The organism is Frankia sp. AgB32 (assembly GCF_023243045.1).
In the GTDB taxonomy this organism is placed as follows: domain Bacteria; phylum Actinomycetota; class Actinomycetes; order Frankiales; family Frankiaceae; genus Frankia.
The window spans coordinates 1-57671 of record NZ_JALKFX010000004.1 but is presented as its reverse complement, the minus strand read 5'-3'; the positions used below and the strand labels follow the sequence as shown (position 1 = coordinate 57671).

Sequence of the window (57671 nt, the reverse complement as noted above, 5' to 3'; positions counted from 1 at the left end):
GTCGGAGAGAGCGTTGCGCCCGGGCCTCGGCATCCCGGGCGCGGTGGGGTTGAGCAGAAACGGGTGGCGGTCGAGGAACTGCCATCCGGCGTCGAGAAACCGGGTGAGCGCCTCGGCGGGTGGAGCGGTGTCGAGGTCGGCGGCGTCGAGCGCGGCGACGTACTCGGCGGCCGCGACCTCGACGAAGGCCACGACGAGCGCCTCGCGAGAGGGAAAGTGCGCGTAGACGGTCTGCCGCGTGACGCCGGCCGCCGCGGCGATGTCCTCCACGCTCGCTTCGGGGCGTTCGCCGAGCACGACGCGGGCCGCGCCCAGGATCGCGTCGATGCTGTGTCGGGCGTCCGACCGGCGGCGGCGGGCCGGCGGGGCGCCGTTGGTCGGGTCGGTCACGCGAAAATCGTACGGCGCCGACCGAAACCTTGACAAGCTGTAAGAGGTAATTAACTCTTACAGTATGACAAAAGTGAGTTCGGATGGAGATCATCCGGCTGTCGAGGCGCGCGGCCTGACCAAGGTCTACGGGGAGAACCGGGCCCTGGACGGCATCGACCTGACGATTCCGCGCGGTCAGGTGTTCGGGTTCCTTGGCCCCAACGGGGCCGGCAAGACCACCACGATCCGCATCCTGGCGACGTTGGCCCGACCATCCGGCGGCATGGTCCGCGTCCTCGGCCACGACGTGCTGACCGAGGCGCAGGCGATCCGGGCCCGGGTCGCGGTCACCGGGCAGTTCGCCTCCCTCGACGAGGACCTGACCGGCTACGAGAACCTGCTCATCCTCGGCCGGCTCCAGGGGCTGCCCCGGGCTGCCCGCAGAGAGCGTGCCGACGCACTGCTCGCCGCGTTCGACCTGACCGGTGCGGCCGGCCGCCCGGTGGGCGGCTACTCGGGCGGTATGCGCCGCCGGCTCGACATCGGCGCCAGCCTGATCGTGACTCCCGACCTGCTGTTCCTCGATGAGCCGACCACCGGGCTCGACCCGCGCAGCCGCAACCAGGTGTGGGAGCTCGTCCGTCGGGTGGCCGCGGCCGGTACCACCGTGCTGCTCACGACCCAGTATCTCGAGGAGGCTGACCAGCTCGCCGAGCGGATCGCGGTCATCGACAGCGGTCGGATAGTCGCCGAGGGCACCAGCGCCCAGCTGAAGTCCCGCGTCGGCTCCAGCACCCTGCACATCCGGCTCCTCGACGGCGAGCAGCGTCCGCAGGCGTCGCAGATCCTGGCCGGCGCTCTGGCCGGGACGGTTCAGCCCGCCGCCGACCCGCTCGCCCTGTCCGTGATGATCGCCACCCAGCCGGACGCGACGGACACGGGCCGGCTGGTCGGGCACGCCATGACCCGGCTCGGCGAGGCCGGGGTGGGCATCGCCGAGCTCTCCCTGGGCCAGCCCAGTCTGGACGAGGCCTTCCTCGCGCTGACCGGTCATCGAACCGGTCCCGCCACCACCGACCATGAGGAGCCGCAGGCGTGAGCACCCTGGCCATCCCCACCAGCCCCGCCGCGGCAGAGGACCCGGAGGTCCCGATCGACGCGCTGCTCGCTGCGGGACGCGAGCGACGCCGTGCCGGGGCCCTGACCGCCTCGGCCGCCTTCGGTACCCGCGCCATGCTCAAGCTCAGGCACGACCCCAAGCAGCTCGTCGACTCGGCAGCCATCCCGATCCTGTTCACCGTGCTGTTCACCTACCTGTTCGGCGGTGCCATCAGCGGTTCGACCGGCGACTACCTCACTGACCTGCTGCCCGGCGTGCTCAGCATGAGCATTGCCATCGTCACCATGTACGGCGGCGGCCGTCTCGCCCAGGATGTGCGCAGCGGAGCCTTCGACCGTTTCCGCGGCCTGCCGGTCTGGCGCGGGGCCCTGATCCTCGGCGGGCTGCTCAGCGACGTCTTCCGCTACCTGTTCGCCTCCGCCATCGTGTTGGGCCTCGGCCTGGCCATGGGCTACCGCCCCGACGGCGGTGCGCCGGGCGTGCTCGCCGCGGTTGTCCTGGTCGTCGCGTTCGGGCTCTCGCTGTCGCTGCTGTGGGCCGCGGTCGCCCTGGCCGTCCGGGACTCGGCGGTCGTCCTCAGCATCGCGAACGCCGTGCTGATGCCGCTGTCGTTCGCGAGCAACGTCTTCGTCCAGCCCAGCACCATGCCTGGTTGGCTCCGGGCCTTCGTCGACGTCAACCCGCTCAGCCATGTCGCGAGCGCGGCCCGGGACCTGATGAACGACACAGGCGACGCCGGTGCGGACGTCGCCTGGTCGCTCATCGCCACTGCCGTCATCACCCTGGTGTGCGCGCCGATCGCGTTACGCCTCTACGGCAGGCAGAGCTGACCGAACATCATCCTGCCGGCGGTTGGCCCGCATGGCGGCGGCCTGGCGGGCGACCGTGGGGTTTTCGAAGAGGGTGCGCAGACCGTCGTTCTGACCTTCGGCCGCGCCGAACTCCGCGCTGATCCGTTCCAGGACGCCGATCGCGTGCAGGGAGTCCCCACCGAGCTCGAAGAAGTTCTCCTCCGTCCCGAAGTCGTCGCGCTCCAGGACCTCCTGCCAGAAGGACAGCAGCGTCCGCTCCAGCTCGTCCCGCGGAGCGGACCTGCTGCCGGGCGACTGCTGGTCCCGCGGGGCGGGCAGCGCCGACGTGTCGACCTTCCCGTTCGGGCCCAGCGGCACCTTCGGGATGACGAGATAGTGCCGGGGCACCATGTATTCCGGGAGGATCTCCTCGAGCGCGGCGCGCAGCGCGTCGGCGTCGGGATGCGTCCGCCCGGCGGCGGCCTCTCCCTGCTCGGGCACCAGGTAGGCGACCAGCTGGCGGCGGCCCGTCCGGGGGTTGGTGTCCACAGCGACCAGCGCGTCACGGATGCCGGGCTGCCGCCGCAACGGGACCGCGATCTCGCCGAGCTCGATGCGGTAGCCGTTGAGCTTGATCTGCGAATCCTCCCGGCCGAGGAAGTCGATGTCCCCGCCGGGGAGATAGCGGCCGAGGTCGCCGGTCCGGTAGAGGCGGGCCTTGGTGCGGGGATGCACGATGAACCGCTCCGCCGTCCGGTCGGGATCGGCCCAGTAGCCGCGGGCCACGCCGGCCCCACCGATGTAGATCTCACCCGTCGCCCAGACCGGGCTCGGCTCCAGCCACTGGTTGTAGACGTGCATGGTCTGGTTGGCGAGCGGTGTGCCGTAGGGGATCCGGGACCACTCCGGGGGCACCGCGCCAATCGGGTAGTGAACCGACCAGATGGACGCCTCGGTGGCGCCGCCCAGGCTCATCAGCCGGGCCGCGGGGTAGATCGCGCGGATCCGGTCCGGCAACGCCACGGGGATCCAGTCCCCGCTCATCATGACCAGCCGCGGCCCGTGCGGGGGCGGGGGAGCGGTCGGTTCGTGCGCCTCGATCCACGCCTGGACGAGGGCGGGCACGCTGTTCCAGATCGTCACCCGGTGCCGGTCGACCAGGTCGGTCCAGTGCCTCGGCTCCTGCGACCTGCCCGGCTCCGGCATGACGACAGCGCCTCCCGCGGCCAGTAGACCGAAGATGTCATACACGGAGAGGTCGAAGCTGAGGGCGGACAGCGCCAGCACCCGGTCCTCCGAGCTGACCCGGAAGCGGTCGTTGAGGTCCTGGATCGTGTTGGCCGCCGCCTGATGATCGATCATGACCCCCTTCGGCCTGCCGGTGGATCCGGAGGTGAAGATCACATACGCCAGGTCGTCCGGGGCAGGGCCGTGCGGCGGCGGGCTGGACGGTGCGGACCGTACCTCGGCGTCGGCAAGGGTCACCAGCCGGATGCCGTCCGGCCACCCCGACTCGTCGCGCAGTCGCGGTGTCGTCACCACGACCTTCACCTGACCCTGCTGGAGGATCTGCGCTCGCCGGGCGGCCGGCCAGCGCGGCTCGATCGGCAGGTACGCGGCCCCGGACCGGCTGACGCCGAGGGTCGCCACCACCTGCTCGTACCCCTTCTCGGCGATGACACCGATCAGGGTGTTCGGGGTCGCGTCGATCGACTGCAGGACGTGGGCCAGCCGACAGGCGTCGTCGACCAGTTCGCGATAGGTGTGCTCGCCGTCGGCCGAGATCACGGCGATCGCGTCCGGAGTCCGCCCGGCCTGCTCCTCGACGAGGCCGCAGAGCGTCCGCGGGGGGATGGCCGACCTGGTGTCGTTGGCCTGGCGGCGCTCGACGGCCTGCGCCGGCGGGAGCGTGACGAGCTCCCGCTCGTCCCACGCGGTCCGGCTCTCGCCGAGGCGCTCCAGGCACGTCAGGTGCGCGTCGAACATCTCGTCCAGCATGCCGGCGGGGAGGAGCTCCTCGACGAAGTCCCAGTTGACCAGCAGCTCGCCGCGGTCCTCGAGCACCTGGTAGTCAAGCCAGACCTGAGGCGTCTGGCTGACGCCGTAGACGACGTCGCCGAACACCTGGGCGGTTTCGGTGAAGCTGGACTCGGAGTCGAAGCCGATCATGCTGGTGAACACCACCGGCATTCCGGCCCCCGGCCGGCCGCCCAGACGCCTGGCGCGCTCCCGCAGCACGCGGACGCCCGAATACGTGGAGTGTCCGAGATCGTCCATGAGCTGGTGGTGCAGGCGCTTCGCCCGCTCGGCGAAGGACTCCTCGGGCTCGGGCCGCGTCTCGAGCAGAACCAGCGAGGTGAAGTCGCCGATCACCCCCCCGATCTGCGGATGGAGCGGTGACCGGTTGAACAGTGTCAGGTTGAGCGTGAACTCGGGCCGTTTCGACCAGTGCCGGAGCACGTCGGCGTAGGCGGCGACGAGCACCGCGGACGGGGTGAGACCCTGGCTGCGGGCGGCCTTCTTGATGACGGACCACTGATCGCGGGACACCCGGCCATGGCGCCGGGCAAACCTCGGGCTGGAGAGCTGCCCGGGCTGGACGGCCAGTGGCAGTTCGGGAGCGGGCGGCAGGTGGTCGAGCCGGTCCAGCCAGTACCGCCGGTCGGCCTCGAACCGCCGCTCGCCCTGCTGCCGTTGCTCGACGAGAACGAAGTCGCGGAAGGTGATGTCGAGGGGCTCGGGCGGGGAGTCCGGCTGGCTGTAGAAACGGAACCAGTCGCGCTGGAAGATTCCGAAGCTGAACCCGTCCATGACGAGCATGTCCAGGCTGAGGTGCAGGCGCCAGCGCCGCCCTGTCAGGCGGGTCACGCGGACCTCGAACAGCGGCCAGCGGTCGGCGGGCAGGACCTGATGCGCCAGCTCCGCCCGGATCTGCTCGATCCCCGCCTCCTGCGCCGCGGGGTCGAGCCCGGACAGGTCGGTGACGCGGATCTCGTACGGCGGAACCTCGGGCAGGACCCGCTGGCGGCCGTCGGGCGCGATGACCGCCCGGAGCATGTCGTGGTGCCGGACCAGCGAGTCGAGGCTCTCGCCCAGCCTCGGGACGTCGAGATCCGCGGCGTCGAACTCGAGGTAGCAGTGGGTCGAGTTGCCGCCGAGTTCCACCCCCGGCGTCCGACCCACCCAGTACGCCTGCTGGACGTCGGTCAACGGAAACGGGTCGTGCCGCTCCCCTGGCCGCGCGACGAGGTTCGTCGGTTCGTCCGCGCTCTCGGAGCGCGAGATGACCTCGATGAGCTCAGCCCGGCGAAGGCTCATCTCCTCGCGTAGCTCGGCGGTGAGAGCGCCGGATGGCGCCGTGACGTGAAGTCGGCCGTCAGCCAGCCGCATGCGGACTCCGCGGCGGTACAACTCGGCGAAGAGATCAGTAGCCATGTGCCTGCCTTCCGGGCGGGGCTTACAGGATGAGTTCTTCCATCAGTCCGGGTGCCTCGGCTGCCGTGGCGTCGGCGACGACGAGGAAGCGGGCGGCAAGCGACCCGCAGACCAGGTCGACGATGTCCGCCACGGTCGTGTCGCCCAGAAGGCGCTGCGGCGGGACGTCCACGAGAAGCTCCGTGCGGAACTGGTCCCGCAGCCGCATCGTTCGCAGCGAGTCCATGCCGAGTTCACCCAGCCGGGTGTCGGGGAACCGGGCGCGCTGGCTCTCCCGGTCCTCCGCGAGCCCGTCGACCAACGCGCTCACCCGGACGAACAGCAGGTCCGTGAGCGTCTGGCGGGCCGTCTGCGGATCCTCCACGGCGAGCCGCGAGAGCTGGTCGACGTCCCACGGCTCGGCGGTGTCCAGCGCGGTGAGGGCCGCCGCCCGCTCGCCCGGATCGGATTCGTCGTTCCCGCCTCGGCCGCGGGTGGCCGCCGGGTCGATCCAGTAGCGCCTGCGCTGGAACGGGTAGCCGGGCAGGCGGAGGTGGCCGGCGTTCGTACCGGCGAGGACGGCTTCCCACGACACCGCCGTTCCGGCCGCGTACGCCGTCGCGAGGCGGGCGAGCAGTACCTCCTCGGTGACGATGGCGCCCGGATCAAGATCCAGGCAGCTCGTCGCGCCCCGCGACCGCACGCCGGACACGGCGTCCTCGGCGCCGGTTCGCAGGAACTCGCCGGCCGCCCAGTAGTCCGGACGGCCGGGTTCGCCAGGGGAGAGGATCGCGATACGCGGCGTGGCGTAGCCCACCCGCTCGGCGGTGACCCGCAGCCCGTTCCCGTTCCCGTTCCCGTCCCCGTTCCCGGCGTCGATCGCCCGCGCGGCGGCGGCCGCGAGCGCGGTGGCGTCGTCCAGGGACAGGACGCCGGCGGCATGAGCCGCGGTGATCTCGCCGATTCCCGTGCCGGCGACGAGGTCCGGCGTCACTCCGCACGAACTGATCAGGCGGTACAGCGCCACCTGAAGGGCGAACACGGCAGCGTGCGGGTACGCCGGCACCGGGCGGTCGAGATGGCGTTCCAGCCGGGTGCACACCTCGCCGTGGGCCTCGGCGAAGGCGGGCCAGCGTTCCGCCAGCCTCCGGGTCGAGCCGGCGGCTCCCGGCTCGCGGCCGGTGAACACGACGGCCGTCGTCGCGGCGGTGCCCACACCGGTCACCAGACCGGGCCTCTCCTCGCCGCGGGCCAGCGCCGCGAGCGCGGCGCGATGCTCGTCGGCGGAGGCGCCCATGCTGACCGCACGGTGCTTGAATCCCGTCCTCGTGCGGGCGAGCGACCGCGCGACCGCCGCGGTGTGGGCAGGCGTGGAGGTGAGGAAGTCGCCGAGTTCCAGGGCCATGGCGCGCAGTGCTGGCTCGGACTTCGCTGAGAGCACCCACGGCGTGCAGGCCCCGTCGGCGTCGTCCGGCGCCGGGGCGGACGCGTCGGCGGCATGTTCCTCGAGGATCAGGTGTGCGTTGGTGCCGCTGATGCCGAAGGAGGACACGCCGGCCCGCCGGGGCCGACCGGGAGACGGCCAGGGAGCCGACTCGGCGGTCAGCAGGACCGTCCCGGCGGACCAGTCGACGTAGGTGGACGGCTGGTCGATGTGCAGCGTTCGCGAGTGCGTTGCCGAGCGGATGGACATCACCATCTTGATCACGCTCGCCACCCCGGACGCGGTCTGCGTGTGGCCGATGTTCGACTTGACCGAGCCCAACCGCAGCGGCCGGTCGGCCATCCTGGTCTCGCCGTACGTGGCGATGACCGCCTCAGCCTCGATCGAGTCACCCAGCGGTGTGCCGGTACCGTGCGCTTCGACCGCATCCACCTGGTCGGGGGCGAGCCCGGCGTCCGCCAGCGCCGCCCGGATGACCGCCTCCTGCGCCGCGCGGCTCGGTGAGGTCAGCCCGTTCGTCGCTCCGTCCTGGTTGACAGCCGACCCGCGGATCACCGCGAGCACGTCGTGACCGCGCCGCAGAGCAACGGAGAGGCGTTCCAGCACCAGCATCCCGGCGCCTTCGCCGAATCCGATGCCGTCCGCGGCGGCGGCGAAGGGCTTGCAGCTGCCGTCCCCGGCGAGAGCGCCGCGGCGGCCGAACTCGATGACGACGTCCGGCGTGGCCATGATCGTGACGCCGCCGGCCAGCGCGAGCTCGCAGTCGCCGCGCCGCAGTCCCTGACAGGCCAGGTGGATGGCGACGAGCGAGGACGAGCAGGCCGTGTCGACGCTGATGGCCGGTCCGTGCAGGCCCAGGGCATAGGCGACCCGGCCCGAGGCCGTGCTCGGGGCGCCGCCGAGGATCAGCTGTTCCCTGACTCCGGTGGGGAGCGCCGGCTGCGGCCCGGCGCCGTAGTTGCAGTAGGAGACACCGGCGTAGACGCCTGTCGGCGTCCCGCGCAGGCCGGCGGGATCAAGGCCGGCATGGTCGACCGCGTCCCACGCGGTTTCCAGGAGCAGCCGCTGTTGCGGATCCATCGCCAACGCCTCGTGTTCGCCGATGCCGAAGAACTCGGCATCGAACCGGTCGGCGCCGGCCACGAATCCTCCCCGGCGCGCCGTTGGCTCCGGTGCCACCGGGGCGCCGTCCCCGGGAACGCCGACGGCGCCCCATCCCCGGTCGTCGGGAAAAGGCGAGATGCCGTCGCCCTCGCCGGCCACGAACCGCCAGAGATCCGCCGCGGAACGCAGGTCAGGTGGCAGCCGGCAGCCCATGCCGACGATCGCGACGGGCTCGGAATCCCTGAGTTCGGCCTCTTGCAGCTTCCGGGAGATACGCCGCAGATCGCTGGTTGCCTTCCTCAGGTACTGACGCAGCTTCTCTTCATCAGCCATTGGTCGTATGGCTCCCGTGATAGTCGGCAAATTCGTGGGCCCGAGCACGGATAATTAATGCCAAATTTGGCTCCTGCTCGATTCTACGGTGCGGTCGTGAACCGCAGACACCCCACCTCGACCCCTACGTGCGTCACCCATTGGGATTGACTAAGGGTGTGATAGGGGTTGATGGGGAACGAGGGTTCGGTTAGGGAAGTGACTCGTGACGGGGTGCGCATCCATACCGTGACGCATGCACTCGCGAGAGTGTGTTCCGCATGTTCCGTCGGGCTTGTCTCGTAGGTAATCTGACGGCGGTAGAAGTCGGCGTATTTGCCTGCCCACCAGTGGTCTCGGTAGAGGCGTCGAGCGCATCGAGCCGGCCGCGGCGGGCCGATCGAGAGTGTCCACGTATTTGACGAAGAACTCGAGGGAACAGCTGCGGTACTGCGCCGCGGTGGCGGATCTCGTCGCCGACACCGTCGACGCGGCTGCGTTTTCCCTCGTGCTGATCATGCCTCGGGAGATGGACTGTGTCGGGCCGACCTGTAGCGGTGGATACGCCCTGGGAAAAGGTGGCTGAATCCATCGAATTCATTCCCGCTCAATATGCCAGTCGGAGTCAGCCGGAATCGGTGGCGCAGGAAATGCTGCGCTGCGGTCCGGCGGAGATGGATCGGCTCGTCGCTGCCGGACTGCCCCACGAGGACCGGTCCGGTGTCCGTCACTTCGACCCGAACGATCTCTATAACCTCGGCATGTACTCGAACACCTCGACGACCCAGCCGGAACTTGCGTTCCGCATGCTCTTCCGGTTCGCGACCCGGCCAGTGGACGACCTGCTGCGCGAGCGGACCTGGGAGTTCCAGGCCAGGTTGGAGTGTGTCGACTGTGCGGGCGAGGCCCCGTGGCGGCTAGAGGAACCGGACATCGTCCGGTTCGGCGGGAGCGTCACCGACGTGACGGCACCGGCACCGGCGTCGGGGTCGGCCACCTACACCGCCACGGTGACCACGACGGGTGCGCGGACTCCGGTGCTCTCCGCCGAGTTGCGGCGGCTGACCGGCGAGTATCTGGCCGCCGGCTATCGCTGGCACATGATCCCCGTGCCCATGCAGGTCGACTACGCGCTGGTGCACGAGCTGGGCGTGACGAGCTGCATCGCGGCCAGCCTGCTGCTGGCCGCGCGCTTCCGGGACGCCGGATATCGGGCCGAGGCGAGGCGGGGCTGGTTCTGCGGGGTGGTCGGCGGCGCCCTCGATCTGCCGCATGCCTGCGTCGAGGTCGAGGACGACGACGGCAGGCTCAGGACCATCGACATCGCCAAGGCCCTGCTCGCCGCGCGGCTCTCCGCGAGCACCGACGACTTCCAGGAGCTGTGCCTCGGGTCGATCTACAACAAGGTCATTCCGTCCACCGCTGCTGGCGGCGCGCCGCTGGGCTATCACGAGTGCGGCTCACGCACGCCGGTCCACGTGCGTGCGGATATCCGATCGGTGCGTTGAGGAGACGATTGCACATGGTGGTACGCGATATCGAGCCGGTCGTGCTGGACCTGGACCGGTTGGAGCAGATGGCGAAGTCCGACTACTACAACCCGTACACCGCCTTCGACTGGCCCGAAGCCATCGAGGCCGACCGACCGTGGATGAGCGAGAGCCTGACCACGCTGGCGGGTACGGAGATGTGGGACGAGCTGACCCGCGACCAGCAGCTCGCGCTGACCAGATACGAGGCGATCAACTTCTTCAGCCTCAACATCCACGGCATCCGCGAGCTGCTGAGCGAAGTGGTCATGCGCATTCATGAGCGCGCCTACGCGGGGGTCTCGGAGTTCCTCCACCACTTCATCGGCGAAGAGAACGAGCACATGTGGTTGTTCGCCGAGTTCTGCCTGCGCTACGACGGCAAGCTGTATCCGGCGCAACCGAGGCTGGCGGCCGGCTCGATGGACCACCTCTCACCGCCGGCCCGCGAGCTGGTCGTGTTCGCACGCGTGTTGATCTTTGAGGAGATTGTCGACCACTACAACGCATACATGGCGACCGACGAGACGCTACCGCGCATCGCCCGCGAGATCAACCGGGTGCACCACCAGGACGAGAGCCGGCATGTCGCGTTCGGTCGGATGATGTTCACTGGCCTCCTTGAGCAGGTGGCCAGGCGCGATCCCGCGGAGATCCCTGTGATCGCCGAGTACCTCGAGGACTATCTGCAGTACAGCATCGCCACCCTCTACAACCCCGCTGCCTACCGTGACGCCGGCATTCCGGACGCGCTGAACCTGCGGCGGCGCGCGCTGGAACATCCCGCCAGGAGGGCGGCGCATGATCAGGTGCTGAAGCGGACCAGGCGGTTCCTCAACAGGTCGGGCGTGAGCGTCGGAGGTTCAGCCGCATGACGACCGAGGCCATGCGATCGGTCCAGGAGTTCATTCTGGGGCGCAATCCCAAGCTCGACCGGCTGGACGGCGACTTCGATCTGATCGACAGTCGGGCCATCAATTCGCTGGCCTTCGTCGAATTCATCTTCCTGCTTGAGGAGTTGGCTGGCGAGCCGATCGATCCGGAAGACCTGGACCTGGACGACTTCCGCACTCTCAACGCGATCGAAGCGCGATTCTTCACACAGAAGGCGGCGTGATGACGACAGCAACCGACAACGGCCTGACCGTCCTCGACGGCGACCAGCTGCGTCTGCTGCGGGCACTCGACGCGGTGTTCCTGCGCCTCGCCGACGGCTGGCAGGCCCCGGAGCTCCGGTTCCCGTTCCTGATCCGGTGCGAGGACCTGGACCTCTTCGACTACTTCGACAACTTCCCGCATCTGGGCCTGGCCGCGACCAGGCTCGACCCGCACCGCCTTGGCAAGCTGCTGACCGAGGCGTCGCGACCGCTGGGCAGCGTCCCGCCAGAGATCATGGAACCGGCCGCCTTCGCGCTGCCGTCGGCGGCCTGCTACGCCATCTACCTTCACCACGCCGGCACGTCACTGCCCGACACCGGGATGATGCGGACCACGGTCGCCACCTGCTTCCGCAACGAGGACCACTACGACGGCCTCCAGCGGCTGCTGGGCTTCTCGATGCGGGAGATCGTCTTCATCGGCCCGGAGGACGGGGCCAAGCAGCACCTCGTGCGGGCCAAGCAGACCGTGCTGTCGCTCTGCGCCCAGCTCGGGCTGAACGTCCAGGTCGAGGTGGCGACCGATCCGTTCTTCGACCCGAACAGCGGCAAGGCCAAGATGCAGCGGCTGTTCCCGGTGAAGGAGGAGTTCGTCGTCGAGGGTCTGTCGATCGGCTCCGTGAACTACCACCGGAACTTCTTCGGCGAGCGGTGCTCCATCCAGGCCGCCGGCGACACCGCGCACACGAGCTGCCTCGCCTTCGGCCTGGAGCGCTGGGTCCACACCCTGACCCAGCGCTTCGGCGACACCACCACCGCGCTGGCCGCGGTGGAGAACCTGGGCTGATGCGCACCACGTTGGCAGCGGCGCTCGGACTTCGGGTGGGTCTGCTCCAGTCGGGAATGGGCGGCGTCGCGGGCCCGGACCTGGCCTGCGCGGTGTCGGAGGCCGGCGCGGGGGGCTGCGCGGGCGGTTACAAGCTCGTCGACGGCGCACTGTCGGCCATGCTCGGGCGGCTGGTCGCGGGAACCGACCGCCCGGTCGGCGTGAACCTGATTCCGGAGGTCGTCGGTTCGGACGAACTCGCCCGGCAGGTCGCGCAGGTCCTCGACCAGACGCCGCCGCACGTGTACCTGTCCCTGTTCGGTCTGGCCGATGACGCCGTGCTCGAGCGGATCACCGCCGCGGGACGGCGACTCGTCGTGCAGATCGGGACCGTCCAGGACGGCGTGCGCGCGGCCAGGCACGGCGCGATCGTGGTGGCGCAGGGCGTCGAGGCGGGCGGCCATCTGCTCGGTACGCCGGATCGGGACGACCTGATCGCCGAACTGCGCGCGCTCCTGCCCGACGCCTGTCTCGTCGCGGCTGGCGGGATCGGTTCGCCGGCGCAGGCTGCCAGGGCAGTCGCCGCGGGAGCTGACGGCGTCCTGCTCGGCACCGCGTTCGTGGTCGCCCGGGAGTCGATGGCCCACCCGTACTTCAAGACCGCGGTCCGCACCGCCGGCGAGGCCGACACGGTGATCACCGATGTGTACGAGATCGGGTGGCCGGGCCGACGCCACCGCGTGCTCGCGACGGACGCCACCCGCAACCCGGACCAGCCCAGGAAGTTCATCGGCCGCACGGTGGTCGAGGGAAAGGCATACGTGGTGCCGCGCTACAGCGCCGCGGTACCGACCATCACCACCAGCGGCCGGGTCGAGGAGATGGCGATGTACTGCGGCCGCTCCTGCGCCGACATTTCGCAGGAACGCCAGGCGGCCGACATCGTCGCCGATTTCGCCCGTGTCATGCAGGGAGCCGAGCAGGGAAGGGAAAGCACCGATGCCAGGCTACGAGAACCTGTCCCGTATGGACCTCACCTACCGCGAGGACACGCCCCGGATCCGCACGCGTGAGGGGGTCGAGCTCTACTACGAGTCCCGCGGTGAGGGCACGCCGATCACCATGGTCAACCCTTTCTTCCTGACCAGCCCGTCATGGCGGGTCTTCAGTGAGGAGCTCGCGAAGGAACACCGTCTCATCAGCTATGACATGTGCAACCACGGGGCCTCCTCGCATATCGGTGAGGAACCGACCTGGGACGATCACATCGTCGATCTGATCGGACTGCTCGACGCGCTGGGGATCGAGTCGACGTATCTCATCGGGGTGTCGACCTCCACCGTGCTCGCCCGGGACATAGCGATCAGGCATCCGGACCGCATCAGGGGCATCGTGCTGACCGGGCCCGTCTTCGGTCCCCGCGGGATGCGGCGCCAGCGGCAGGTACAGCGGGCGTGGCTCCGTACGCTGGAGACGCACGGTGTCCCGGGACTCTACGAGCACATGTACCCGGAGGTCTTCAGCGCCGAGATGAACGAATTCCTCGGGGCTCCGGGTTTCCTGGCCTTCCGGGAGGCGTTCTCCGCCCTGTCGACTGTCGAGGACCTGGTCAACGGCCTCACCCGCGCGATGAAGGACGAGCACCGGCCGGCGATGCTGGCCGGCATCCAGGCGCCGGCCCTGGTCGTCGTCGGCGACGACGACTTCCTCCTCGGCCCCACGGGCGCGAAAGAGCTGGCCGAGCAGTTCCCCGACGGCCGGCACGAGATCATGCCGAAGGCTGGCCACGTGCCGTATGTGGACGACGCCGAGCACTTCCAGGCCCTCGTGCACAAGTTCATCGAGGAAGTGGAATCACGTGCCTGACCAGGCGGCGGAAGTGCGGCTGCGGATCCGGGAACTGCTGTTCGACCTGTTCACCGACGCCGAGTTCCTCAGTGCCGTCCCCGACTCGGCGTCCCTGCGCCAGTCGGGAGTGTCGTCCAACGCGCTGGTCAGCCTGCTGGTGGCGATGGAGGACGCCTTCGGCTTCCAGTGGGACGACGACGTTCGGCCGGAGGTCCTACGCTCGGTCGACTCGCTCGCGGGCCACGTGCTGGCAGTCCGGGTCTGAGGGTGCGCGGTGGCCATGGACCTGCTGTTTCCCGCCGACCTGCTGTTTCCCGCCGACGTCGCGGCGGACGTCCGGATCGAATGGTCTCCAGTACGGCCACCGTACGGTTCGGTCCAGGAGTCCGCGGCGGGCCGCCGGGCGGCGTCGGCGGCGCTGGTCGCGGCCGGCGCCGCCGAGTCGGTCGTGGCACGCCACGCCGACGGCCGACCGCGCTTTCCGCGGGGCTTCGCCGGGTCGATCTCGCACACCGACCGGCTGGCCGTCGCGGTGGTGGTCCCCGGTGCGGCGGGGGTCGGTGTGGATATCGAGAACGCGGTCATCAGTCCGCGGGTGGCTCACTTCGTCCTTCGTGAGTCGGAGCGGCGCGCGCTGCTCGCGCCGGGAGCGGGTTTCACGCCGCGGGAGCTGTTCGCCGCCAAGGAAGCCGCCTTCAAGGTGCTGTACGGCCCGGACACCAGCGCGGACCTGCTGTTCTGGCGGGTTGGGCTCAGCCGTTCCGGTGACGCGTTGGAGGCGTCCTATCGGGGCGCACGGGTACCGGTCCGGGTCCGATCCGAGGTGGATGTCTCACTTGCCGTGGCGCTCGACCTTCGCGCACGGAGATCACCGGTGACATTGCTGCCGTGTCGCCACGGATAGGTTGCGCATTTCAGAGAGTCGTCGAGATGGGTCGCACCTCCTGCTGGACCGCTCGCCGTGGTCCATTGTGTAAAAAGGAGTCGTCGTGTCGGATACCAAGGACATCGCAGTTATTGGAATTGGGTGCCGGTTTCCGGGTGGAATCGATTCCCCGGAGGCGTTGTGGGATCTGATCGAGCGCGGCGGTGACGCGATCACAGACATCCCGGCGGATCGCTGGAACGCGGCGGAGTACTACGACGCGGAGAAAGGCGTGCCCGGCCGGACGGTATCCCGGTGGGGTGGCTTCCTCACCGATGTCGCGGGCTTCGACGCGAAGTTCTTCAAACTCGGCGAGCGTGAGGCCCTGTCGGTCGACCCGCAGCACCGAGTCCTGCTGGAGACCGCCTGGGAGGCGGCCGAGCATGCCGGGATTCCGCCGTCCGCGCTGGCCGGTACCCGCACCGGGGTGTTCGTCGGGATGGCGCACTTCGACTACGCCCTCGCCTGCCACGGCCCGCAGGAGCAGGAGAAGATCCACCCCTACGGGTTCACCGGCTCGGCCCCGAGTATGGGATCGGGGCGAATCGCCTTCGCACTGGGCCTCACCGGCCCGGCTGTCAGCATCGACACCGCCTGCTCCTCGGGGCTGATGTCGGTGAGCCTGGCGGTCCAGAGCATCCGCAGCGGCGAGAGCGACATGGCGCTGGCCGGCGGCTGCATGATCATGTTGGTTCCGGACGCGACGGTGTCCTCGTCCGGGCTGGGAATGCTCTCACCCACCGGCCGGTGCCGCCCGTTCGACCAGGCGGCGGATGGTTTCGTCCGGTCCGAGGGCTGCGGCATGGTGCTGCTGAAACGGGCCTCGGACGCGCTGGCCGACGGTGACCGCATCCTCGCGGTGATCAAGGGGGTCGCGTCGAATCAGGACGGCAGGACCGAGACGATCACCATGCCGTCGGAGTCCGCCCAGGTTTCGGTGCAACGGGCGGCCCTGGCCGACGCGGGTGCCGAGCCGGAGACGATCGGGCTGGTGCAGGCGCACGGCACCGGGACCCCGGTCGGCGACCCCATCGAGTTCCGAGCGCTGGCTGAGGTGTACGGCCGCGCCAGCAGGTGTGCCGTGAGCTCGGTCAAGTCGAACATCGGCCACACCGAGTCCGCCGCGGGCACGGCGGGACTCATCACCGCGGTCCTGGCGCTCCAGCACGGTGTCGTGCCGGGGACGCTGCACCTGAACGAGCTGAACAAGGAGATCAGCTCGCTGGACACCGGGCTGTTCGTGCCCGGCGGGACGCAGCCCTGGCCGGACGAGCACCGGCCCCGGCGGGCCGCGGTCTCCGCCTTCGGCATGAGCGGCACGAACTCGCATGCGATCCTCGAGGAGGCGCCAGCCGTGGGCAGGCCGGCCCAGGACCGCGCGGGTGACCGGCTGCTGTTCCCGGTGTCGGCGACCTCGGTGGAGGAACTCGCGCCGACCGCGACGCGCATCGCGGACTGGCTCAGCACCCATGACGAGGTCGAACCGTCCGACCTCGGGTACACCCTGGCCCGTTGCCGCGATCACCGCGCCGTGCGCGCCGCTGTGATCGCCGCGGACCGGGCCGAGCTGATCGCGGGTCTACGCGGCCTCGGTGACCAGGTCGCCGAGCGCCCCCCGACGCCGGCGGCGGGCGACGACGCACGCGGCCCGGTCTGGCTGTTCTCCGGCCAGGGTTCCCAGTGGGCGGGCATGGGCGCCTCGCTGCTCGCGACGGAGCCGGCATTCGCCGCCGTGCTCGCGGAGCTGGAGCCACTCATCCAGCGGGAGTCGGGATTCTCGGTGACCGCGGCGATGACCTCGGCGGAGACGGTGACGGGTATAGACCGGGTGCAGCCGACCCTGTTCGCCATGCAGGTGGGACTCGCCGAGGCCTGGCGCGCCGCCGGCGTCCGGCCGAGCGCGGTGATCGGGCACTCGCTCGGCGAGGTCGCGGCCGCTGTCGTCGCCGGAGCGCTCTCCCTGGCGGACGGCGTCAAGGTGATCTGCCGCCGCTCGCGGGCGTGCATGCGGCTGGCCGGCGTGGGTGCGATGGCCTCGATCGAGCTGCCCGCGGCAGCGGTCGAGCGGGAACTGGCAGGCCTCGACGACGTCGTGGTGTCGGTCATCGCCTCACCGGAGTCCACGGTGATCGGCGGAGCCACCGAGCGGGTCCGCGACCTGATCGTGGAGTGGGAGCGCCGCGGCGTGCTGGCCCGTGAGGTGGCCGTCGACGTCGCCTCGCACTCCCCGCAGGTCGACCCGATCCTGGGCGAGATCGCCGACAGGCTGGCTGATCTGGCGCCGACCCCCGGTGCGGTGCCGGTGTACGGCACCGCCCTGGACGACGCGCGGGTCCAGCCGTCCTTCGACGCCGACTACTGGGTCAGCAACCTCCGTCAGCCCGTCCGCTTCAGCAACGCGGTGATGGCTGCGCTGGACGACGGCCACCGGGTGTTTCTCGAACTCTCCCCCCATCCGCTGCTGACCCGGGCGGTGGACCAGTGCGCCCGGTCGATGGACCTGGCCGTCGCCGCCATCGCGAGCGTGCGCCGCGCCCGGGAGACCCCGTACGGCCTGCTGGACAGCCTCATCGAGGTGCACGCCGCGGGCGGCGGCGTCGACTTCGCCGCCCTGTATCCGGGCGGCGCACTGGTCGACGCCCCGCTGCCGACCTGGACCCGGCAGCACCTGCTGGTCCGGCCCGGCCAGTCGCGACCGGTCCACACGGTCAGGATCCACCCCCTGCTGGGCGTGCACATCCGTCTCGACGAGGAGGAGCGCCACGCCTGGCAGTCGGACGTCGGTACCGCTGCACTTCCCTGGCTGACCGACCACCGGGTGCGGGACGTCGCGGCCTACCCGGGCGCGGCGCACTGCGAGGCCGCGCTGAGCGCCGCCGCCGCGGTGTTCGGGCCCGGTGCCGAGGTCCACGACCTGAAGTTCGAGCGGATGCTGCTGCTCAGCGGAAACACGGACCTGACCACGTCCGCGGCGGCGGACGGCCCGGGGCAGGCCCGCTGGGAGGCGACCACCACCGAGGACGACGAGCGGGCCCGGCTCGCCTCCGCCACCCTGCACGCCGCGCCGGCGGACCGGACCGAGCCCGTACCGCTGGACATCGATCTGCTCCTCGAGGAGCACACCGAGCGGCTGTCGGGCGACGACCTGCGGGACACCCTGACCGAGCGCGGCATCCAGTACGGACCGGCTTTCCAGGGGGCGGTGGTGGCCCACCAGGGCACGGCCGCGGACGGCGGTCAGACCGTCCTGGCCGAGATCACGCTCCCGTCGCCGTTGCGCAGCGGCACCGACGGTTTCTCCGTCCATCCCGCCCTGCTCGACGCCTGCTTCCAGGCCGTCGCCGCGCTGCCCGCCGTCGCGGGCGACGGTGCGGGCGGCCTCTTCCTCCCGCTGGAGGTACGGCGAGTCGCGCTGTGGTCCCCGGCCAGCGGCGCGAAGTACTGCTTCACCCAGCTCCGCTCCAGCGACAGCAACCGGGTGGTCGCCGACCTCCAGCTGGCCGACGAGTACGGCGCGGTCCTGCTCACCGTCGAAGGCCTGGTACTGGGCAGCCACGCCGACGGCGAGGAGAACGCCGGCCAGCTGCTCAACGAGCGGCTGCTCACCATCAGCTGGCAGCAGCAGGAGCCGCCGGAGCCGACGGGGCGGCCCGTCGCCGAGCCCTGGCTGATCCTGGCGTCGCCCCAGTCCGTGCCCGCCGCCGACGAGCTCGCGGAGGCGCTGCGCGAACAGGGCGGCCGCTGCGAGATCCGGCCGTGGCCGATGCGCGGCACGAAGGCCACCCTCTCCGACGCGCGCTGGCACGGCGTCGTGCTGCTCTGCCCGCCGCCGGCCGGGCCGGCCGACGCGCAGGCCGTGGCCCGCGGCCGCGACCTGGTGGCCTCGATCGTCGCGGTCGCGCAGGATCTCGCCGGCGCGGACGGCACCCCGTCCCGGCTGTACGCGATCACCCGGAGCGCGCAGCGCGTTCTGCCCGGCGACCTGGTCAACCTCGAGCACGCGGGGGTCCGTGGCCTGCTCCGCGTGATCGGCGCCGAGTTCCCCGACCTGCGGCCCACCCAGATCGACGTCCGTACCGACCAGGCGGACGGCCTGGCGGCGAAGAACCTCGCGGCGGAGCTCACGTCGGACTCGGCGGACGACGAGACCGCCTGGCGCGCGGGCCGCTGGTACGCGGCGCGGCTCCAGCACGCCCCGCTCGCGGCCGGCGAACGCCACCCGGCCACCGTCGAGGGTCCGGCCGACGGCGCGCGGATGGAGATTCGCCAGCCAGGCGACCTGGACTCGCTGGAACTGACCGTGGTGCCGCGCCGCGCACCCGGCGCCGACGAGATCGAGATCAAGATCGGCGCGGCGAGCGTCAACTTTCACGACGTCCTCTACGCCCACGGAAACTACTTCGCGTTCGAGGGCGTGACGCCGGCACTCGGCGTCGACTGCGCGGGCACCGTCGTCCGGATCGGCGACGCGGTGACGGAGTTCCAGGTCGGCGATCGGGTGATGACGGGTGCTGCCACCGACGGGGCCTGGGCCAGCCACGCGACGATCGGCTCGGCGTTGGCGGCGCGGGTGCCGGCCGAGCTGAGCATCGAGCAGGGTGCCGCCATCCCGGCGGTGTACGCCACCGTCTGGTACGGGCTCATGGACCTGTCCCGACTGCGTTCGGGCGAGCGGGTGCTGATCCACTCGGCGACGGGCGGAACGGGCCAGGCGGCGATCGCGGTGGCCCGGTACGCCGGCGCGGAGATCTACGCCACGGCCGGCAGCGAGACGCGCCGGGAATGGCTCCGCACGCAGGGGATCGAGCACGTCTACGACTCCCGCAGCCTGGAGTTCGCCGACCGCATCCGCGAGGACACCGGCGGGGCCGGCGTCGACGTCGTCCTGAACTCCCTCACCGGCGCGGCGCAGCGCGCCAGCCTCGACCTGCTGTCCTTCGGTGGCCGCTTCGTCGAGATCGGCAAGCGCGACATCTACCGCGACGGGAAGCTGGGCCTGGCACCCTTCCGCCGCAATCTGGCTTTCTTCAGCATCGACCTGGAACTGATGGCCGTGGCCGACCGGGGCAGGTTGAGTCGTCTCCTTCGCGAGGTGGCCGACCGGATCGCGGCCGGCGAGCTGGCACCGCCGATGACGACGTCGCTCCCGCTGGGCGAGGCGGCGACCGCGGTCCGCCAGATGGCCGCGGCCCAGCACCTCGGCAAGCTCGTGCTCACCACGGGGGTGGAAGAGGGCACGGCGGCGGTGCGTCCGCCGGACCGGGTGCCCGTGTTCCGTGGCGACGGCGCGTACGTCGTCACCGGCGGACTGGGCGGTCTCGGTCTGCGCCTGGCCCGTCACCTGGCCGCGGCGGGCTGCGGTCGGATCGTGCTGAACTCCCGGTCCGCGCCCGGCGAGAGGGCGGCCCGGGAGATCCAGGCGATGCGCGACGCGGGCGCTGACGTGCACGTCGAGCGAGGGGATATCTCGGCTCCGGACACCGCGCACCGGCTGGTGGCCGCGGCCAGGGCCACCGGCCTGCCGCTGCGCGGCGTCCTGCACTGCGCGGCCGTGGTGGATGACGCGACGGTTCCGAGCATCACCCGCGAGCTGATCGACCGGGACTGGGCGTCGAAGACCTACGGCGCCTGGTACCTCCACCAGGCCACCGAGAAGGACGAACTCGACTGGTTCTGCTGCTTCTCGTCGGCCGCCGCGCTGCTCGGCTCGCCCGGGCAGGGCGCCTACGCCGCCGCGAACAGCTGGCTCGACGGCTTCACGGCCTGGCGGCACGAGCAGGGGTTGCCGGTGACGACGATCGCGTGGGGCGCCTGGGACGAGATCGGGAAGGGCGCCGTCCTGGCCGAGGCCGGCGACACCACCATGATCAGCCCTGAGGAGGGGGTCCACGCCTTCGACACCCTGCTGCGTTACACCCGGCCCTACACCGGATACCTCCCACTCTCCCGGGCGCCCTGGCTGGCCTCGCTGGCCAGGCGCAGCCCGTTCGCGGCGGCGTTCCGGGACAACCGGAGCGACCACCCGCAGTCCTCGGAGCTCAGGCTGGCGTTCGAGGCGTTGCCGACCGGCGATCGGATCGGGTGGCTGCGCCGGTTCGTGGCGGGCGAGGCGGCGGCGATCGTCCGCGGTGCCGTCGACCCCAGCCGGCCCTTCAACGACTACGGCCTGGACTCCCTCGGCAACCTGGAGCTGCGGACCCGGATCGAGACCAACCTCGGAATACGCATCGCCCCCAAGGCGGTGGTCGAGAACAACTCGGCACAGGCGCTGGCCCAGCACCTGGCAGTCCTTATCGGCACCTCGGAGCTGGCATGACCGCGATCATCCTGTCCGGTGCGACCGGATCGCTCGGCGGCCACCTCGCCGCCGCCCTGCTGGAACAACCCCATCGCATCTACTGCCTCGTCCGGGCGACGGATGCCGCGACCGCCGACCGGCGGCTGCGAACCCGGATGGCCGAGGTCGGCTCGGACGACCCGGCACGGCTCGTAGCCATCCCGGCGAACCTCGAGTCGCCCCGGCTCGGCCTCACGCCGCAGGTCTGGAACGAGCTGGCCGACCAGGTCACCCAGATCTTCCACTGCGCCGCATCGGTCCACCTCACCGCGGCCTACGCGCAGCTCGCGCCGGCCAATGTCGGCGGCACGAAGGAACTGATCGGCCTGGCCACGGCCGTCGCCGAACGTTCGGGGCTCCCGGTCGGCTTCCACTACGTCTCCACGCTGGCCGTCTTCCTCGAAGCGGTCGGGGCGGGGCTCGCCGCGGTGGACGAGGCCACCCGGCCGTCCATGGAGACCGCGGGGGAACTCGGTTACCCGCGCTCCAAGGTCGCCGCCGAACGCGTGGTGACCAGGGCCCGAGACAGTGGTGTCGTCAGCACGATCTACCGCCCGGGACTGGTCACCGGGCATTCGCTGACCGGCGACACGTCCAGCTCCGACCTGCTCATGCCAGTGCTGCGCGCGATGATCGCGATTGGCTGTGCGCCGGACCGGGCCGAGGCGGTGCCCGGAGAGGCGGTCGATCTCGTCGCACGGCACACCGCGCGCCTTTCCGTCGGTCAGCCGGGCGGCCTGGCCTATCACCTGGTCAAGCCCCGGCCCGTCTCGCTCATGCACGCCTTCGACGCGCTGCGCCGGGCGGGGTATCAGCTGGCGGAGGTGTCGCCCGGGAAATGGTGGGAGCTCGCCGAGCAGCGCCGGGACGACCCCGAGGTCGCACCGCTGATGCACATGGGTCCGATCGGCCTTCGGATGCTGGGCCTGGAACCCGGGTACACGCTGCCCTCGTTCCGTAGCGACCACACCTATGACGTCCTCCGGCGCTCGTCCCCGGAGCCGGACGCCCTTGACGAGGAGTTCTTCGATCGGCTGGTCGCTCGCGGTCTCACCCGGTTCGCCCCGCTGCCGCCGGCCCGGCCTCGGGTTCTCGCCTGAGTAGCCGTCCGAAGGGCGCCCGGAAGATCCGAAGGGCGTCCGGAAGAAGTGTGCGCCTGACCGACCCGCCGATCGAGCCCGTGGGAGATGCGCAATGCCCCTGGACCGACTACTCCGGCACCTGATCGCCTGGCAGAGCTCCGACGGGCCCTCGGTTCCGGACCACGAACTGACCATCGAGCAGGCCCGCGAGCGGTATCGCGCGAACGCGGTGCGCCCGAACAGCGAGAAGGCCGGCGCCGGACCGGCCGTCACCTCGGCCGATCGGCTGATCGACGGTCCGGACGGAGCCGCGCTCGGAGTCAGGGTCTACACCCCGGAGTCGGTCGGCGGGCGGGTGGTCACCTTCCTGCACGGCGGCGGATGGGCGCTGGGAGACCTCGACAGCCACGACTGGGTCTGCCGGGCCATGGCGGCGTCGCTGGGCGCGGTCGTGGTCTCGGTCGACTACCGTCGGCCGCCGGAGTTTCCCTATCCCACGCCCCTGCACGACGCCATCGCCGCGGCACGGTGGACAGCGCTGTCCTTCCCCCGTCGAACGCACGTGATCGCGGGTGACAGCGCCGGCGGCAGCCTGTCGCTGGGCGTCGTCCTCGAAGCGCGCGATGTCCGCTTCGCGGCGCAACTGCTGATCTACCCGCCAGTGGACCCGAGTCTGATCCTTGCCTCCGCCAGTGAGCGCAGCAAGGGCTATCTGCTGAGCGTCGACGACATGGCTCGGAACTACGAGCGGTATGTTCCCGACCCGCGTCGGCGCGCCGACCCGGCCGTCGACCTGTTGAACGCGGACCTCCGGGACCTGCCACCCACCGTCCTCGCCACCGCCGAGTACGACCCGCTGCACGACGAGGGCATGGAACTGGCGGCGAAGATGCGTGCCGCGGGAGTCCCCGTACACCATGTCCCGGGGGAGGGACTGGTCCACGGCTACTTCCTGATGCAGGGCGTGGTTCCGGCGGCGGCCGCGTGCGCCCAGCGGGTTCTCCGGGCACTGGACGGGCTGCTGGGCCAGGAAGGCGCCGAGCCGCCCGATGGCGCTCAGGGCGAGGTATCGCGAACTGCTGCCTCGCGGGGAGGCTGGGTCGCATGAAGGTGGCAGAGCCCGATGATGAAGATGTTCAGCCCGTAGTCGAACCGTTCCTCGGGGTCCGTGCCCGTCAGTGCGTCGAATGCCGCCGCGTACTGGGGTGACAGCTCGATGCCGAGTCGCTCGGTGCGGGCCCGCCAGTCGTGGTCGGGTGGCAGCCGCAGCTGGGCCTGTTCCTCGATGGTGTGGCCGAGCACGTAGTAGAAGAGCGCGAAGGTTGTCCACGCGGCCTGGTCGGGGGGCATGCCTGCCCCGCAGAGCACCTGGATGGCCAGGTCCGAACCGATGAGAGTGTTGGGCCCGGGAGCGAACGTGCCGCCCACCACCCGGGCGCCGTCGCCGTGGCTGACCAGGGCCGTGCGGAGCCGGCTGCCCAGAATCCGGATCTGCTCGGGCCAGGGCAGGTCGGGCAGCGGGCTGCCGATGCCCTCGACGATCTTGTCAGCCACGGCGTCGAGCAGGGCTTCCTTGTTCGGGAAGTGCCGGTAGAGAGCCCCAGCCTGCACGTTGAGCGCCGCGCTGAGCTTGCGCATCGTGAGCTGGTCGAGGCCCTCGGCGTCCAGGAAACGCAGTGCCTCCTGGACCACGTCAGCTTTGCGTAGCGGCATCGAGACCCCCTTGATTGACACCTTCCAGGCGGCATCGTAACGTGAACGCCGTACACGTGAACGTCGTTCACTCGTGGTCAACCGCGGAGGAGACTTCATGTCCGAGGCCCGAGTTGCGGCAACGTCCCCTGTACTCCCGCCCCCTGTACTACGGCCGAATCTGCCCCTCGGCGTGGTCGTGGCCATGTCCTGTCTCGCTCTGTTCATGGTCGTGCTCGACTCGACCATCGTCACCGTGGCGCTGCCGGACATGCGAGCCGGGCTCGGAATGTCGACCGACCAGCAGCAATGGGTGGTCAGCGGCTACCTGCTCACCCTGGGGGGCTTCCTTCTGCTGGCAGCCAGGGCCGGTGACCTCTTCGGGCACAAACGGGTGTACCTGTTCGGCGCGGTCGTCTTTCCCGTCGCCAGTCTGATCGGTGGCCTGGCGACCGACCCGATCGTTCTGATCGTGGCCCGGATCGTCCAGGGCGCCGGTGCTGCGGCGCTGGCTCCCACCAGCCTGAGTCTCATCACTGCCAGTCACACGGACGAACGTGAGCGCGAGCACGCCCTGTCACTGTGGAGCATGATGGGCGGGGTCGCCGGCCTGGCCGGCGTGGTGCTCGGAGGGGTTCTCACCGCCGAACTGAGCTGGCGTTGGGTGCTGTTCGTGAACGTGCCTCCGGGCGTCGTGCTCTTCGTCGCCGGCGTGATGTTCCTGCGTTCGTCCGTCGGCACGCAGCGGACCCAGCTCGACCTGCCCGGCGCCCTCTGCGTAACCCTTGGGATCGGGGCGCTCACCTACGGCCTCTCCGAAGCCTCCGCCCAGGGCTGGGATTCACCGAACACCGTGGTGTCGCTGGTGGCGGCCGTGATCCTTGGTGCCGCGTTTCTGTGGGTCGAAGCCAGGGGCTCCCACCCGCTCATCCCGCTTGACCTGCTCCGGCCGCGGACGCTGCGGATCGCGAATCTGCTCATGTTCTGCCTGGGTGTGACGCTGACCGCCCTGCTCTTCTTCCTGTCCCTGTACTGCCAGCAGGTTCTCGGGTACAGCGCGTTGCGAACCGGCATGGCCATGTTGCCCGTCACCGTCGTCTTCATCATCGGCGGCATCACCGCCCGACAGCTCATGCCCGTGGTCGGCCCCCGGAACCTGCTGGTGGCCGGAGGCCTTCTCGCCGCCGCGGGGATCGCCTGGCTCGGCACCCTTCCCACCCACTCCGCCTACGTGTCGCACATCCTTCTCCCCAACCTCGTAGGCGGTTTCGGCATCAGCATCATGCTGCTGGCCGTCACCATCAGCGGCACCGCCGGTGTGGATCCCAAGAACGCCGGGGCTGCCTCCGGTCTGCTCAACACCTCCCGTCAGATCGGCGGAGCCGTAGGTCTCGCTGTGCTCGTGACCGTCGCGTCCAGGGTGACCTCCCATGCGAGCCAGAACAAGGGCCACCTGGACGCGCTGGTCCAGGGCTATCGCATCGCCCTGCTCGTGAACGGTGGGCTCATGCTCATTGCCGGGCTGGCTGCGCTCGCGTTGCCGGCGATGGCGGCGGCCAAGGAGGAGAAGAGTCCGGAGCCGTTCGAAGGCCAGACCGCAGCCACGCGGACCTGACCCGCAGCGCGGTGTCGGCGCTCGTTGCCTGATCCACGTCGCGATGGATCCAGGTTCGGTCGGCTCCCTTCAGGCCATCGGATTTCTCTTGGACCGAACGTAGGACGACGTCTGAACCTGTTTCAGCTGGAATCACCGACCGTGTGACCACTGCGCGGACACTTTTGGCATCATGGCCGGAGTGGAATTCCCCCGCGTTCCCGATTCGGGGCCGCGGCGCGCTTGGGCCGCGCGGATAGCAGCGGAACGCCAGGAACACGCTCCGGCTCCTGGCGTCATCACCTGCCCGTAGAGCCGATCGCCGTTGAGGTCGAAGGCGGCGAGCAGATGGTGCACTCCCTGGACAAGCCGGCCGGTCGCGCCCGCATCCGCCGACGCGATTCACGCTTCCGACCCCCCGTTTCCCGCCGGCCGCGGCCGATCTCCGTCCCGGCCGGGGCCGGCGGTAAAAGGGCTCGAACTCCTGCATGCCGAACACCACGCTCGGTTCGCCCGCCTCCGCGGTCGTCGCCCGTTGGCGATCGCGGAGAGATACGCGGCGCGGGCTTCTTCGGTTCGCATTCCGGATCCGTGCTGGTCATCCGGTTCTTCAGGCGTTGAAGGGCGACGCCCGCCGCGCGGAGCGGGACGTGCGGGCCCTGCTGGTGGATGTCGTCGACCGCCCCTCGACGACCAGGAACTCCGTCAGGTTCGGCGGGTTCCGTCGCGAGTCGGCGGCGCCGATGCTCTGGCGGCTGCCGCTTCGGGTGCCACTCAGAACCGGGCGAACCTCGTCGGCCACGGCACCAGGCCGCACCACGTCGATGGCCTAATCGACCGAATCATCCCGTTTCACCGAGCGGCGTGTTCATGCTCCGCAAGTAGCCGGTCCATCGGCGTCCTGGCTGTCTGCACAATGCTGCCGCCGGCCAGCTCAATCCAATGGTGCGCCAACCACGCCATAAGGCAGCGGACTGTCGAGTTTCGTGCGTGTTGTATTCCAACCCAATGTCCGCCGCAGCAGCGGTTCGAAAGCACGGCGAGACGACAGAATCGGTAAGTCTGCTCGGCGCAGATACCAGCATTTCGGACAGTGCCGGCAAATCCATCTTGGCGGGACACCGTTGGAAATGATGGACCGATCACGTCCAGCCATCTCGATACGTTCGTTTCGGGCGGCTGGTCGCCATCGGGCGGGCGAGACGCGTCCGCCGCTCGACGAGGGTGGCTGGCCGGCGCCCCCACCTTCTCCTGACGGTCAGGTTGCTTGCTCGGGTTCCGGGTAATGCCCGATCCTCGGGCCTCGACAGGGCGCTCGGAGTGCTGACCACGCGGGCATCCGGCCGGCTTCGGCCGCGACGATCCGCCTCGTCCCGCTCCCCGCGCCGAGGCGCAGCGGGTGCCTCAGCTGCGCGTGTGGTTGGCCTGCGTACCTGGACGGAAAGCGGTAGGCAGATCGTCCCCGCGACCAGGGCCTTCTTCGGCCTGGCGGGAAATCTCCCGCCAGGCCGGTCCGATACCTGCTGCGGCGAGAAGCCGCCGGTGAGTCGCAGCGCCACAGCGTCCCGTGGACGATACGGCCACGGCTTCTGCCTTCCGCCCCTCCTCTGCCTCTTGGCCGGGTGTCTGGAATCTGATACTCCGCATCGCCCCCCCCGTACTAGGTCAGTCGGGTGGTCGCCGACCTATTCTGACCGGTCCTCGCCATGGTCGCGCGGATCGACAGGTTTTTTCCTGACCCAGGAGATCGACTACGGGCCTGCCAAGGTCAACTCTGCGCGTGCACTCAACCTCCGGGTGGGACCAACGCCTCTACCAGGGCTGATGTACTGACCGTCGGAGATGGCCGGCGGAAGCGGGTAAGGCGATTCGTCGGGTCCACCGGACACCCTCTTGATCACGTGGTCGGCCGGTCGTTCTTCGTCCTTTTGCGAATCCGCGCCTCGCTGCCAGACCTCCTTCGCTCCGCAACCAATTCAACGGAACCGGATGTGCCAATCATTTGCCTGGATCCTCTTGCTCGAAACATCAAAGTTGACTATCTTCGACAGCGGAGTTCAAAGGATGTGGTGTACGGAGTGTAATCATTGTATGGCAGGCTCGGTGGAGTGGGCGGTGACGTAGAGCGACCACCGCGAGATCCTCGCGAGAAATCCGCGAAAGCGACTCGAGGCGGAAGGTATGCGGCGGCCTATGTCCGACTGTGGCTGTGCCGAGAGGTTCGGTAAGAACTGGGAGCGGACGGTTCGGATCTGCTGGGATCGATCGCGCGACGGTTTGCTGAGGCGCTAACGGGCGTTGAGGTGGACGGACTGCGCGGCAACGGAAGAGTGGGGAGGTGCCTCCGGACCGGCTGAACCTTCGGAATGGCGCTCGGTCGCGGAGCGGGAAGCGCAGGCTGGGTCCGGCGAGCTGGTGATCCCGAAGTCGCGGCCGGGCTCCTGTTCCCCGGAATGGATGCGAAACGGCGCTGCCGGGTCGAACACCTGCCGACTTCGGTGTATGCCGCCGAGAATTCCCGACCCGCTGGCCACGGTGTCGCGGAGCATCGTGACGAGGAAGAGTTCGGCCTGCTCGCGTTCACCGTCCATGCCGGGAGATCGGTCTTCGGACCCGCAGGAAGCGCTGAGCAGGGAGATCTGCCGACGCGCCGACGGCATCGGCACCTTCCCGAGTCGCAGCGCGATCATGTGATGCTCCGGCGCAGTGCCTGCCTTGCGGCGTGATGAATGGAGCAAGTCTGACCGGAGTCTTTCCAGGAAACTTCCGCCGAATTCTGCCTGTCGAGAAGTCCGTCGGCATATCCAAGATCACCGTGACCCCCGGTGGTTTCGCTGGACAAGCTGTTAACGGGCACCTGCCGGGTCGCAAACTCGGCGTGGTGCGGCTGTATGTGGCCATCTTCGACGAGCGTCGACCTCCAAAGAGGACGGGTTGACCATGGTGTACCTGGCGAGCGTCGTCTCGGACGTCCGGGCAGGGCCGGGTTTCCATCGCCGGCCGGATGATGTCGGCCGGCGCCCGGACCGGTGTTCCTTCGAGTTCCCGTTGGCCGGACGAATGGAGCGGCCGTGCTGGTCGTTGCTTCACTTTTACATCCGCGGTTCATGGTAGGCCTGGCGGAAGATCCGGCCTCCATCCTGGCGTTTACGGGGATCGCATTCAGCAAAAGTTCGTTCACTGTTGACGTCTGGCACGATCCGAGCGGTGCCGACGGTCTCGACGGCCTGTTGAAGGTGCCGCTTCCGCACTGAACTGGCGTGATATTCGCCCGGAACTGATCTCGCTCCACCAGTGAGCCGTCTCTCACTTCAAGGGGATCGATGAGAATCCGAGTAATGGTGTCAGATGAATTGTTACTGTCCCGAAGCGCGCTGACCGCGCTAATCGAGCAGCAGGAGGAGCTCCGGGTCGTCGGGGCTGTCGGCGGCGACACCGACGCGCTGGCGTTCGCGGAGACTCATCGGCCGGATATTGCGGTCATAAGCTTCGACGGCGCGGACAGCAGTGCCATCGGCGTTGCCGAAAAGATAGCGGGCCTGGCCGAGTGCCGGAGTCTGGTCCTGGCTGAGAGCTTCACCCGATCGATCATTCGCCAGGCTTTTTCTGGTGGGGTCGATGGTATGGTGAAGCGGAGCGTTTCGCCGAACCATTTCTTTGAAGCCCTGAACCGTGTCCATCAGGGTGAACGTGTCTTCGACGCAGAACTGACCGTCGCGGCCGTCGCAAACTCCGGCTGCCCGCTCACCGCACGCCAGATCTCGGTACTCGAGCGGCTCTCCTACGGAGACACGATTGTCGAGATCGCGACGCAGCTCCACCTCTCCGAGGGGACTGTGCGCAATTACCTGTCCTCCCTGGTGGCAAAACTGGGTGCCCGCAATCGAATCGACGCGCTGCGGATCGCGAGAGACGCGCGCTGGCTTTGATGGTCCTGCTCACCGGCTTTGCTCCACCTGTTGGGGATGGAAATGAACATGGAAGCAGTGACCGCCGATGTTATCGGTGATATCGCCATCGTGCTCGGAGCCTCGAGTCTGCTAGGTGCGTTCGCACGCCGTCTCGGACAGCCCACCGTGATTGGCCAGATTGCCGCAGGAATCATGCTCGGGCCGACCCTGCTCGGCAGGCTTCCCGGAGATCCAACGCACCGCCTCTTTACGGCTGAGGCGGTGCCCCTCATCTCGGTGATCGCCCAGATCGCCGTTGTGCTCTTCGTGTTTGGCGTGGGCTACGAAATCGACCTGCGGTCCGTCCGCAGGTACCGTCGGCCGGTCTCGCTGATTTCCGTCGGCGCGATGCTCGTCCCGTTGGCCCTCGGTTCGGGCATAGCCCTGGGAATGCAGCGCCTCAGCAGCTTCGACGGCCAGCACACCAACGGCCGTTCCTTCGTCCTCTTTTTTGGCGTCGCGACGTCGATCACGGCGCTCCCCGTCCTCGCGGCGATCGTCAGGGAACGTGGACTTGCCGGGACTCCCGTGGGCGATGTCGCGACGTCAGCCGCAGGGCTGATGGACGCGTCCGCCTGGCTCGTTCTCGCCGCCGCGCTCGCTGGTACCGATGCCGCCGGTAGTCGGCCCTGGCCTGCGACGATGGCACTACTCACGGGTTTCGTCGCGCTGATGATGCTGGCGGTGCGCCCGGTGCTGATGTGGTGGACGCGGCGTCCAGGCGCCGTGCTGTCCAGTCAGGTTTCGGTGGCACTCGTGCTCGCGGCGGGCGCGGCGTGGGCCACGGCTTCCCTCGGCCTGCACCCGATCTTCGGGGCCTTCGTCGCCGGGCTCGTCATGCCCAGGCCGGCGGGCGCTCCGGACGCCGACGTGCTGCGTTCGATGGAACAGGCCGGGGGACCGTTGCTTCCGTTGTTCTTCGTGGTTACCGGGCTGAGCATCAACATTGGTGCGCTGAATGCTTCCGACGCGGTCCTGCTTGCAGTGACCGTCGTGTGCGGGATTCTCGGAAAGGTCGTCGTAGGTTTCGCGATGGCGTGTTTGGGCGGTCTCGACCGCCGGCAGTCGGCCGTGATCGGCGCGCTGGTGAACACCCGGGGCCTGACCGAACTCATCGTACTGAACGTGGGATTGGGCGCGGGAATCATCGGCGGGCGGTTGTTCACGGTCCTCGTCCTCATGGCCTTGGTCACGACCGCCATGACCGGGCCGCTCGTCACCGCGATCGACCGCAGACGGACGCTGCTGACGCCGCCGTCCGGCCAGGAGCTCGTACTGGCCACTGGAGCGCAGAACTATTCCTGACATCTCTCATACGCAATCGCGTGCATTCGTCGGGCACCTCTGCGCCCCGGTCCCTGTGAGACGGCGAGAAGTGATGGAGAAACTGGTCGAACGAGATTCCGAAGAGAAGATACTGGCGCAGGTCTACAGCGAGTGTGCGCCGGGTCGCAGCGGGCTGGTCGCCATCGGCGGCCCGTTGGCAAGCGGCAAGACTGCCCTGTTGGGTTCCTTCGCCCGGGATGCCGCCGACGCGGGCGTGACGGTCCTGGAGGCTGCGGCGTCGAGTTTTGAGCGTCATCAGCCGCTCGGCGTCATAGATCAGCTCCTCCGCGGGCGCTGGCTCTTCTCGGACGGTCTGGATCTCGAGGTGCGTGCGCTGACGAAGAGCGTCGGTGAGACGGGAGCGCACAGTGAGATCTCGTCGCCGATCCTCGGCCGGCTGTTCGGTGCCTTCCGGCATCTGGCCGGAAGCGGTCAGGTGGTCATCTGCATTGACGACGCTCATTTCATGGACGTCGAGTCGCTGCAGTACCTGCTGGCACTCATGCGTCGAATGGGCAACGGGCAGCTTTCGATCGTTCTCACGTACTGTCCGGACATGGGCCGGGACAGCATCCAGCGGATCCTCCAGGCCGAGATCCTCAGGATGCCGAACTGCACTCAGCTGGACCTCCAGCCGCTCTCGGAGACGGGAGTCGCGACGGTACTCGAGGAGCATTTCAACCTGGAGGTCGCGGGCCGGATCGCGGCCGAATGCAGAATTCTCAGCGGCGGCCGACCGCTACTGGTGCACGCGCTGGCCGAGGACTATCTGGACAGGACCTCGGAGGTGGTGGCGCAGCGGCGGCCGGTGGCCGGCCGGGCCTTCGGCAACGCCGTGCTGAGTTGTCTGTACCGGGCTGAGCCCGTCGTGCTCGAAATCGCGCAGGCCATCGCCACGCTGGGGGAGTTCCGATCGGCGGCCGTCGTCGCGGGCTTCTGTGGGATGGACTCGGAATCCGTCGGCCGGATCGCCGAGTCACCCGGCATCGGTGGTCTGCTGTCGCATGAGCTGCTCGGACAGGTGAGCGTCCGGGAGGCCGTTCTCGGCAGCATCCCGCAGGAGCAGCGCCACGCCATGCGCACGCGGGCGGTCCGCCTGCTGCACGACAAGTCGGCCCCGGCCCTCGTGACGGCCGAACACCTGATGCGTATCAACGAAGCGGTCTCCTGGGCGAAGCAGGTGCTGTGTGAGGCCGCCGACCAGGCTCTGGCCGCCGGCGACCCCGAGGCAGCCATCAGCTACCTGGAGAGAGCGCATCGTGAGTGCGCGGACGGGCAGGAGCGGATCGACACTGCCGTGCAGCTCGTTGACGTCATGTGGCGGTACGACCCCACCGCGGTGAAGGGCTACCTCCCTGACCTGGTCGCGGCCGCCGAGCACGGCGAGCTCTCCGACCGGCAGTCGGTCGCTGTCATCCGAAGCCTGCTCTGGGACGGCCAGGTGGTGCAGGCGACACGGGTGATGGCGCGCCTCGGTGACGACTCCTGCGCGGAGGTCGGTGAGGGCGCCGCCGCCTACGCCGAACAGCTGCGGCTGTGGCTCCCGCTCACGTACCCGGGAATCGCGCCTGCCTGGCGGCCCGAGGACGTGGCCCGGCCGGATGGCGGCCTCAGCGCTCCCGAAGATCGGGCTGCGGCTGCACTCGGGGCCGTGCTTCGGGGCGCTGACGTGGAAGGAGCCGCTCCCGCCGCGGAACTCGTCCTGCGAGAGGCCTTGGCCGGGGCGGCGAACCCGGCACCATCACTCGCCGCACTCATGGTCCTGATCTACTCCGACAATCTCGACAAGGCGTCGGTGTGGTGCGATGCCCTTCTCGCCTCGATGCGGGAGACGTACGGGATCGTGTGGAACGCCATGCTCACCTCGGCGCGGGCGGAGATCCACTACCGGCTCGGTGATCTGGTAAACGCAGAGCGGCAGGCGTACGCCGCGCTCGAGCTGTTGCCCCGCGAGAGCTGGGGAGCGGCCATCGTCGTCCCGCTCTCACTCCTCATCCTCACCGCCACGGCGATGGGAAACCTGGAAAAGGCCGAAGACCATCTTGACTTTCCCGTTCCCAGCGCCGCCTTCGGAACCCTGGGGGGAGTGGCCTACCTCGATGCCCGGGGCCGTCTCCATCTCGCGCGCGGTCGCCACAGCGCCGCTCTCCAGGACTCGCTGGCGGCCGGACACCTGATGAAGCTCTGGGGGGTGGACTGTCCGTCCGCAGTGTCGTGGCGTACGAACGCCGCCCATGCGTATCTGCACAAGGGTCTCCCGGCACAGGCCAGGGAGCTTCTGACGGAACAACTGTCGATGCTTCCCACGAGCCACCTGCGCACCCGAGCCCTGGCCTACCGGGCCCTGGCGACCACCCTCCGCCTGGACGAGCGCCCGCCGGTGCTGCTGAAAGCGGTGAACATCCTCGTCCGCTGCGGCGACTCACTGAACCTGGCGTACACGCTCGCCGACCTGGGACGCGCCTACGACGCGCTGGGCGACTCCGTCCAGGCTCGCCGCCACACCCACAGAGCAAGGACACTGGCGGACCGATGCGCCGCGCCACTCCCGCCGGAACCACCGGCGGCGGTGGCCGAGGAGGCGGCGGGGACGGACCCCCTCGGCGAGGCTGATCCGCCCGGTTGCCGGCTCAGCTCGGCGGAGCGGCGAGTAGCGACACTTGCCGCCCGAGGCTCCACGAACGAGCAGATCGCGCGCAAGCTCTTCATCACGGTCAGCACCGTCGAACAACACCTCACCCGCGCCTACCGAAAGCTGGGCATTCGCCGTCGCACTCAACTATCCGCGTGTCTGTCGGAACATGTCCCGTGATCACAGCCGCGCCCATGAGCTGCTCGGTGACGGCGTTCCGTGATCTGCGCGCACCTGACCGCTGGCGGGTAAGGCTCGTGGGGCGACGCCGAACGGCGGGTCAGCGGCCGCGGGGGCGGGGGGCGACGCGGCGGGTTGGTGGGGCTGTGGTCGGGTCGTCGGGCCAGGGGTGGCGGGGGTAGCGGCCGCGTAGCTCCGCGCGGACCTGCGGGTAGCCCGTGCGCCAGAAGGACGCCAGGTCGCTCGTCACTGCCACCGGGCGGCCCGCCGGCGACAGCAGGTGGAGGACCAGGGGCGCGCGGCCGTCGGCGACGGCGGGTAGCCGTCCCCAGCCGAACACCTCGGCGATCTTCACGGCCAGCACGGGGCCGGGCGCGCCGCTGGTACCGCTGTAGTCGAGGCGCACCCGGGAGCCACTGGGCACCGCGACCCGCTCGGGTGCCAGCTCGTCGAGGCGGGCGGCCTGTGGCCAGGGCAGTAGCCGGCGCAGCGCGTGGCCGGCGTCGATGCGTCCGAGGTCGGCGCGGCGTCGCACGCCGTCGAGGTCCGGCCCGAGCCAGCCCGGGGCGGAGTCCAGCAGGGCGGCGTCGGTGACGTCGGGCCAGGGAGCGCCGAACAGCCGGTGGCAGAACGAGAGCCGGTCGCGCAGGGCGAGTGCGTCGGCGCTCCAGCGCAGCACGGACAGGCCCGCGTCGCGCAGCCCGTTGAGCACCGCGGCCCGCAGCAGCGACGGGTCGGGCCTGGTCACCGGGCGTTCGGCGAGGACGATCGCGCCGAGGCGCTCGAGCCGGCGGGCGACGAGGTTGCCGTCGGCCCAGGCGACCTCGTCCTCGGTGCGCAGCAGCGCCGCGCCCGCCTCCCGCGCGGTGGCCGCGTCGAGGGTGACGGCCAGGCGCACCCGGGCGGACGTCCGGCCGGGCCCGCGGTCGGCGACGGCGATGGCGAGCCATTCCACCCCGGTCAACGCCGAGCCCGTGGCGAGCTCGGCACCGGTCCCGCCGGCCATCAGGTAGTTCGAGCTGCCGGGTTCGCGGACCCGCGCGAGCCGCTCGGGGAAGGCGAGGCCGACCACCAGCCCCGCCGCGAGATCGTCGGATATCCCGCCGGTTTCCCGCGCGGCGGGCCCCGCGAGCCCTACGGGGCCGGCAGGCAGAGCGGGTTCCCGCGGCCCGACGCGTTTTCCTGGCCCGGCGGTTGCGGCTTCCGTGGCCGAGCGCAGCCGGTTGGCCTCCTCCCGCCAGCGGGCGGTCGCGGCGCGGTCGTGGTCGTTGCGCAGGCGGCGCCATGCGGCGACGAGGTCATCGGAGGGGCCGCCCGCCGGCCCGTCCCCGGAGAGCATCGCCACGACCTCCGCCGCGCGGCGGGCGCCGACGGCCCGGGTGCCGTCGAGCAGCGCCCGCGCGAGCCGCGGATGTGCCCCGACCTGGGCGATCGAGCGTCCCCGCGGGGTGATCCGGCCGGTCTCGTCGACGGCGCCGAGGGCCCGCAGCAGGACCCCGGCGGCCTCCATCGCGCCAGCGGGAGGGTCGCTGGGCAGCGGCAGTCCCACGCCACCAGGGTGGCCCCAGACCGCCAGTTCCAGGGCGAAGGCGGTGAGATCGGCGACGGCGATCTCCGGTTCCGGCTGGGCGGGCAGCCGGTCGTGCTCGGCGGCGGACCAGCAGCGGTACACCCGGCCCGGCGCCTCCCGGCCCGCTCGGCCCGCGCGCTGGCCGGCGGACGACCGCGACACCCGCACGGTGACCAGCGAGCCCAGTCCGCGGGCGTGGTCCATCCGGGGGGAGCGGGCCAGGCCGGCGTCGACGACGACCCGCACGCCGGGCACCGTGAGGCTGCTCTCCGCGACCGCGGAGGCCAGCACGACCCGGCGGCGTGGGCCGGCGCGCAGCACCGCGTCCTGCGCCCCGCCGGTCTGGCGGCCGTGCAGGGTGAGCACGTCGACGACGTCCCGGTGCCCGGCGAGCCGGCCCGCGACGGCGGCGATCTCACCTGCTCCGGGCAGGAAGACGAGCACATCCCCGGAGGTCTCCCGCAGCGCGCGCCCGACGGTCACGGCGACGTGATCGAGCAGCCTCGGGTCGACCCGCAGACCGTGCGCCGGGGTGATAACCCCTGGTGGGGGCGCCCAGACCACCTCGACGTCGTACATCGAGGCGTCCGTCCCGATGACCGGCGCGGGTTCGCCGGGCGCGCCGAGCATCGCGGCGAGTCGCCGGGTGTCGGCTGTCGCGGAGGCGGCGAGCAGGAGCAGGTCGGGGCGCAGCGCGGCACGGGCGTCGAGCAGGAACGCGAGCGCCAGGTCGGCGTCCAGGTGCCGCTCGTGGCACTCGTCGAGGATGACCGCGTCGGTGCCAGGCAGCTCGGGGTCGCGTTGCAGCCGCCGGACGAGCACTCCCGTCGTGACCACCTCGACCCTGGTGAACGGCCCGACCCTGCGCTCGCCGCGGATCGTGTAGCCGACCGCACCACCGACGGCACCGGCACCGCCGCGACCCGCGCCATCCGCGCGAGCCCCGGCACCGCCCGCCAGGCCACCGCCGGCGAGACTGGCCATCCGCCGCGCGGCAGCGCGCACGGCGATCCGCCGCGGCTCGACGACCAGCACCCGGCCGGGGACCTGGTCGGCGAGCGCGAGCGGGACGAGCGTCGTCTTGCCCGTGCCAGGCGGAGCCACCAGCACGGCGGCCCCGCCCGACCCGTGCTGGTCGCGGGCGGTCAGCGCGGCGACGAGCGCGGGCAGGGCGGCCCGGACGGGCAGGTCCGCCCCGGCGACCGTGAGGTCGGGCAACATGCGCCCAGTCTCCTCGGCTCAACGCGGCGCGGGGCGGCGCGGCCCCGGGCTGTGGACAGACCGCATGGCGACCGATCCACCTGTGGACAAGTGCTCCCTGCGGCATGATTTCCGGACCGCGGCCGTCGCAGCTGCCCGATGATGTGAGTATTCGCGTTCAGGCCGCCCCGGGGGCTGAGGGGAAGACTGGCTCTCATGCCCACCTCGCAGCCGACAAGGACGCCGGCCTCCACCCGTGCGTGAGCTTTCCATGGCGGGGCCGCCGTACTTCTGATCGAGGCCGTGCCGGTCGCGGTCGCCGGATTGCTCGGGCAGGATGACTACCAGGGCGTCCCGCGGTCGGAACTCGACTGCGCGGTCCGGCCGCTCGACATTCCACCCCGGTGGATGACGATTGCACGCTTCGATCCGAACGGGAATCAGGCTGCGCTCGAGTCCCTCCGGATCGGCTCGCCGGACGGCCATCCACTCCGCCGTGCCACAGGTCGAGCGGAAGTACGCGTCGGAGAGTACTGCGACCGTGTGCCGGGCACGTGTGATGCCGTTCTGCATTCCGACGGTCCAGTTCATGCCGAGTACGAAGGACCATGCTTGGACCAGAACGTTGTAGCCGGCCTTCTGGATGCGTCTTCAGGGCGCGGGCGCTGGTGCTGGTGCCGTCCTCCAGTAGTTGTGCGTCGTTGATCTGGGCAGGAGGACGAAAGTGGTCTGCGGGTTTGTGCGCGCCCCGTCAACGGGGGCGGTCGGTGCCCCTGGTGAACAGGGCGATGCACAGGACGAGCAGGGGCCCGCAGACCAGCAGCCCGGCTTCGGGACCGACCAGGGTCCACAGGCCGCCGGCGGTGATGGTCGCGATGACCCGGCCGGCGCTCTGTAGGCCGGAGAGTGCGCCGAACACGGCCCGGTGCGTTTCCGGCGGGGTGAGTCGGCCGGCGCCGGTGTACTCGGCGGCGTCGACCGCCCCTGCGGCCGCACCGGCGAGCAGGAAGCACACGACCATCGCGATCACGTCACCCTTGCCGGCGAAGGAGAAACCGGCGTACGCGCCGAGTAGGAAGGCCGCGCCAGCCGCGATCACCCGGCCGCTACCGAACCGGTCCGCGAGCCGGCCGCCGAACACCGCCGCGGCGGCCGAGGACAGGTGGAACAGGCCGTAGAGCAGGGCCACCGCCTGGAGCTGGCTGAGCCGTCCGGTGCCGTCGGGTAGCAGCTTGCTCGCGCGCAGCAGCAGGAGCACCGCCGCGATGTTGGACGCCTCGTAGCAGGTGATGCCGAGCGCGAGCCGGCGCAGCGGCGGCTCGCGCAGCAGCGCGAGGCCGGGCCGGGTCTGGGGCGGCGCGTCGTGGTCGAGCGCGTCCCGGCCGGTGAGCGTGCCGTACGCACTCACCGCGACCGCGGCGACCACCGGGACCAGCGCGAGCAGGAGCACCGTCCGCACCTCGAAAAAGGCGAGTAGCAGCGCCGCCGCGAGCGCGCCGAAGGCGGCACCGAGGGCCCCCACCGACCGTTCGAGGCCGAGCCGGGCGCCGAGGCCGGCCGGCGCCGAGGTCGAGCTCGCCTGGTCCAGCAGCGGCGGGGTTCCCAGCCCGCGGGCCACCCATGACCCGGATCGGCACGCCCCCGCCTGCCACACCGCGTTGCTGCCGGCGAGGAACGCGGCGGCCAGGGCCAGCCCGGCGTTCCCGGCGACAGTCAACGGCCCGCGCAGCCCTGGCCGGCGGTCGACCAGCTTCGTCGCGCCGGTGCGGGCAGCGGTGCCGCCGGCGCGTCCCGCCGCCTCGATGCCGGCGAGCGCGATCGGCGCGGCCCCCAGCGTTCCGGCGATGAACGGGGCGAGCACCGCCGTCGTGCTCTCCAGCCCGACCGCGGCGAACAGTGCTGGCAGTCGCGCGCGCACGAGCGAGGCCGGCCGTTCGGCGGCCGGGCGCGCTGTTGTGGGGGACACGGGAGACCCGTCATCTGCGCGGCCTCGCGGCACGGCGGGCGGCGAAACCGACACGCCGGGATCGTACGGTGCTTTCCATCATCACAGGGCGGGACCTGCGAATTCGAGCCCTCGCGAGGTCGCCGGGGTCCGCTTGCGGCGGCGCCGAGCCTCGGATCGGTCGCACGGTCGCTCTATACGGACAAATCGGGCGGGAAGCCGTACAGAGGAACCACGGTGGTTCGGTTGAAGCGCCGACATCGGATGAAACGGGCAGGCTGGACCGTTGCGATCCGTGACCGCGCTACTCGGCGGTGTCCCAGCCGGTCAGGACGGTGGTCGGGTCGGTGAAGGTGGCGAAGTCGGTCGTCGCCCGGAAGGCGGGCAGCCGGTAGAGGGCGCGGGCGTAGGACCACAGGTGCGGGTAGTCCGACAGCGGCGGCAGGCTCGTCAGGTCGCCGCGGCGGCCGCGGTAGCGGACCAGGGAGACCCACAGGCGCACGTCGGCTTCGGTCAGCTGCCCGCCCACCAGGTATGGGGTGTCGGCGAGGCGGGCGTCGAGTGTCGCGAACGCGTCGAGCAGCGCCGCGCGGGCGGTGCCGTCCTGCGCCGCCCGGTGCGCCGCGCGGTTCACCGCGGGGCCGATCCAGGAATCGAGTTCGGCGATCTCGCCGCGCAGGTGCTCGGGGTAGGTGTCGGCGCCGTTCGACCAACGGCCGAACTGGGTGGCCAGGTCGATCCCCAGGCTGGTGAAGTCGTTCGACACGACCTTGCCGGTCTGGCGGTCCCACAACGTGGGCACGGAGACGTGGCCGTCGAAGCCCGGCTCGGTCAGTTCGTACGCGTCACGCAGCAGGGTGAAGCCGTTGACCGGGTCCGGGCCGTGGGTCTCGCGGAACGCCCAGCCGCGGGCATCCCGACTGCCGTCGACATACGAGACGCTGATGACGTCCTCGAGGCCGTGGAGGGCGCGCTCGATGGTCACGCGGTGGGCCCACGGGCAGAACCAGCCGGAGTAGATGTGGTAACGACCCGGCTCGGCCGGAAATCCACTCGACCCGTCCGCGGTGAGCCGGCCGGTGAAGCGGTACAGCGGCCGGGTGTCCGCGGGGTCCCGCCGGATCGTGTACTCGCCGTGCGCCGCCACATCGGTCGGGCTGGCATACGCCGGAGTGGTGGTTGGTGAAACGGCAGCATGGGACATGAGAAACCTCCGAACGGCAGAATCCGAGATTAACCCCGGCCTCCGACGATCGCAATCTGTACTGGTCTGGCCGGACATGGTTCTGACCTGATTCTGTAACATTGTTGGGTAACATTCTCGCCGCCAGCTGGCACCGCCGAATTGGCGCCTGCCCTTTCGGCGAGATGTTTCGTCCGCGATCAGGCGTCGGGGCGGGTCCCGTAACGGGTGCGCGTGAGCGCGACCGCGGTGCGCGCCGCTCGCTCGAAGGGTTCGAGGTCGCCGGCGGCTCGGCACAGGACGTGTGCACCCTCCAGCAGCATGATCAGCGTGGTGGCCAGCTCACCTGCCTCGGCGGGCGGGAGGCCTGGGGATTCCAGCCGTTCGGCCAGGATCTGGCCCCACGAGGCGAAGATGTCAGCGGCGGTGCGCCGCAGGTCGGTGTCGCCGGAGCCAGGCTCACTGGCGCCGACGGTGATTGCGGCGACCGCGCAGCCGCTGCCGGTCGTCGAGGCGGCGAGGACCGGCCGGATCGCGTCGAGGAACGCGGTGACCACGGTGACCGGGTCGGCGGCGGGCAGGGTGGCGAGGGCGGCGCGCACCTCGTCCCCGTTGCGTGCGGCGGCCTCGGCGATGAGCTGGGTCTTGCCGCCGGGGAAGTGGTGGTAGATCGCGCCGCGGGCGGCGCCGCTGTCCTGAAGGACGTCGGTGAAGGACATGCCGGCGACACCGTGGCGCTGCAACGCGCTGATCGCGGCGTCGACCATGCGGCTGCGGGTATCGGCCACCGCCGGGCTCCTCTCCCTTGACTAGTACGACCATCCTAGTGCAGCATTCTCGCTAGTACGTACGTCCTACTCGTCTCAAGGAGTCCGCTCATGCCCATCACCGTCACCGCTCCGCAGGGGGAACTCACCGAAGCCGGCAGGCGCGAGATCCTGCCGCGACTGACGACGGCCCTGGTCGAGGCCAGCGGCGCCGCGAGCAACCCCTTCCTGACCGGCATCATCGGCGGCACCGTCCAGGTCCTGGACCCGGCGGACATCTACGCCGGCGGCCGCCGCAGCCGGTTGGTCATGGTCGAGCTCAAGCTGCCGAACATCGGCCTGCCCGAGCCCGCCGGCCGCGCCGCGTTCATCGCCGCGGCGACCGACATCGTCGACGCGCTCACCGTGGACGACCACGGCCGGGCGGACACCTGGGTCAACATCCTCAACGCCCCCGACGGCGGCTGGGGCCTCGGTGGCGTCGCCTACACCGGCGAGGCGCTCGTCGCCGCGGTCATCGACGCCGCGCGGACGGCGGGAGAGGAGTCGGTGGCCCAGGACGTCGTGGCGGCCGACGCCTGATGGCCGCGTCCTCCCGGTGCGACCGACTCGCCGCCGGCCTACGGCCATGAGGTCGGGACCTGGGCGAGCGCCGCGGGCTCGGTGACAGCCGGATCGGCGGCCGGCTGCTGCCGCGCGGGGGCTGGTGCGCCGCGCAGCAGCAGCGTCAGGCCGACGATGATGGCCACGCCTCCCGCGATCTGCGGCATCGTCGGGTGTTCGCCGAGCAGGGTGACGGCGCTCAGCGTGCCGATCACGGGGGTCAGGTTCAGCAGCTGGCTGGCCCGGGCCGCGGGCAGCTGGCCGATACCCCGGTTGAACGCGATCCCGGCCACCGCGCCGCAGAGCAGGACGCCGGCGCACGCCGCCCAGCCGGCGGCGTCGGCCGTGGTGAGCTGGCTTCCACCGCTGGCCCAGGCGACGGCGACGAACGGTGTCGCGGTCACCGCGCCGCCGGTGGTCTGCCAGGCGCTGGCGTTGAGGGCGTCGCCGTCGTCGTCGCTGTAGCGGCGGGTGGCCACGACGAACACCGAGCCCACGGCGACTCCGGCGAGGACGAGGAGATTGCCGGTGGTCGTGCCGGCGGGCTGGCCGGGCGAGCCGGGATCGAGCGCCACGAGCGCGCCACCGGCCAGCCCGAAGGCGAGCGCGACGACGGCCCGGCGGTCGGGCCGCTCGTGCAGGGCGACGACGGCCAGCAGGACGGTCAGCAGCGGCTCGGCGGCCAGCAGCAGACTGCCGTTCGACGCGCTGGTGCGGTCCAGCCCGAAATCGCCGAGCAGGTATCCCAGTCCTGGGACGAGCGCCCCGAGCAGCATCTGCCGCAGCGCGCCGCGCCGGCGCAGGCGGCCGGTGACCACCGCGGCGCCGAGTAGCACCACGGCGGCGCCGGCGAGCTCGACCGCCAGCAGATCCAGCGGCCGCACGGCGTGCAGCGCCGCCACGGACAGCGTGGTGCTCAGCCCATAGGCGGCTGCGGCCAGCAGGATCGACAGCTCGCCGGAGCGCATCCGGATGCCGGCCCCGACCCCGGCCTGGGCCTCGCACGATGCCATCGGAACCTCCCGGTCAGGGGCGCCACTCCACCGCAGCGCAACCGCTGTAACGGTTACACCGGTTACGAAGATGGTCAACCGGTTAAACGCGTACGGTGGTTACGTGGCGGAGCTGGCGGAGTGGCCCGGGATCGGGGACGAGGACCTGCTCGTCGCGGTGGCCAACACCGCGCACGGCGAGCAGGGTGAGCAGGACGAGCTGGCCGACGCGGCCGGGATGCGCACCTGGTGGTCGGGCCTGGGCCTGGGCCTGCCGGCCGGCGCCGACCCCCGGCGGCCCGACGCCGCCGAGGGCCTGGCGATGCTGCGCGCCCTGCGAGCCGTCATCCGCGGCCTGGCGCTGCGCAACAACGGCGTCGACACGGAGTTGGACACGGCCGTCCTCGACGGTCTCACCCTGCGCCTCGACCTGCGGGGCGCACCGTCCCTACGTGCCGACGGCCCCGCCGATCTCGTCCGCGACGTCGGCGCCGCGACCGTCACCGCCCTGCTGCGGGCCTGCGCGCGACCCGGCTGGCCCCGGCTCAAGGCATGTCGGGGGGAGGACTGCCGCTGGGTCTACGTCGACGCCTCCCGCAACGCCTCCCGCCGCTGGTGTGACATGGCGGCCTGCGGCAACCGCGCCAAGAGCGCGTCCTTCCGCCGCCGCCACCGCGTCGGCGACCCGACGACGTCGACGTGAGCCGCCGGAAGGCCGGCACAGGACGTCTACTGGACGGGCGAGGGGCAGCTCTCCGTCACGGTGGTCAGCCTGACCGCGGCGGTTCTGGCGCTTGTCCTCACCGGTCTGAACCCGGTCGGGGTCACGCCCTCAGCCTCGACAGCCGACGAGCCCCGCGAGGCGCGGTCCGACCAGCTCGAGAGCTGGTCGCCCGTCGATGATGTCAGGCACTGGCGGCTTTGACCCGTCCGGTCCGGGCGGCCTCGACCAGGGCGCCGTGGTCGGCCTCGTTCTGGTCGGCGTAGGCCTCCGCGAACTGCGGGACCGCCTGGTCGAACGCCTTGCCGCTGCCGAGGTAGGCAGCGATCGCGATGCGGTCGCCGGACCGCGCGTGGGCCCGGGCGAGGGTGCCGGCGCACACCCGTCCGAACAGCTCCAGGCCGTCGGGGACCATGTCCTCCGCGACGGCGACGCCCTTCCAGTCCTGCAACTGCCGGATGTAGAAGTCGCGCTGCCCGTCGACGGCGTCCACCCGCTGCCAGCCAAGGAAGATGTCGCTGGTGGCCTGCATGAGCCGTTGTCCGGCGACCACCCGCTCACCCTGGTTGTCGTACTCGCTTGCCGGCAGGTGATCGGCCAGGACCGACGTCCCGGCCTCCTTGACCTGGAGCAGGAGCGGGTCGTCGCCGTCGCGGCCGAGCAGCAGCGCGACCCAGCAGCGGGTGCCCACGCTGCCGACGCCGACGACCTTGCGCGCGAAGTCGACGAGCCGGTACTGGCCGAGCAGTGAGCGCCGGTCGGTCGACAGGGTGTCGGAGTACCGCTCGACGATCGAGCCGAGCTGTCCCATCAGCCGTTCGTGTTCGGCTCCGGCGGTGAGTTCGCCGATCGGGACGAGCAGCGGAGGGTCGGACACGAAACGCCGTTCGCCGTCCACCAGTCTGGTCAGCTTGGCGAACGCCCGCAGCCGGTCGCGTGACCGGGCCTGCGCCGCCGCCCGGGACAGGCGCCTGGAACCCCGCCGGCCCAGCAGGTCCGCGAACTGCGCGGCCAGCTCGTCGGCGTCGACGTGGGCGTACCAGACCTCGAGGTTGGTCATCGCCGCGAACCGATGCATCCACAGGCGGTACGCCCCGACCGTCGCGGTGACGATCCGGCGTCGTTCGGACGCCTTGAAGCCGTTGCCGCGGCTGGCGATGACGAGGCTGGTCGCGAGCCGCTTCACGTCCCATTCCCATGGGCCCGGGAGGGTCTCGTCGAAGTCGTTGATGTCGAACATGAGACGCCGTTCGGGCGACGCGAGGAGCCGGAAGTTGAGCATGTGCGCGTCGCCGCAGAGCTGGACCTCGATTCCCGACGTCGGCGTCCGGGCGAGGTCGGCCGCCATGATCGCGGCGGCGCCCCGGTAGAACCTGAACGGCGACTCCATCATCCGCTGGTAGCGGAGGGGGACGAGCTCGGGCAGGCGGGTCCGCGACTGCCGGTCGATCACGTCGATCGGGTCGGCCCGGTCCGGCACCGGGGCGTACTCCGCATGGGCCCGGCGTGGGGCCCGGGCCCGCGCGTTCTTTCCCCGGGCCGCGCGTTCCGCCGGTGTCGGCGGAGCCTTGTCGGCCGCTTTTGTGGCCGGCTGCCGGGGTGGGGAACCGTCCGCGGTGGAAAGCGGGAAAAATGTGGTCATGTCCGACCTCTCCGGGGCCTGTGGGAGGGCGTGTTGTCGCCGGCTTTCGAGGTGCGACGGCGCCCATCCGCGGCGATGCTGAAGGTCCGGCGATGACTGAAGGTACAGGGTCGGCGCGGTGAAAACCAGATGTCCGGCGGTTCCGCGGACCACGGGTGCAGTCGGGAGGACGCCATACTCGAGAGCCGGAAACAAAGCCGCACGCCCGGGTCGGAAGCGGGCGTGGGCCGGCAATCCGTTCTTCTGACGTTGGCGGCCGCCCAGTTCCTCATGACTCTCGACAGCTCGGTCATGAACGTGTCGATTGCGACCGTGGCCGCGGATCTGAACACCACGGTCACCGGGATACAGACCGCCATCACCTTCTACACCCTGGTGATGGCGGCATTTATGATTACCGGCGGAATGCTCGGTCAGATCCTCGGTCATCGGCGGGCCTTCGCCATCGGCTGCGTCATCTACGGCTGTGGGTCGTTGACGACCTCCCTTGCGGGGAATCTCACGGTTCTGACGCTCGGCTGGTCCTTCCTCGAAGGGGCCGGTGCCGCGCTGATCATGCCGGCCGTTGTCTCTCTTGTCGCGTCGAACTTCCCCCGCGAGCGACGACCACGCGCCTACGGGCTGGTCGCGGCCGCCGGCGCGATCGCGGTCGCGACGGGCCCGCTCGTCGGCGGTGTGTTCACCACCTACCTGTCCTGGCGCTGGGTGTTCGCCGGCGAGGTCCTGGTCGTGCTCTGCATCCTGCGGATGAGCCGGGGGATAACCCAGCCACCCCCGACGGCGCGCAGGCAGCTTGACCTGGTGGGCACCGCGATGTCCGCGACCGGACTGGCTCTCGTCGTGTACGGCGTCCTCAGATCGGGAAGCTGGGGCCTGGTCCGGCCGAAGGCCGGTGCTCCCGTCTGGCTGGGACTGTCCCCGGTGATCTGGATGATCCTCGCCGGCGGAACCATTCTGCGGATCTTCCTCTGGTGGCAGGACCGCCGGCTCGCCCGGAACGCGGTGGTACTGCTCGATCCCGCGTTGCTGCGAAACCAGACCCTGCGGGCCGGGCTCACGTCGTTCTTCTTCCAGTACCTGCTTCAGGCCGGCCTGTTCTTCGTCGTGCCGCTGTACCTGTCCGTGGCGATCGGACTCTCGGCGGTCGGGACCGGCGTGCGCCTGCTACCACTGTCCGTCGCCCTGCTGGTGGCAGCGGTCGGTGTTCCCCGTGTCCTTCCCCGTGCCGCACCGCGGCGCGTCGTGCGCACCGGCTTCCTCGCGCTGTTCGCCAGCATCGTGATCCTGGTCGCGGCGCTGGACGTCGGCGCCGGGCCCGAGATCGTGACGTGGCCGCTGCTGCTCGCGGGCCTCGGGGTTGGAGCGTTGGCATCGCAACTCGGCAGCGTCACCGTGTCCGCCGTGGCCGACGAGCACAGCGGTGAGGTCGGTGGGGTGCAGAACACGGTGACGAACCTGGGGGCCTCGATCGGTACCGCGGCGGCCGGAGCAGTCCTCATATCGGCGTTGACCACATCGTTTCTCACGGTTGTCCAGCAGAATCCTGCCGTGCCGCCGGACCTGGTCGCCCATTCCCAGGTGCAACTGGAGAAAGGCGTCCCGTTCGTGTCCGACAGGGAGCTGGAAACCCGCCTCGGGGGAGCCGGCCTCCCCGCGGAGACCACCGCGGCGATCGTCTCCGACAATGCGAAGTCCCGCATTGTCGGCCTGCGCGCGTCGCTGTCCCTGCTCGCCGTCCTCGCGCTGGCGGGTCTGTTCCTCACCCGGCGAATCCCGACCCGGCAGCCGACGTCGGCGCCGGTGGCCGACACCGCCGCCTGACCCTTTCGTGGCTGGCGGCGGTGGACCTCAACGCTGGCGGAGGGTCGCCAGCCGGCAGCCGGGATGTGGAACAGCCGCTAGCGTTCGGCCCGCAGGCTGATGTTGTCGACCTGGATCCAGTCCCCGCCGGGGGTGTTCACTCCCCAAAGGCCGACGTACACCGTGGCCTGCGTGTGGTTGGTGGAGTTGAACCGCACGGTGAGCTGCTGGTAATCGGATCCGGTGAAGCCAAAGTGCGCTTCCCCGCGCGGCGGCCACTCACCGGACAGTCGTGCTCCGAAGAAGCCGGTGTTGACATTTTTCGACGTGCGGACCCAGCCGGTCAGCACGTACGACGTCCCGGGTGTTACGGGGACGTTCTGCAGAACAGCGTTCCAGTTGCGGCCGGTGGACCAGGTGAAGCCATTGTTCTGGCCGCTCTGGGCATTGTGGAGGTTTCGGTCCACGCCCTTCCAGTCGGTGCCCTCGGTGAACCAGGGCGTATTCACCGCCGAGCTTCCCTGGGCCTCGAAGCCGCCGTCGAGAACCGGGTCCACGCGGAAGTCGAAGCCAGGTGCATCGCCGTCGAACCGGTGCAGCGGGGTTCCGGACACGAGGAGCTTTCCAGCCGGGACCCAACGCCCGAGGACGAAGTCCTCGAACTGATAGGTCAGCCAGTCGAGGTCCCAGTTGTCGTAGACACCGCCGAAGGCATTGGTGGTGGCCAGTCGAAGCCCGGTCACCTCGTCGGCCTGGATCTGTTCGTTGGTGACGCAGATTATTACTTCCCTCGTGCTGTGCGCCGGCCAGTTCTCGCCCTTGTTGACGTTGGGCACCAGGAGCGGCTGATGCAGCCGACTGATGAGCGTCACGTCCAGGTTGTCGTCCCCCCACCAGTTGTTACCGCGCAGGTCGTCCTCGCCGGTCCGGAAGAACAGATGGATGCGGTGGCCGTAGCCGGACGGCTCGCGGTCACAGTTCAGCGCCGGGGTCGCGGCCCGGGCGGCGGTCGGGTGCGACAGGGTCAGACCCGCCAGCACGGCGAGCAGTAGCAGGAGCGGTAGTAGCCGCGGGCGCTGCCGGAGGCGAAGGTTGTTGGCTGACATGTACTTCACTCCTCGTCGTCATGAGACGATTGATCGATGGCCAAAACAGCCGATGACGTGTAGCTGAACAAATCCGAGCCGCCTCGGACCGGTTCGGGAAACGGCTGGCCGTCGGCGTGGTGATTCGGTACCGGTGAGCGTTGTTACAGAGAAGGCATGTCGTGACAGTACGGATGGCTACCGATCGCGCACACCAGGCGATCCGGGTGTCCATCTGGGGGATATCCCGAACCGGGACGGACGGGGGAGCAGGGACGATGCCGGCGGAGTCGCGTGGGACGGCGGATGGCAGGGTGGACGCGCGCCCGCTGGAAGCGCCCCCCGATGGTCAGGGGGCGTCGGGCTCGGTGCGGCAAGGCATCGGGAAGGACAGCGCGGTCGGGAGAATGCGCGGATGATCGCGGACGCGCTGACCCGCTCACCGGGGTGGGACAGCCTGCCACTGCGCGTCGGCGGGGTGTCGCTGCTTCTGACCGGCCTGATCTCCCTGGCCCGTCCCGCCGCTGAGCGCGTGAGCGTCCTCATGGCGCTGTGTGGGGCCAGCACCTTTCTCGGCGATCTGCGTTACAGCTCGGTCCCGGTGCTCTTCGCCGTCGGATTCTGGCTGTCGTACCTCTACGCCGGACTGCTGGGGCACCTGGCCCTGTCGTTCCCGAACGGTCGCCTCGCCGTGCGCGTCGACCGCGCACTCGCGGCCTGCGGCTACCTGGTGGCCGTCGGAAGCCAGGTCGCCCAGTACGTCGTGGACCATGCGCGCTACCCATGGCTTGACCGCTGGCAGGAGAACACGACCACCGACCGGGCGGGGAGCCTGGCGTTCTGCGTCGTCGCGCTGGCCATCGGTGGCCGTCTGATCGGACGGTGGCGGCACGCGAGCCGGCCGGAGCGCCGGCTGTCCGCCGCGACGTGGGCGCTTGTGGTCGCCGGGGCCACAGCCGCCGTCGGCGGCGCCGTCGCCAGCGCCACCGGCGCGCCCGCCCTCCTCCGTCTCGTCCTGCTGGCGCTGTTCGCCATCACCGCCGGCCTACTGCCGATCGGACTGCTGCTCGGCGTGGCGCGGGTCCATCTGGCCCGCGGACGGACCGCCAGCTTCATCGTCGAGCTGCGGGACGATCCGGATCCCCGGCACCTGCGGGACGCCATGGCGCGGGTGCTCGGCGATCCCAGCGTCGACCTCGCGTTCCGGTTGCTCGACGGCTCCGGTTGGGTTGACATCACCGGGCAGGCGTTCACGCCTGCGACCGCGGCGGCCAGCGGGCGGTGCCTGACCCCGGTGCGCCGGCGCGGACAGGAGCTGGCGATGCTCGCCCATGACGCGGCGCTGGCCCGGCAACGACCGCTGATGGACGTGGTACTCGCCGCCGCGGGCCTGGCGCTGGACAACGCGCGCCTGTACGCGAGCCTGCAGTCCCAGCTTGGGCAGGTCCGCGCCTCGCGGCAGCGGCTCATCCAGGCGACGTTCGAGGAACGTCACCGTATTCAGCGGGATCTCCATGACGGCGCACAGCAGCGGCTGCTGGCCATCCTGGTCATGCTCGACAGCACCCGCCACGCGCTGCGGGTTGCCGCGGCCGACGACAGCGTGGCGGACGCCGGCGTGGCGGACGCGGGCCGCGCGACGGGACTCGGCCGCGCGACCGAGATGGTCAGCCGGGCCCATCGGGAGCTCGAGCAGGCCATCGGGGGGCTTCGGGACCTCGCCCACGGCATCTACCCGAGCATCCTGGTGGAGCAGGGGCTGGCCGCTGCGGTGGAGATGGTCATCGACCACGCTCCCTGCCCCGTTGTCGCGACCGTGTCCGCCGGCCGCTGGCCGCGGGACGTCGAAGTCAACGCCTACTTCGTCATCACCGAAGCTCTCGCCAACGTCTACAAGCACGCGGCCGCGAGCTACGCCTCGGTCGTGGTCGAGTCGCGGCCGGGCCGGCTGGCTGTCACGATCACCGACGACGGCTGCGGCGGCGCGCTGCTCGGCGCCGGAGTCGGACTGCGCAACCTGCACGACCGGGTGGCCGCTGTCGGTGGCCAGGTCGAGCTGCGCAGCCCGGCCGGCGAGGGAACCCAGGTCGCCGTCACGTTCCCGGTGGGAGACGCGGCGGTGGCCCCGGCCGTCCACACCACATGACATCACCGGCCTCGTCGCGGGAGTACGTGTGCGCGTAGTCATCGGTGAGGATGGAGAGCTACTGCTCGACACGCTCACCTGCGCGTTGGAGCAGCGGGGCGTCGATGTCGTCGGCCAGGCCCGCAGCCTGCCCGAAGTCCTGGCCATGGTGGAGCAGGCGTCCCCCGAGGTGGTGATCCTCGATATTCGGATGCCTCCGACCCATCGCGACGAGGGCATCCTGGCCGCCGAGCGGATCCGGCTGCGTCGCCCGGAGATCGGGCTGCTCGTCCTGTCCGACCACGCCGAGACTGCTTACGCGGAGCGGCTGCTCAACATGCAGGAGGACACCCGGGCCGTCGGCTACGTCACCAAGGCGCGCGTGGGCAACGTCGACAGCCTGCTCGAGGCGCTGCGCCGGGTGCGGGCCGGCGAGATCGTGATCGATCCGGGAATCATCGACAGGCTGATGTCCCGGCGCCGGCGGCGTAATCCGCTCGATCGGCTGACAGCGCAGGAACGCCGGGTGCTCGCCCTGGTGGCCGAGGGCCGAACCAACCGGGGAGTGGCCGATGAGCTGGGCTGCACCGCGGGTACGGTCGAGAAGCACCTGACGTCGATCAACGACAAGCTGGGCCTGCGGCAGGTGGACACGGTCACCGTCAACATCCGGGTGCTGGCGGTGCTCACCTACCTGCGCCACGAGGATGCCGGTTGAGGGGCTCGCCTGCCCGCAGCGGACCGAGAAAGGGAGAAGGAACCCCGATCCTCGCCACTCTTAACGTATAGCGCACCTGGGGGCTTGCGGCAAGACCCGGTGCCTGCCCCAGAATCACCGGCCGGAGCGGAATCCGGGGAGAGGAGAGTCGCGACGTGCAGGTGTTGTGGTCGACGTACGGGATGGATGAGGGGGCCGGGTCGGATCCGGGTCCTGTGGTACGGCGGCGGGCGGCCGCCGTGGCGTCGCGGGAGCTGATGCCGTGAACCCCCTCGCCACCAGCGCGTTCGACCTCCCTGAGCGGCTCGCCGCCAAGGCCGACCCGAGCCTGATCGCCGACGACGAGCAGCACTTCGCCGACATCGCGGGCAGCCTCGAGGAGTTGATCGCCGACCTGTCCGCCCGGCTCGACGCCGAGCGGCAGGCCCCCGGCGGCAAGGGCCAGGCGGCGCTGGACCGGGACCTGGAGATCCATCGGCTGACCGCCCGGCTGCGGACCCTGCGCCGTTTCGGGCTGGACCTGTGCCTCGGGCGCATCGTCCACGCGGACGACCCCGAGCCGCTGTACATCGGCCGCCTCGGCCTCTCCGACAGCGCGGGTCGTCGGCTGCTGCTCGACTGGCGGTCCCCGGCGGCCGAGCCGTTCTTCGGCGCCACCCACGCCAACCCGATGGGCCTGGCGAGCCGTCGCCGGTACCGCTGGAGCCGGGGGCGGATCAGCGACTACTGGGAGGAGGTGTTCACCGCCGACGGGCTCGACGGGCATGCCGCCCTCGACGACCAGTCCGCCTTCATCGCGAGCCTCGGCGCCGACCGCACCGCCCGGATGCGCGACGTGCTCGGCACCATCCAGTCCGACCAGGACGCCATCATCCGCGCCGGTTCGCGCGGCGCGCTCGTCGTCGACGGTGGCCCGGGCACGGGCAAGACCGTCGTCGCGCTGCACCGCTCGGCCTACCTGCTCTACGCCGACCCCCGCGTCGGGCAGCGCCGCAGCGGCGGCGTGCTGGTCGTCGGCCCGCACCGGCCGTACCTGACCTACGTCGGTGACGTGCTGCCCAGCCTCGGCGAGGACGGCGTACAGACCTGCACCCTGCGTGACCTCGTCGCCGAGGGGGCAGCCGCGGCGGTGGAGACCGAGCCGCGGGTCGCCCGGCTGAAGTCGGACGCGGACCTGGTGAGGGCGATCGAGAAGGCCGTCCGGTTCTACGAGGAGCCGCCCACCATCACCCTGACCGTCACGACCGACTGGTCCGACCTTCAGCTCGACGCCGACGACTGGGCGGAGGCGTTCGAGGCGGCGGAACCCGGCACCGCCCACAACGACGCGCGCGCGGACATCCTCGAAGCGCTGGTCACGACGTTGCGGGACAAGCACGAGCAGCGGGACAACCACGGCGACGTCCCGGCGAACCTGTTCCGGCGGTCCGTGCTGCGTGATCGGGGGCTGATCGCGACCCTCAACCAGGCGTGGCCGATGCTCGAGGCGGCCGACATCGTCGCGGACCTCTGGTCGGTGCCCGCCTACCTGCGGATGTGCGCCCCCTGGCTCGGCCCCGACGACCTGCGCGCGCTGCGGCGCCCGCAACCGCGGGCCTGGACCGTGTCCGACCTGCCGCTGCTGGACGCGGCCCGGGCGCGCCTCGGCGACCCGGCGGCGTCCCGGCGGCGGCGCCAGCACGCGGCCGCCGTCGCCTCGGAACGCGAGCGGATGGCCAGGGTCGTCGACAACCTGCTCGAAGCCGACGACGACGGCGAGGGAGCGGTGACGATGCTGTACGGCGACGACCTTCGCAGTGTCCTGGTCGACGACTCCGCGCTGCCGAGTGCCGACGCGGACCAGCTCGCCGGGCCGTTCGCGCACATCGTCGTCGACGAGGCGCAGGAGCTGACCGACGCGGAGTGGCAGATGCTGCTGGCCCGCTGTCCGTCCCGCAGCTTCACCATCGTCGGGGACCGCGCCCAGGCCCGGCACGGCTTCACCGAGCCGTGGCGGGAACGCCTCGCCCGCGTCGGCCTCGACGAGGTGACGATCGCCTCGCTGACCATCAACTACCGGACGCCCCAGGAGGTGATGGCGGTGGCCGAGCCGGTGATCCGGGCGGCGCTGCCGGACGCCAACGTGCCGACCTCCGTGCGCACCAGCGGCATCCCTGTCGGCCACGGATCGACCTCGGAGCTGCCCGCGATCCTCGAGCGCTGGCTCGCCGCCCACGCCGGCGGGGTGGCCTGCGTCATCGGCGATCCGGCGAACGCGTCGACAGCCCGGGTCCGGTCCCTGTCGCCGGAGCTCGCGAAGGGACTCGAGTTCGACCTCGTCGTCCTCGTCGACCCGGACCGGTTCGGCGACGGCATCGAGGGAGCGGTCGACCGTTACGTCGCGATGACCAGGGCGACTCGGCAGCTCGTCATGCTCACGAGTACCTGACGAGGAGCCTGCGAGCGGTGGCGGAAGCGGGTGGTGTTGATGGCGTTGCCTGCTCCGCCGGGCGCGTCAGCCGCCGACTGGGATAGCACTGGGGTCGTGCAACCCCTACCGGTCATCATCGTTCACCGCGACCAGCCTGAACGACTGCTGGACACCATCGACGCGTTCCGCGCCCAGGACATCCCGGTCGTGATCACGGTCGTCGACAACGGGTCCGCGGTCGTGCCGCCGATCGAGGCCCCGGACGTCACCGTCGTGCTGGCCGGTGCGAACCTGGGATTCGGCGCGGCGGCCAACATCGGCTACCGCGCGTTCCTCGCCGACCCGGACGCGGGGGAGTGGGTGGCCCTCGCCCCGCACGACGCGGTGCCCGAGCCCACCTGCCTCAGCCACATGCTGGCGGTGCTCGCGGCCCAGCCGAGGGCGGGCCTGGCCTGCGCCGACGTCAACGACGCAATGACCCCGGTCGTCGACCCCTACCTGGGCGGAATCCTCCTGCCTGGCAGTGTCGACGCCGGCTGGCAGCCCGCCGGGCATCCGCACGGCACCCTGATGCTCGCCCGGCGCGCCTGCCTGAACGAGGTCGGAATCTTTGACGAGCGCTATTTCGCCTACTGCGAGGAGGCGGATCTCGCGATGCGGGCGAAGGCGGCCGACTGGCATTCCGGGCTGGTGCGCGGCGCGATGGTCAAGAACACCTACGTCGGTTCGGCCTCGGCGGCCATCGACTACCTGCAGCTGCGCAACACGCTGCTGCTTGTGCGGGACCACTCGGGCCGCTACCACGCGTTCGTCCGCTTCACCATCGCGCTGTGGCAGCTCGGCGCGGGCGTGCTCTCGCGCACCCGGCGCGGCCCCTACTGGAACGCCCAGGCCCGGGTACGCGGCCTGGTGGACTTCCTCCGCGGCCGTTACGGCCCGCCGCCCCAGCACCTTTTCGACCGGCGCTGACAAGTCTGAACGGAACCCCTGCCACCGGCTGTCCGCTTCTCTTCGGGAAGTCGCGGAACCGTCACCGGGAGCACAGAAATATGTCACCCTTTGATTGACCCTGATCTCTGCCGGTGACAGGGGATCTGCAGTGCTGCCCGCTGGTCTGCGATATGTACCGATTCTGCGCGCCCGGCGTGCTGAGGGGCGCGCCCTTCAGGCTCTCCCGAGGCAGGCTCGGTCTGGCCTGTGCCCCCTGCTCGTCATTCCCGGTGCGGCTGAGGACCGCAGGACGAAGGAGCCGAGGAAGACCGTCGATGAACATCTGCGCGGTCTGGTGGCGAGCATCGCTGCGTGCTGGACCGACTCGGCATTCCTCGACATGCCCGCGCTGGAGCACGAAAGGACGGCCGCCGGTGCGCATCCCCTGCAGTGCCTGGTGGGGGAGCTGGTCGAGGCTGGCGTCAAGCCGATTCCGGCAACGTCGCCGAACCGGTCGGCTGGCTACAACGTGGCTGTCGCGGCACTGCACCACCGGTACGGGATGGGAATCTGCCTCCGGCTGGCCCAGGACGAATGGCCGTCGAATGATGGCGGTGAGAGCGTCACGGACCTTCTGACGACGCTGGGGATCTCCCGTGCCGACGTGGATCTGGTTCTGGACCTGGGCACGCGAGCCGGGGACCGCGCCGCCTCTGTGGCTGTGGCATTCGGGGCGGAGCTATCGGACCTTCCGTCTGCCCGAAGCTGGCGGAGCATCACCGTCGCGGGGACATCCTTTCCATCGAGCCTCGCCGATCTGCCGGTCAACCTCACCTGCGTCGAGCGCACGGAGTGGATCTCCTACCTGGAGGTCGCCGCCGAACTTCGGGGTTTGCCACTGGCATTCGGCGACTACGCCATCGCCAATCCCGAGGCGGACGCTCGGCCTTGGCATGGGAGATACCAGAGCGCGTTCCTGCGGTACACCACCGGCAGTCAGTGGGTCATTGGGCGAAGCGCCGCGTTCTACAGCGCTCCCGACAGGCAAGGAGTGGGTGCCGAATCCATGCGGGAGGTGGCCGACCTGCTGCACTCGTCTGCGTACTTCGCCGGGCCGTGGCACTGCCCGGCGGATGCCTGGATCGCTGCGGTTGCCGACGGGGACGACAAGGGTGGAACTCCGGAGATCTGGCGTAGCCACGGAACCGTCCACCATCTGGCGACCGTCGGCGAGCAGTTGAACGACCGGTTCCCTCGGCTGTGAGCAGCGCTGATCGGCGCCGGCTCAGGCGAAGTTGGCGGCTGCCGGGCTGTGCTCGGCCGGGGGCGGGTCGTCGAGGAGGACGCGCGGGTTGAGCAGGGCGTCGGGGTCGAGGCCGTGGCGGATGGCGCGCATCATCGCGATCTCCTGGGGGGAGCGGGAGAGGTGCAGCAGGCGGCTCTTCGCACGGCCGACGCCGTGTTCGGCGCTGATGCTGCCGCGATGGGCGGCGACGAGGTGCAGCACGGCGTCGGTGACGGCCTCGGCGCGGTCGGTGGCGTTCAGGATGTTGACGTGCAGGTTGCCCTCGTTGATGTGGCCGAACAGGATCATCCGGGCCTGCGGCGCGGCGGCCGCGATGGTGGCCGGGAGCGCGGCGACGAGCTCCCCGAGGGCGGTGAGGGGAACCGCGACGTCCAGCTTCACCGGGACCCCGGCGGCGTTGATCGCCTCGGTGTGGGACTCGCGGTACGCCCACAGGGTGTGCCGGCCGCGGGTGTCGGTGGCGACGGTCGCGTCCAGCAGGACGTCGGCGTCGCAGGCATCGAGGGCGGCGAGCAGGTCGTCGGTCGGGTCGGTGCGGCTGGCGCACTCCAGCACGAGGTAGGCGGGGTGCTCCGCGGTGAACGGTGCCGCCAGGCCGGTCTTCTCCCGCACCAGCGCCAGGCCGTCGGCCAGGAACAGCTCGGCCGCCTCCAGCGTGGGCAGCCGGTTACGGGCGGTCTGCAACAGCGTCAGTGCGCCGGCGATGCCGTCGACGGCGACCAGCGCCACCGCTCGCTCGGTGAGCAGCGGGACGAGCCGCAGCCGCAGCCGGGTGATGATCCCCAGGGTGCCCTCGCTGCCGGCGAGCAGCGACGCGACGTCGTAGCCGGTGTTGTCCTTGGGTAGCCCGGCGAGGCGGCTGACGACGGAACCGTCGGCGAGGACGGCCTCGATGCCGAGGATCTGCGCCCTGGTCGTGCCGTAGCGCAGCACCCGTTCGCCGCCGGCATTGGTCGCGGCCATGCCGCCGAGGGTGGCGGAGTCACGGGCGGCGAAGTCGACGCCGAAGTCGTAGCCGGCGGCGCGGACATGGCGCTGCAGCGCGGCGAGCGTGACGCCGGCGCCGGCGGTGACCTGCCCGGCGGCCACCTCGACCGGCTCCAGCGAGGTCAGCCGCGCGGTGCTGAGCAGCACCGCGCCGTCGACGGGGACGCTCCCGCCGACGAGGCCGGTGTTGCCGCCCTGCACGCAGACGGTCACCTTTGCCCGGGCGGCCGCGGTCATCACCGCGGCGACGGCCGCGGTGTCGCCCGGCCGCACGACGCAGCTCGCCCGGCCGTGGAAACGCCCTGTCCAGTCGGTCTCGTACGACGCGACGATCGACGGGTCGGTGAGCAGGTGCGCCTCGCCGACCGCGGCGCGCAGTTCCGCGGCCAGCCCCGGTTCCAGCGCCGTCGCCGCCGGCGCGGTCACACCAGGTTCCGGACGCGGACGGTCTCGGGCATGGTGGCCAGTGAGTCGAGCAGCGCGGGCGGATGGTCGACGGCGATGTCGGTCAGCACGTAGCCGAGCTCGCCGCGGGTGTCGAGGAGCTGGCCCTCGATGTTGACCTTGTGTTCGGCGAGCAGGCTGTTGATCTTCGCGAGGACGCCGGGGACGTTGCGGTGCAGATGCGCGATGCGGTGCCGGCCCGGGCGGATCGGCAGGGCCAGGTGCGGAAGGTTCACGCTCATCGCCGTGCCGCCGTCGTCGTGGTAGTCCCGCAGCTTGCCGGCGACGTAGCGGCCGATGTCCTGCTGCGCCTCCTCGGTGGACCCGCCGATGTGCGGGGTGAGGATGACGTTGGGCAGACCGCGCAGCTCGGAGTTGAACTCCTCGCCGCGGCTCGCCGGCTCGGTCGGGAAGACGTCGACCGCGGCGCCGGCGAGGTGGCCGGACTCGATGTGCGCCCGCAGCGCGTGATGGTCGACGACGAAGCCACGGGAGAGGTTGAGGAAGATGCTGCCGGGACGCATCCGGGCGAACTGGTCCTCGCCGAACATGCCGCTGTTGCCCGCCCGGCCGTCGACGTGCAGGGTGACGACGTCGACGGTGGTGAGCAGATCGTCGAGGGTGGCGCAGCGCCGGGCGTTGCCCATCGCCAGCTTGTCGGCGGTGTCGAAGAAGTACACGCTCATCCCCAGCGCCTCGGCGAGGACGGAGAGCTGCGCGCCGATGTTGCCGTAGCCGACGATCCCGAGGCTGCGCCCGCGAACCTCGTGCGCGGCCTGCGCGGACTTGTCCCAGAGGCCGGCGTGCATGCCGGCGTTCTTCACGGTCAGCCGCCGGGTCAGCGCGATGATCTCGGCCAGCGCCAGCTCGACGACGCTGCGGGTGTTCGAGAACGGCGCGTTGAACACCGCGATGCCGCGCTCGGCGGCGGCGCCGAGGGCCACCTGGTTGGTGCCGATGCAGAACGCGCCGACGGCGAGCAGGTCCGGCGCCTCGTCGAGGACGGACTCGGTGACCTCCGTCTTGGACCGGATGCCCAGCATCTGCACGCCGGCCAGCGCGTCGATCAGCTCCCGCTGGTCGAGCGCGCGGTCCAGCGTCTCGACGGAGGCGCCCGCGGCTCGCAGGATCGCCGCAGCGTCCGGATGAACACTCTCAAGCAACAACGCGCGCACGGCGGCAACCCTCGCTGGTCGGTGGCAGTACCGCCATCAGTCTAAGGAGTGCCCGGGCGCCGCCTCCCGGCCACGAGGGACGCCCGGCCTGGCGCTGGAACGGCCGCGGTCGGCAGGGACGCGATCATCGATTTCCCCGATACCGTTCGGCCGCCTTATCCGCACCCGTTCGGCATGCTTTTTCCTCGCTCCTTCTTCTGGTTCCGGCAACCCGAAAGAGCGGTGCTGCGCACTTCGCGGCGGAGGGAATGGAAATCCGGCGGAGTCCGTCGTCATACCGATGAAATTACCGTGCTGGCGATTGTTGTTGATCTCTCGGGTAGGCGGTCCTGTGGTGGAAAGTGATCGTCGCGGGACCGGTGTGGCGCGGGGTCGGCGGGGGCCCCCCCCCCCCGCCCCCCCCCCCGCCCGGGCGCCCGACCCCCGCCCCGGAAGATCCCTATCGGCGCGGTTCCAATCCACGCGGCGGCCGGGCCGATGCGTATGCCCAGTC

The 57671-nt window shown here is 70.5% G+C and carries 42 protein-coding genes (1 of these 42 running past the window's edge); 26 read left to right on the top strand and 16 right to left on the bottom strand.

What is annotated here, in order from left to right; all coding sequences use genetic code 11:
* Window positions 1-390, bottom strand: partial view of a TetR/AcrR family transcriptional regulator gene (locus MXD60_RS02365; RefSeq protein WP_248817194.1) — the 5' portion only. It extends 237 nt beyond the left edge of the window; the window shows 390 of its 627 coding nt (coding positions 1-390); its start codon is at window positions 388-390; its stop codon lies beyond the left edge, outside the window.
* Between the two features lie 64 nt (window positions 391-454).
* Here MXD60_RS02365 and MXD60_RS02360 point away from each other — a divergent pair, with 64 nt between their 5' ends.
* The gene (locus tag MXD60_RS02360; RefSeq protein ID WP_518467203.1) at window positions 455-1471 is read left to right on the top strand and encodes an ATP-binding cassette domain-containing protein; all 1017 of its coding nucleotides are present in this window, start codon (window positions 455-457) and stop codon (window positions 1469-1471) included.
* Entirely contained in the window at window positions 1468-2322 is an 855-nt protein-coding gene (locus MXD60_RS02355; protein WP_248817191.1) for an ABC transporter permease, read from the top strand. Before MXD60_RS02360 ends, MXD60_RS02355 begins: the two co-directional genes overlap by 4 nt.
* On the opposite strand, the gene MXD60_RS02350 is transcribed toward MXD60_RS02355, so the two are convergent.
* Together MXD60_RS02350 and MXD60_RS02345 are read right to left on the bottom strand one after the other, a co-directional pair.
* Entirely contained in the window at window positions 2296-5718 is a 3423-nt protein-coding gene (locus MXD60_RS02350) for a non-ribosomal peptide synthetase (protein ID WP_248817189.1), read from the bottom strand. The genes MXD60_RS02355 and MXD60_RS02350 overlap by 27 nt on opposite strands.
* 22 nt (window positions 5719-5740) lie before the next feature.
* Window positions 5741-8578: a type I polyketide synthase gene (locus tag MXD60_RS02345; protein ID WP_248817187.1), complete on the bottom strand. Its 2838-nt coding sequence runs from the start codon at window positions 8576-8578 to the stop codon at window positions 5741-5743.
* Between the two features lie 617 nt (window positions 8579-9195).
* Between MXD60_RS02345 and MXD60_RS02340 the strand changes: the two genes are divergently transcribed.
* From MXD60_RS02340 to MXD60_RS02290, 11 genes are all read left to right on the top strand, one after another.
* Window positions 9196-10065: a hypothetical protein gene (locus MXD60_RS02340; RefSeq protein WP_248817185.1), complete on the top strand. Its 870-nt coding sequence runs from the start codon at window positions 9196-9198 to the stop codon at window positions 10063-10065.
* A gap of 41 nt (window positions 10066-10106) precedes the next feature.
* Window positions 10107-10961: a diiron oxygenase gene (locus MXD60_RS02335; RefSeq protein ID WP_248817183.1), complete on the top strand. Its 855-nt coding sequence runs from the start codon at window positions 10107-10109 to the stop codon at window positions 10959-10961.
* Window positions 10958-11203, top strand: coding sequence for an acyl carrier protein (locus tag MXD60_RS02330; protein ID WP_248817181.1), 246 nt, complete (start codon window positions 10958-10960; stop codon window positions 11201-11203). Before MXD60_RS02335 ends, MXD60_RS02330 begins: the two co-directional genes overlap by 4 nt.
* Window positions 11203-12030, top strand: coding sequence for a class-II aminoacyl-tRNA synthetase family protein (locus MXD60_RS02325; protein ID WP_248817179.1), 828 nt, complete (start codon window positions 11203-11205; stop codon window positions 12028-12030). Before MXD60_RS02330 ends, MXD60_RS02325 begins: the two co-directional genes overlap by 1 nt.
* Window positions 12030-13082, top strand: coding sequence for an NAD(P)H-dependent flavin oxidoreductase (locus tag MXD60_RS02320; protein WP_248817178.1), 1053 nt, complete (start codon window positions 12030-12032; stop codon window positions 13080-13082). The genes MXD60_RS02325 and MXD60_RS02320 overlap by 1 nt, the downstream gene beginning before the upstream one ends.
* Window positions 13009-13875, top strand: coding sequence for an alpha/beta fold hydrolase (locus MXD60_RS02315; protein WP_248817176.1), 867 nt, complete (start codon window positions 13009-13011; stop codon window positions 13873-13875). The genes MXD60_RS02320 and MXD60_RS02315 overlap by 74 nt, the downstream gene beginning before the upstream one ends.
* Entirely contained in the window at window positions 13868-14122 is a 255-nt protein-coding gene (locus MXD60_RS02310) for an acyl carrier protein (protein WP_248817175.1), read from the top strand. Before MXD60_RS02315 ends, MXD60_RS02310 begins: the two co-directional genes overlap by 8 nt.
* A 15-nt stretch (window positions 14123-14137) precedes the next feature.
* A complete protein-coding gene (locus MXD60_RS02305; protein WP_248817173.1) occupies window positions 14138-14761 on the top strand; it encodes a 4'-phosphopantetheinyl transferase superfamily protein in 624 nt (207 codons plus the stop codon).
* An 85-nt stretch (window positions 14762-14846) separates the two neighbouring features.
* A complete protein-coding gene (gene pks2, locus MXD60_RS02300; RefSeq protein WP_248817171.1) occupies window positions 14847-21098 on the top strand; it encodes a sulfolipid-1 biosynthesis phthioceranic/hydroxyphthioceranic acid synthase in 6252 nt (2083 codons plus the stop codon).
* Window positions 21095-22219, top strand: a complete 1125-nt coding sequence (locus tag MXD60_RS02295) for an SDR family oxidoreductase (protein WP_248817170.1) — start codon at window positions 21095-21097, stop codon at window positions 22217-22219. Before pks2 ends, MXD60_RS02295 begins: the two co-directional genes overlap by 4 nt.
* Window positions 22220-22313: 94 nt before the next feature.
* The gene (locus tag MXD60_RS02290; RefSeq protein WP_248817169.1) at window positions 22314-23309 is read left to right on the top strand and encodes an alpha/beta hydrolase; all 996 of its coding nucleotides are present in this window, start codon (window positions 22314-22316) and stop codon (window positions 23307-23309) included.
* On the opposite strand, the gene MXD60_RS02285 is transcribed toward MXD60_RS02290, so the two are convergent.
* Entirely contained in the window at window positions 23258-23935 is a 678-nt protein-coding gene (locus tag MXD60_RS02285; RefSeq protein WP_248817168.1) for a TetR/AcrR family transcriptional regulator C-terminal domain-containing protein, read from the bottom strand. The two genes, MXD60_RS02290 and MXD60_RS02285, sit on opposite strands and share 52 nt — an antisense overlap.
* A gap of 163 nt (window positions 23936-24098) precedes the next feature.
* On the opposite strand from MXD60_RS02285, the gene MXD60_RS02280 reads away from it, so the two are divergent.
* Window positions 24099-25508 carry an MFS transporter gene (locus MXD60_RS02280; protein WP_248817167.1) on the top strand — a complete coding sequence of 470 codons (1410 nt, stop codon included), beginning with the start codon at window positions 24099-24101 and terminating at the stop codon, window positions 25506-25508.
* Window positions 25509-26097: 589 nt separating this feature from the next.
* Here the strand turns inward: MXD60_RS02280 and MXD60_RS02275 are convergent.
* Together MXD60_RS02275 and MXD60_RS02270 are read right to left on the bottom strand one after the other, a co-directional pair.
* Window positions 26098-26307, bottom strand: a complete 210-nt coding sequence (locus tag MXD60_RS02275; RefSeq protein WP_248817166.1) for a hypothetical protein — start codon at window positions 26305-26307, stop codon at window positions 26098-26100.
* Window positions 26308-27775: 1468 nt separating this feature from the next.
* Window positions 27776-28177 (bottom strand): hypothetical protein, encoded by a 402-nt coding sequence (locus tag MXD60_RS02270; RefSeq protein ID WP_248817165.1) that lies wholly within the window; start codon window positions 28175-28177, stop codon window positions 27776-27778.
* A 381-nt stretch (window positions 28178-28558) separates the two neighbouring features.
* Here MXD60_RS02270 and MXD60_RS02265 point away from each other — a divergent pair, with 381 nt between their 5' ends.
* The 4 genes from MXD60_RS02265 to MXD60_RS02250 all read left to right on the top strand — a co-directional run bounded on the left by MXD60_RS02265 (window position 28559) and on the right by MXD60_RS02250 (window position 33575).
* Window positions 28559-28741 carry a hypothetical protein gene (locus MXD60_RS02265; RefSeq protein WP_248817163.1) on the top strand — a complete coding sequence of 61 codons (183 nt, stop codon included), beginning with the start codon at window positions 28559-28561 and terminating at the stop codon, window positions 28739-28741.
* A gap of 84 nt (window positions 28742-28825) precedes the next feature.
* Window positions 28826-29416 (top strand): response regulator transcription factor, encoded by a 591-nt coding sequence (locus tag MXD60_RS02260; protein ID WP_248817161.1) that lies wholly within the window; start codon window positions 28826-28828, stop codon window positions 29414-29416.
* 42 nt (window positions 29417-29458) lie between these two features.
* Window positions 29459-30742, top strand: coding sequence for a cation:proton antiporter (locus MXD60_RS02255; RefSeq protein WP_248817159.1), 1284 nt, complete (start codon window positions 29459-29461; stop codon window positions 30740-30742).
* A gap of 73 nt (window positions 30743-30815) precedes the next feature.
* Window positions 30816-33575, top strand: coding sequence for a helix-turn-helix transcriptional regulator (locus MXD60_RS02250; RefSeq protein ID WP_248817157.1), 2760 nt, complete (start codon window positions 30816-30818; stop codon window positions 33573-33575).
* Between the two features lie 100 nt (window positions 33576-33675).
* On the opposite strand, the gene hrpB is transcribed toward MXD60_RS02250, so the two are convergent.
* From hrpB to MXD60_RS02230, 5 genes are all read right to left on the bottom strand, one after another.
* Window positions 33676-36366, bottom strand: coding sequence for an ATP-dependent helicase HrpB (gene hrpB / locus MXD60_RS02245; protein ID WP_248817155.1), 2691 nt, complete (start codon window positions 36364-36366; stop codon window positions 33676-33678).
* An 18-nt stretch (window positions 36367-36384) separates the two neighbouring features.
* The gene (locus tag MXD60_RS29650; protein ID WP_368861162.1) at window positions 36385-36936 is read right to left on the bottom strand and encodes a toll/interleukin-1 receptor domain-containing protein; all 552 of its coding nucleotides are present in this window, start codon (window positions 36934-36936) and stop codon (window positions 36385-36387) included.
* Window positions 36937-37096: 160 nt separating this feature from the next.
* A complete protein-coding gene (locus MXD60_RS02240; RefSeq protein ID WP_248817153.1) occupies window positions 37097-38311 on the bottom strand; it encodes an MFS transporter in 1215 nt (404 codons plus the stop codon).
* 283 nt (window positions 38312-38594) lie between these two features.
* Window positions 38595-39494: a glutathione S-transferase C-terminal domain-containing protein gene (locus tag MXD60_RS02235; protein WP_248817151.1), complete on the bottom strand. Its 900-nt coding sequence runs from the start codon at window positions 39492-39494 to the stop codon at window positions 38595-38597.
* A gap of 179 nt (window positions 39495-39673) precedes the next feature.
* Complete coding sequence (locus tag MXD60_RS02230) at window positions 39674-40261, bottom strand: TetR/AcrR family transcriptional regulator (protein ID WP_248817149.1); 588 nt, start codon at window positions 40259-40261, stop codon at window positions 39674-39676.
* A gap of 90 nt (window positions 40262-40351) precedes the next feature.
* Here MXD60_RS02230 and MXD60_RS02225 point away from each other — a divergent pair, with 90 nt between their 5' ends.
* Complete coding sequence (locus tag MXD60_RS02225; protein ID WP_248817147.1) at window positions 40352-40822, top strand: hypothetical protein; 471 nt, start codon at window positions 40352-40354, stop codon at window positions 40820-40822.
* Window positions 40823-40860: 38 nt separating this feature from the next.
* Here MXD60_RS02225 and MXD60_RS02220 read toward each other — a convergent pair whose 3' ends face one another.
* Window positions 40861-41856 carry a DMT family transporter gene (locus MXD60_RS02220; RefSeq protein ID WP_248817145.1) on the bottom strand — a complete coding sequence of 332 codons (996 nt, stop codon included), beginning with the start codon at window positions 41854-41856 and terminating at the stop codon, window positions 40861-40863.
* Between the two features lie 103 nt (window positions 41857-41959).
* Between MXD60_RS02220 and MXD60_RS02215 the strand changes: the two genes are divergently transcribed.
* Window positions 41960-42538, top strand: a complete 579-nt coding sequence (locus MXD60_RS02215) for a CGNR zinc finger domain-containing protein (RefSeq protein ID WP_248817143.1) — start codon at window positions 41960-41962, stop codon at window positions 42536-42538.
* Window positions 42539-42740: 202 nt separating this feature from the next.
* On the opposite strand, the gene MXD60_RS02210 is transcribed toward MXD60_RS02215, so the two are convergent.
* Complete coding sequence (locus tag MXD60_RS02210) at window positions 42741-44198, bottom strand: DUF2252 domain-containing protein (RefSeq protein WP_248817141.1); 1458 nt, start codon at window positions 44196-44198, stop codon at window positions 42741-42743.
* A 222-nt stretch (window positions 44199-44420) separates the two neighbouring features.
* Here MXD60_RS02210 and MXD60_RS02205 point away from each other — a divergent pair, with 222 nt between their 5' ends.
* Window positions 44421-46019 carry an MFS transporter gene (locus tag MXD60_RS02205; RefSeq protein ID WP_308222337.1) on the top strand — a complete coding sequence of 533 codons (1599 nt, stop codon included), beginning with the start codon at window positions 44421-44423 and terminating at the stop codon, window positions 46017-46019.
* A gap of 77 nt (window positions 46020-46096) precedes the next feature.
* Here the strand turns inward: MXD60_RS02205 and MXD60_RS02200 are convergent, their stop codons facing one another.
* Window positions 46097-47104, bottom strand: a complete 1008-nt coding sequence (locus MXD60_RS02200) for a hypothetical protein (RefSeq protein ID WP_248817139.1) — start codon at window positions 47102-47104, stop codon at window positions 46097-46099.
* 394 nt (window positions 47105-47498) lie between these two features.
* Here MXD60_RS02200 and MXD60_RS02195 point away from each other — a divergent pair, with 394 nt between their 5' ends.
* The 5 genes from MXD60_RS02195 (at window position 47499) to MXD60_RS02175 (ending at window position 54530) form a co-directional block, all read left to right on the top strand.
* Window positions 47499-49229 (top strand): sensor histidine kinase, encoded by a 1731-nt coding sequence (locus tag MXD60_RS02195; protein ID WP_248817137.1) that lies wholly within the window; start codon window positions 47499-47501, stop codon window positions 49227-49229.
* A 28-nt stretch (window positions 49230-49257) separates the two neighbouring features.
* Window positions 49258-49926, top strand: coding sequence for a response regulator (locus MXD60_RS02190; protein WP_248817134.1), 669 nt, complete (start codon window positions 49258-49260; stop codon window positions 49924-49926).
* A gap of 262 nt (window positions 49927-50188) precedes the next feature.
* Window positions 50189-52354 carry an RNA polymerase recycling motor ATPase HelR gene (gene helR / locus MXD60_RS02185; RefSeq protein ID WP_248817133.1) on the top strand — a complete coding sequence of 722 codons (2166 nt, stop codon included), beginning with the start codon at window positions 50189-50191 and terminating at the stop codon, window positions 52352-52354.
* 96 nt (window positions 52355-52450) lie between these two features.
* Window positions 52451-53305, top strand: coding sequence for a glycosyltransferase (locus tag MXD60_RS02180; RefSeq protein WP_248817132.1), 855 nt, complete (start codon window positions 52451-52453; stop codon window positions 53303-53305).
* Window positions 53306-53435: 130 nt separating this feature from the next.
* Window positions 53436-54530, top strand: coding sequence for a beta family protein (locus MXD60_RS02175; protein ID WP_248817131.1), 1095 nt, complete (start codon window positions 53436-53438; stop codon window positions 54528-54530).
* A gap of 21 nt (window positions 54531-54551) precedes the next feature.
* Here the strand turns inward: MXD60_RS02175 and MXD60_RS02170 are convergent, their stop codons facing one another.
* A complete protein-coding gene (locus MXD60_RS02170; RefSeq protein ID WP_248817130.1) occupies window positions 54552-55985 on the bottom strand; it encodes an FAD-binding oxidoreductase in 1434 nt (477 codons plus the stop codon).
* Window positions 55982-57178 carry a phosphoglycerate dehydrogenase gene (serA, locus tag MXD60_RS02165; protein ID WP_248817129.1) on the bottom strand — a complete coding sequence of 399 codons (1197 nt, stop codon included), beginning with the start codon at window positions 57176-57178 and terminating at the stop codon, window positions 55982-55984. Before serA ends, MXD60_RS02170 begins: the two co-directional genes overlap by 4 nt.
* Between the last annotated feature and the right edge of the window lie 493 nt (window positions 57179-57671).

Coding starts and splice junctions, on each gene's coding strand:
- MXD60_RS02360 (WP_518467203.1), top strand. CDS start 455: ATGACAAAAGTGAGTTCGGATGGAGATCATCCGGCTGTCGAGGCGCGC.
- MXD60_RS02350 (WP_248817189.1), bottom strand. CDS start 5,718: ATGGCTACTGATCTCTTCGCCGAGTTGTACCGCCGCGGAGTCCGCATG.
- MXD60_RS02345 (WP_248817187.1), bottom strand. CDS start 8,578: ATGGCTGATGAAGAGAAGCTGCGTCAGTACCTGAGGAAGGCAACCAGC.
- MXD60_RS02330 (WP_248817181.1), top strand. CDS start 10,958: ATGACGACCGAGGCCATGCGATCGGTCCAGGAGTTCATTCTGGGGCGC.
- MXD60_RS02325 (WP_248817179.1), top strand. CDS start 11,203: ATGACGACAGCAACCGACAACGGCCTGACCGTCCTCGACGGCGACCAG.
- MXD60_RS02320 (WP_248817178.1), top strand. CDS start 12,030: ATGCGCACCACGTTGGCAGCGGCGCTCGGACTTCGGGTGGGTCTGCTC.
- MXD60_RS02315 (WP_248817176.1), top strand. CDS start 13,009: ATGCCAGGCTACGAGAACCTGTCCCGTATGGACCTCACCTACCGCGAG.
- MXD60_RS02305 (WP_248817173.1), top strand. CDS start 14,138: ATGGACCTGCTGTTTCCCGCCGACCTGCTGTTTCCCGCCGACGTCGCG.
- MXD60_RS02295 (WP_248817170.1), top strand. CDS start 21,095: ATGACCGCGATCATCCTGTCCGGTGCGACCGGATCGCTCGGCGGCCAC.
- MXD60_RS02290 (WP_248817169.1), top strand. CDS start 22,314: ATGCCCCTGGACCGACTACTCCGGCACCTGATCGCCTGGCAGAGCTCC.
- MXD60_RS02280 (WP_248817167.1), top strand. CDS start 24,099: ATGTCCTGTCTCGCTCTGTTCATGGTCGTGCTCGACTCGACCATCGTC.
- MXD60_RS02270 (WP_248817165.1), bottom strand. CDS start 28,177: ATGATCGCGCTGCGACTCGGGAAGGTGCCGATGCCGTCGGCGCGTCGG.
- MXD60_RS02260 (WP_248817161.1), top strand. CDS start 28,826: ATGGTGTCAGATGAATTGTTACTGTCCCGAAGCGCGCTGACCGCGCTA.
- MXD60_RS02255 (WP_248817159.1), top strand. CDS start 29,459: ATGAACATGGAAGCAGTGACCGCCGATGTTATCGGTGATATCGCCATC.
- MXD60_RS02250 (WP_248817157.1), top strand. CDS start 30,816: ATGGAGAAACTGGTCGAACGAGATTCCGAAGAGAAGATACTGGCGCAG.
- hrpB (WP_248817155.1), bottom strand. CDS start 36,366: ATGTTGCCCGACCTCACGGTCGCCGGGGCGGACCTGCCCGTCCGGGCC.
- MXD60_RS29650 (WP_368861162.1), bottom strand. CDS start 36,936: ATGAACTGGACCGTCGGAATGCAGAACGGCATCACACGTGCCCGGCAC.
- MXD60_RS02235 (WP_248817151.1), bottom strand. CDS start 39,494: ATGTCCCATGCTGCCGTTTCACCAACCACCACTCCGGCGTATGCCAGC.
- MXD60_RS02225 (WP_248817147.1), top strand. CDS start 40,352: ATGCCCATCACCGTCACCGCTCCGCAGGGGGAACTCACCGAAGCCGGC.
- MXD60_RS02220 (WP_248817145.1), bottom strand. CDS start 41,856: ATGGCATCGTGCGAGGCCCAGGCCGGGGTCGGGGCCGGCATCCGGATG.
- MXD60_RS02210 (WP_248817141.1), bottom strand. CDS start 44,198: ATGACCACATTTTTCCCGCTTTCCACCGCGGACGGTTCCCCACCCCGG.
- MXD60_RS02200 (WP_248817139.1), bottom strand. CDS start 47,104: ATGTCAGCCAACAACCTTCGCCTCCGGCAGCGCCCGCGGCTACTACCG.
- MXD60_RS02195 (WP_248817137.1), top strand. CDS start 47,499: ATGATCGCGGACGCGCTGACCCGCTCACCGGGGTGGGACAGCCTGCCA.